Origin of the sequence: Streptomyces sp. NPDC055243, assembly GCF_044544025.1 — a bacterium.
Classification (GTDB): Bacteria; Actinomycetota; Actinomycetes; order Streptomycetales; family Streptomycetaceae; genus Streptomyces.
The window spans coordinates 57,672-112,737 of the sequence record NZ_JBITWR010000009.1 but is presented as its reverse complement, the minus strand read 5'-3'; the positions used below and the strand labels follow the sequence as shown (position 1 = coordinate 112,737).

Here is a 55,066-nt window from a genome sequence, read left to right as displayed (position 1 = left end):
TCCTGATCACCGCCGTCGCGATGCTGGTGACCGGCTTCGTCTCCAGCCGGATCGGCGGCAAGAAGACCCTGCTCCTGGGCCTCGCGCTCGTCGTGGTCTTCGCGGGGCTCGCGGGCACCTCGGGCTCGGTCGGCGAGCTGGTCGGGTTCCGCGCGGGATGGGGGCTCGGCAACGCGCTCTTCGTGTCGACCGCCCTGGCGGTCATCGTCGGCGCGGCGGCCGGCGGCAGCGCCGCCGCGATCCTGCTCTACGAGTCGGCGCTCGGCCTGGGCATGGCGTGCGGGCCGCTGCTCGGCGCGGTGCTCGGCAACGCGAGCTGGCGCTACCCGTTCTTCGGCACCGCGGCCCTCATGGCCGTCGGGTTCCTGTGCATCACGGCGTTCCTGAAGGAGCAGCCGAAGCCCGCGCGGAAGACCTCACTGCTCGCCCCGATCAAGGCGCTCGGCCACGGCGGCCTCGCTTCGGCCGCAGCCTCCGCGTTCTTCTACAACTACACGTTCTTCACGGTCCTGGCCTTCACGCCGTTCGTGCTGAACATGACCCCGTACAAGTCGGGCGCGATCTTCTTCGCCTGGGGCCTGCTGCTCGCGGTCTTCTCGGTGCTCGTGGCGCCGCGGCTGCAGGCGAGGTTCGGCTCGCTGAAGGTGCTCGGCGGTTCGCTGGTGCTGCTCGCGGTGGACGTGCTGGTGCTCGGGTACGGCAACCACACCACCGCCATCGTCTGCACGATCCTGTCCGGCGCCTTCATCGGCGTGAACAACACCGTCTACACCGAGCTCGCGCTCGGCATATCGGACGCGCCGCGCCCGGTGGCCAGCGCGGGCTACAACTTCGTCCGGTGGTTCGCGGCCGCCGCCGCGCCGTTCTTCGCGCCGAAGATCGAGGAGTGGACCGACATCCACGTCCCGTTCGCGGTCGCGGCGATCACGGCGGTGCTCGGCGCGGTCGTGGTCTGGGTCCGCAAGGACTCCCTCACCCACGAGGCGGCGGAGCTCGAACCGAAGCACGCGACGGAGGACGGCGTCACCGTCTTCGCGAACTGACGCACCCGGTACGTCGGTTCAGTCCAGGGACACGGACTTGCGCAGCGGATCGCGCAGGTCCGTTCCGCTGGTCAGCCACCGCTCCTGGAGGGCCTGCGCGCCGTGCACCCGCTTCCACGCGCCCTCGTTCGGCGTCATGGGCAGCAGCGGCAGGAACCGGACGGGCTCCATCGGTTCGTCGAGCTCCAGGCCCTCCACCAGACCGCCCGGCTCCGCGACGAGGACCGACGTGAACTGCGCGCCGGGCCACAGCGGTTCACCCACGTCGAGCGAGGCGCCTGGGGCCACGATCAGCCCCTCGACCTGGGGCGACGCGGCCAGCACGGCGAGGGGGCGCAGCACCTTGTCCGTGTCGGCGACTCCGCCCCGCACCGACAGGATCAGCTCCGCGCGCGGGCCCTTGACCGGGTCGGCCAGCGGGGCGGTGGGGTCGGCCATCGGCTGGGACGACATGCCGAGGGTGGCGTACCTGACCACGTCCCCGTCCGTGAATCGCAGCACTTCGACGCGGTCGGTGCCGAGGAAGGTCACCGCGGCGCGGGCGTCCGGTTCACCGAGGCCAGTACGGAGACGGGCTTCGACCAGAGCAAGAACATCAGCCATGTCGCGAGCATAGAACTCGTCAGTGGCGGGTAAAGGCGGGGCTTGACACTTCAGTCGGCTGATAGTGTTGGCCGCTGGTTCCGGGCAGCACGCAGAGCGCGCTTTCAAGCCCGGGCAGATGACTTCGCGCGCTACGCGCTTGGGACTTCCCCTACGGGGGACCGGCCGGAGGAGGTGGGGCTGCCATGGATCGAAGTCGACCGTGCAGTACCACCCGTTCTTCCGTCTGACACCTCACGCAGCTCTGTAGCTGCCACTGTGCGCCCGCACTCCCCGTGCTCGCGTGCGACGGAAGAGCACTTCGTTTCCACCTGATCTCTCTGAGTTATCTGATCTGAGTCAGTAGCGAAGCTGCCACCGCGATGGTGCGGTGCTCCCCGCTTTGTGGACGTGCCAAACATCCTCAGCAGGACGTCCCCATTCCGGGTAGTTCCACCCGCCGCCGGCGGCCTCCGTCAAAGGAGCCTGCCCATGTCGATGATCCGTGACCTTCGCGCCGCCGTCCGCCCCTCGCTCCGCAAGGACGGCAGCGCCTACAGCTCGTACGACACCACGCGCGACCCCACCGCCGCCTCCGCCGTCGTCGACTGCGCCGTCTACCGCGACGGCCGCCGCGCGGCCTGCGACGACACCCTCACGCCGCACGAGGCGATGCTCCAGGTGCGGCGCGACGGCGGCTTCGCCTGGATCGGTCTGCACGAGCCGACCGAGGCCGAATTCGCCGGTATCGCCGCCGAGTTCGGGCTGCACCCCCTCGCCGTCGAGGACGCGGTCCACGCCCACCAGCGGCCCAAGCTGGAGCGCTACGACGACACGCTCTTCACGGTCTTCAAGACCATCCACTACGTCGAGCACGCCGAACTCACCGCCACCAGCGAGATCGTGGAGACCGGCGAGGTGATGTGCTTCACCGGGCGGGACTTCTTCATCACCGTGCGGCACGGCGGCCACGGCTCGCTGCGCGCCCTGCGGCGCCGGCTCCAGGAGGAGCCCGAGCTGCTCGCCAAAGGCCCCTCCGCGGTCCTGCACACCATCGCCGACCACGTGGTCGACGGCTATCTCGCGGTGGCCGACGCCATGCAGGACGACATCGACGAGGTGGAGACCGAGGTGTTCTCCGCGCCGAGCAAGGGCAAGGGCACCGCGCGCGGTGTCGACGCCGGTCGGATCTATCAGCTCAAGCGTGAGGTCCTGGAGTTCAAGCGGGCCGTCTCGCCGCTGCTCCGGCCCATGCTGCTGCTGAGCGAGCGGCCGATGCGGCTGGTCGACCCGGACATCCAGAAGTACTTCCGTGACGTCGCCGACCACCTGGCCCGTGTCCAGGAGCAGGTCGTCGGCTTCGACGAACTGCTCAACTCGATCCTCCAGGCCAACCTCGCGCAGGCCGCGGTCGCGCAGAACGAGGACATGCGCAAGATCACCTCCTGGGCGGCGATCATCGCCGTGCCGACGGCGGTCTGCGGGGTCTACGGCATGAACTTCGACCACATGCCCGAGCTGCACTGGCGGTTCGGCTACCCGATGGTGCTCGGCCTCATCGGCGGCGTCTGCTACGCCATCCACCGCACCCTCAAGCGCAACGGCTGGCTCTAGCACCCCACTCGGTAGGCTGCGCGCATGACAGAATCGCTGCTCGCCCAGGCCCTCCTGGAAGAGGCCACCAAGAAGTCGGGCCTCATCTGGGTGCGCGGCGAAGAACCGGCCCGCGCCCTGTGGCACGTCTGGCACGAGGGCGCGGCGCACCTCGTCGGCGACGGCCCCGGCGAGCAGCCGCTGCCGGGGCTCGTGGACGGCGGCACCGCCGAAGTGACCGTACGCAGCAAGGACAAGGGCGGCCGGCTCATCGCCTGGACGGCTCTGGTGACCGAGCTCGCGCCACGCTCCGACGCGTGGGAGGCGGCCGTCGCCGAGCTCAAGGGCAAGCGGCTGAACGCGCCCGACGGCGAGCTGATGCCGCAGCGCTGGGCGGATGAGTGCCGGGTCGTCCGGCTCACCCCGCAGGACACGATCACCGACCTGCCCGACGGCTCCCTCGCGGCCCCGCCGCTGCCGACCGGGGCGACCACCCGGCAGCCGGTGCCCGATGCGCTGCCCCGGCTGCTGTTCAAGCGCAAGAAGCGGCGCGCCTAGCGCGTCCGCGCGCCCTCAGGACTGCGGCAGCTGCTCTCCGTAGTCCACCATCTCTTCCTTTTCCGGCTCGCTGAGCGGGAAGTCCCTGCCCCAGTCGCTGAGTCGGAGCGTGCCCGCGTCGCCCGCGCGCTCCAGGCTCAGCGGGTAGGGCTTGCCCTTCAGGGAGACGTCCAGGGTGCCGCCCGCGCCCTTGTCGCCGGTGATCTCGATGCTGGGGTTGCCCGACGTCGTGCCGCGCTCGCCGGTGGCGAGCTTGCCGTGCAGGGTGAGCATGCCCTCCAGGAGGACGTCCTTGTCGGTGAAGCCGCTCAGCTGCTGGTAGGAGGCGTCCTCCTGGGGGACCTTCACGTACTTGCCGTCGAGCTTGGCCGCGGCGCCCTCGTCCGCCTTGCCGGGCTTCTCGCCGCCCTTGGCGTCCTCGTGGGTCCAGAAGGCGGAGTCGGCCTTCAGGAAGAGCTCCTTGCCGACGCGCAGCAGCTGGAACGTCTCGCCCTTGGAGGTCACCGAGCCGATGCCGCCCTCGTCCTTCAGGCGCATGTCGAGCTTGTACGTGTGGCCCTTGCTGACCAGCGTGCCCGAGAGCCGCACCGCGGGCGCGGCGTCGGCCGCCGCGCGTGACTTACTCTGGATCTTGGCGGCGGAGAGTTTCCCGATGCCGTTCGTTCCTGCGTCCGGATCCTCTTCTTCACCGCTGCACCCGGTGAGACCGGCGACCCCCAGGACGAGCCCCGCGCACACCGCGCTCACGAGTGCCGTCCTGCGGGTACGGCGGACCGGGGGAATGAGTGACACAGGGGGCGCTGCCTCTCGTGGGGACGACGGCTACGGCTACGGCAGTACGGCAGCGTACCCGTGCTGACTAGGTGGATCGTCGCCAGTGGGGCCGGACGCTCCGCCGGGGCGTATCCGACCGGGACGGGCTAGCCTGAAGCCCGCATTGCCCGACAGAACGGCACAAAAAACGCTACGAGCACGCTATGAGCAAGGGAGGCACGCGAGATGGCGGCAACCGCCTCCCGGGTCTTCGTCTCGCATCTGGCGGGTACCGCCGTCTTCGACCCGAACGGCGACCAGGTCGGCCGGGTGCGCGACCTGGTGGCGACGCTCCGGGTGCAGCGCAGGCCGCCCCGGCTGCTCGGCCTCGTCGTCGAGCTGTCCACGCGGCGCCGCATCTTCCTGCCCATGACCCGGGTGACCGGCATCGAGACGGGCCAGGTCATCACCACCGGCGTACTGAACGTGCGGCGCTTCGAGCAGCGGCCCACCGAGCGGCTCGTGCTCGGCGAGATGCTCGACCGGCGGGTCAGGCTCGTGGAGTCGGACGAGGAGGTGACGGTCCTCGACGTGTCGGTGCAGCAGCTGCCGGCCCGCCGCGACTGGGAGATCGACCGCATCTTCGTACGCAAGGGGAAGGGCGGCACCTTCCGGCGCAAGGGCGAGACGCTCACCGTCGAGTGGTCGGCCGTCGACGGCTTCTCGCTGGAGGAGCACGGGCAGGGCGCCGAGAGTTTGCTCGCCACCTTCGAGCAGCTGCGCCCCGCCGACCTCGCCAACGTGCTGCACCACCTCTCGCCCAAGCGGCGGGCCGAGGTGGCGGCCGCGCTCGACGACGACCGGCTGGCCGACGTCCTCGAAGAGCTCCCCGAGGACGACCAGATCGAGATCCTCGGCAAGCTCAAGGAGGAGCGCGCGGCCGACGTCCTGGAGGCGATGGACCCGGACGACGCCGCCGACCTGCTCGCCGAGCTGCCCGAGGACGACAAGGAGCGCCTCCTCACCCTGATGCAGCCGGACGACGCCGCCGACGTGCGGCGCCTGATGGCGTACGAGGAGCGCACCGCCGGCGGTCTGATGACGACCGAGCCGATCGTGCTGCGGCCCGACGCGACGGTCGCCGACGCCCTGGCGCGGGTGCGCCAGCAGGACCTCTCCCCCGCGCTCGCCGCGCAGGTCTACGTGTGCCGTCCGCCGGACGAGACGCCGACGGGCAAGTACCTGGGCACCGTGCACTTCCAGCGGCTGCTGCGCGATCCGCCGTTCACGCTGGTCAGCTCGATCCTCGACGACGATCTGCAGACGTTGCTGCCGCAGACCGCGCTGCCTCAGGTCGCCGGGTTCTTCGCCACGTACGACATGGTGGCGGCCCCTGTGGTCGACGAGGGCGGCTCGCTGCTCGGTGCGGTCACCGTCGACGACGTGCTCGACCACATGCTGCCGGACGACTGGCGCGAGACCGAGTTCCACCAGGAGGAGGGAACACCTCATGGCGCCGGCTGACCGGGAGCGGGACAGCCGCGTCGAGCCGCGGACCGCTCCGCGCTTCCGGCTCGACCAGCCGCGGCCGCCGCGCCGCAAGCTGCTTCCGGAGTACGACCCCGAGGCCTTCGGGCGGCTCTCGGAGCGGATCGCGCGGTTCCTGGGCACCGGGCGCTTCATCGTCTGGATGACGATCACCATCATCGTGTGGGTCGCCTGGAACGTCTGGGCGCCGCAGGCGCTGCGCTTCGACCCGTTCCCGTTCCTGTTCCTGACCCTCGCGCTGTCCTTGCAGGCGTCCTACGCGGCTCCCCTGATCCTGCTCGCGCAGAACCGGCAGGACGACCGGGACCGGGTCAATCTCGAACAGGACCGCAAACAGAACGAGCGCTCCATCGCGGACACCGAATATCTCAGCCGTGAGATCGCCTCGCTGCGCATGGGCCTGGGCGAGGTGGCCACCCGCGACTGGATCCGTTCGGAGCTCCAGGACCTGGTCAAGGAGCTGGAGGAGCAGCGGAAGGGGAGCCGCGTGGTATTCCCGTCCGAGGAGAGCGGCGGGCGTGATGTAGGCGACCGTTGACGGCCCTTTCCGGGGCAGGGTTACCGCGCCGTACTATCGGTCGTATGGCTACGGAAGACGCGGTGCGTGAAGCACTGGCGACGGTGAACGACCCCGAGATCCACCGACCGATCACCGAGTTGGGGATGGTCAAATCGGTAGATATCTCCCCTGATGGGGTGGTAGCGGTCACCGTGTACCTCACGGTCTCCGGGTGCCCGATGCGCGAGACCATCACGAAGAACGTGACCGACGCGGTCGCCGCCGTCGAGGGCGTCACGCACGTCGACGTCACCCTCGACGTGATGAGCGACGAGCAGCGCAAGGAGCTGGCGAGCGCACTGCGCGGCGGCACCGCCGAGCGCGAGGTGCCCTTCGCCAAGCCCGGCTCGCTGACCCGTGTCTACGCCGTCGCGTCCGGCAAGGGCGGCGTCGGCAAGTCCTCGGTGACGGTGAACCTCGCGGCCGCGATGGCGGCGGACGGCCTGAAGGTCGGCGTCGTGGACGCGGACATCTACGGCCACTCCGTGCCCCGGATGCTGGGCGCCGACGGCAAGCCCACCCAGGTCGAGGACATGATCATGCCGCCGTCGGCGCACGGCGTGAAGGTCATCTCGATCGGCATGTTCACGCCGGGCAACGCCCCGGTCGTGTGGCGCGGCCCGATGCTCCACCGTGCCCTCCAGCAGTTCCTCGCGGACGTCTTCTGGGGCGACCTGGACGTCCTGCTCCTCGACCTGCCCCCGGGCACCGGCGACATCGCCATCTCCGTGGCCCAGCTGGTCCCGAACGCCGAGATCCTCGTCGTGACGACGCCCCAGCAGGCCGCGGCCGAGGTCGCCGAGCGCGCGGGCTCCATCGCGGTGCAGACTCACCAGAAGATCGTCGGCGTCGTCGAGAACATGGCGGGCCTGCCCTGCCCGCACTGCGGCGAGATGGTCGACGTCTTCGGCACGGGTGGCGGCCAGCGCGTCGCCGAGGGCCTCACGAAGACCACCGGCGCCAATGTCCCGGTCCTCGGCTCCATCCCGATCGACGTCCGCCTGCGCGAGGGCGGCGACGAGGGCAAGCCGGTCGTCCTGACGGACCCGGACTCCCCGGCAGGGTCGGCGCTGCGCACGATCGCGGGCAAGCTGGGCGGCCGCCAGCGCGGCCTCGCGGGCATGACCCTGGGGATCACCCCGCGCAACAAGTTCTGAGCCTTCCCTGCCGTACGCCGATGGGGGCGCCGCTCTTCGTGAGCGGCGCCCCCATCGGCGTACGTGCGTGTGGGAGGCGCTAGGAGGCGTACTCGTGGATGTCCTTGACCCCGGAGAAGCCCAGGCCGTACGCGCTCATGCCGCGCCCGTAGGCGCCCAGGTGGACGCCCTGCTCGGTGGAGCCGGCCAGCACCCAGCCGAACTCGGACTCGCGGTAGTGGAACGAGGTCGGCACCCCGTCCACCGGGAGCGAGAGCGTCGACCAGTCGTCGCCCTGAAGATCGTCCGCGAGGACCCAGGCCGTCTCGGTCTGCTGGTCCAGCCAGTCGTCACGCAGGCTGTGGTCCATCTGGTTGGGCCAGGTGAAGGACAGCAGCCCCACTCCGGCGAGCCAGGCCGCGGACGACACCGAGGTCGCCTCAAGAAGGCCCGTGCCGTCCGGGCTGCGTCGCACCGGGTTGGCCGCGACGGTCACCACGACGGCGAAGCGCTCCTTGTCGCTGTTCCCGAAGGGCCCGTCACTCCGTACCGACGGCTCATCGCCGTGCCCGATGGAGCCGTGCTCCACCGCGCCGTCCGCGGCGGTGCCGACCTGCATCAGCCAGCGCTCACCCGTGAAGGCCTCGTCCAGGCCGTACCAGGGAAAGGGCGCCAGCAGATAGCTGTCGACCGTGCGCCGGGCAGCGGCAGGCATCGCTTCTGCGGTGCCGTCCGCGGCCGGCGCCTGTGCGCCTACGCGACTTGTCGTCTCCATGTACCCGGCCGCCTCCTCGTTCTCATCGGTCCGCAGGGCCCGCCCCCCTCGGGCGTCCTCAGCCGGACAACAAGGCAGGATAGCCACACCCGTTCCGGAAGCTGGGACACCGGTAGGCGGACGGGTGTCTCAAAGGGAGTACCCCGGGACGTGCTCAGGCGCCTGCGGCGGGTGCCTCCGAGGAGGTCAGGTGGCGTCCGCGTCGAACGGCGGGTGGTCGGCGGGCGCGGCCTTCTCGGGGTTCTTCTCCATGTCGATGCGGCCGTCCTTCTTGGCCATGTCGATGCGGCCGCCGGTCGCGCCCGACCCGCTGTCCGAGCCTTCGGCGGATTCACTCTCGCGCCCGTTCACGGCGTCCGTGACCTCGGCCATCTCCTTCTTGAGGTCGAAGCCGTTGCGGATTTCCTTCAGGCCCAGCTCGTCGTTGTCGAGCTGCTTGCGGATGAAGGTCTTCGGATTCAGGTCCTCGAACTCGAAGTCCTTGAATTCCGGGCCGAGTTCACTGCGGATATCCGCCTTGGCGCTGTCCGAGAATTCGCGGATCTTACGGATGGTCCGCGAGGCGTCCTGAATCAGCTTGGGCAGCTTGTCCGGGCCGAAAACGAGCACGGCGAGGATGATCAGCGCCACTACCTCGAGCGGGCCAATGTCTGAGAACACCTTGAGCTCCTTGCCATCCGGACCGGGTCCACGGTACCCGGCGTTCCTGTCCGTCCGGTAGCCGCTGGGCGACAGACGTGGATCAGCTGCCGTCCGACGCTCCGAGCACGAGCGTCACTTTCCGGTCCTTTCCCGCGCGCTGGAGCGTCAATTCGAGGCGGTCCTTCGGGCGGTGGGCGCGGATCTTGACGATGAGCTCGTCCCCGGAGTGGATGCGCCGGCCGTCCACCGCGGTGATGACGTCGCCCGGCTTGATCCCGGCACGGTCGCCGGGGCCGCCCTCGTTCACGGCGGGGCCGCCGTCCTTGCCCTTCTCGCCGACGCGGGCGCCGTCGCCCGTGTACTCCATGTCGAGCGTGACGCCTATCACAGGGTGCGTGGCCTTGCCGGTGTTGATCAGCTCCTCGGCGACGCGCTTGCCCTGGTTGATGGGGATGGCGAAGCCGAGGCCGATGGAACCCGCCTGGCCGCCGCCGGGCGCCGAGCTGTCGTCGGCGGAGCGGATGGCGCTGTTGATGCCGATGACGCGGGCGTCGGAGTCGACCAGCGGGCCGCCGGAGTTGCCCGGGTTGATGGGTGCGTCGGTCTGGAGTGCGTCGACGTAGCCGACGTCGCTGCCGTCGCCCTTCTCGCCGCCCGCGGTGATGGGGCGCTCCTTGGCGCTGATGATGCCGGAGGTGACGGTGTTCTCCAGGTCGAACGGGGCGCCTATGGCCACCACGGGGTCGCCCACCTGGACGTTCTCGGAGTTGCCGAGGGGCAGCGGCTTGAGTCCGCGCACGCCGGAGACCTTGACCACGGCGAGGTCGTACCCGGAGTCGCGTCCGATGACCTCCGCCTTGGCGCTCTCGCCGCCGCTGAAGGTCACCGATATCTCGCCGCCGGTCCCGGCGGGCTCGACCACGTGGTTGTTGGTGAGGATGTGGCCCTTGCCGTCGAGCACGAAGCCGGTGCCGGTGCCCTGTGCGTCGTCGCCGCTGACGTGCAGGGTCACCACGCCGGGCAGCGACCTCGCCGCGATCCCGGCGACGCTGTCCTTGGCGCGGTCCTTGCCCTGCGAGTCCGCCTGCGGCAGCTCGATGTCCGAGACACCGGCGTTCCGCTCCAGGTAGGCGCCGAGGGCTCCGCCGATGCCACCGGCCACGAGGGTGATGACGGTGATCCCGACCAGGATGATCCGCCGCGTCCGCTTCCGCTCCTTCTCCCTGTCGACGGGAACGGCACCGCTCTGCTGGAGGGGGGCGTTCCAGGGGTCGTAGGGCTGACGTGGAGGCCCGGCGGCCTGCTGGTGGGGCTGGACCTGGGGAGAGGGCTGCGGGTGCGCCTGCTGGGGCTGTGGGGCCGGGTGGGACTGAGGCTGGGGTGCGGGCTGCGGGGGCTGGGCCGAGTGGGCCTGCGGGGGCAGAGGGTGCGGGGTGCCGTGGGCCGGAGCCGGGCCGGGGGTGCCGTGGGGCGGGGTTCCGCTGTGGTCCGCGGCCGGGAGCTGCGTGCCGTGCGCCGGGGTGGTCGCCGGGTGCTGCACGGGCGGGGCGGGGGCCCAGGGCCCCGGCTCGCCGTAGGGCGGCGTGCTGTACGGATCGGGGTCGTGCAGCGGGCGGGGGCGGTCGGCGGGGGCCGGATCGACCGGAGCAAGGCTCCCCGGAGCGGGGCCACCTGCGGCAGGGTCACTAGGGGCCGGGCTACCGAGGGCGGCGTCGGACGCGGGTGCGGGTGCGGGTGACGGCACCTCAGCGGAGCTGGGCCCGGCTGCGGGTGACGGCACCTCAGCGGAGCTGGGCCCGGCTGCGGGTGACGGCACCTCAGCGGAGCTGGGCCCGGCTGCGGGCGGAGGCACCTCAGCCGAGCCGGACCCGGCAGCAGGCGACGGCATCTCAGCCGAGCCAGGGACCGCAGCAGGCGGACCCACCTGGGTAGAGCCAGGCACCGCAGCAGACTGACGTACATCGGCGGAGCCGACTGCTGGCGGGCCCATCTCGGCGGAGTCGACTACAGGCGGACGCCCCTCAGCGGAGCCAGCCGCAGCAGGTGACCGCACCTCGGTGGAGCCAGCCGCAGCGGCAGGCGGACGTACCCCGGTAGAGCTGGCAGCAGGCGACGGCCCCTCGGCCGAGCCAGGCACCTCAACAGACGGATACACATCCGCGGAGCCAACAGCAGGCGGGCCCGCCTCGGTGGAGCCGACGGCAGGCCGGCGGGGCTCTGCGGTTGTCTCGGGTGGGGTTGCCGCCGCCAAGGTGAAGTCGCCGGACGCGTCCTCCGCTCCTCCGGTCTCCCCGGTGGTGCCTATCTCCCCGTCGGGGCCGCCCCGCTCCGCCCCAGTTCCGTCAGGCGCGGACGCCGACCTGGGGCGGCTCCACCACTTCGCCTTCGTGGGCTTGCCCTCGTCCATGCTCTCCCCACACCTGGCCTACGGCGGACGCCGATCACGTGCTCAACTCCGCGCCCGCCACAAGCCTCGGGCAGGCACGGCCCACCCAGGATTCAACCAGGTTCCCCCGCCGAAGCGCAGAGCACGTCAGCGGATCCGCGCGGTCCCCTGCAGCGCGCCCTCGACGGGCGAGGACGCCGCGGTGCGCTTCGGGTCCGCCCCGCCGCCCGAAGCCACGCCGCCCGGAGTCGACACGGCGCCGACCGGGGACGTGCCCGCGGGTGTCACGGGAGAGACCGGACGTATCAGAGGAGACATGATCGCCGCGCCGGTCAGCATCGGCGCCGTCACCTCGTGCCGGGCGGACACGGGCTCGGGCTGCTGGATGCGAGGGCCCCGCACGGGCACCCCGGGCAGCAGGGGACCGGTCGCCTGGGTCGGCGCGACCGGCGCCGCGAGGACGCCAGGCCGCTGGCCCTGCACGGTGAGCGGCCCGCCGCCGCGGCGGCGGACGGAGTCGGGAGCCGTGGTGACACCCGAACCCTGCGAACGCATCGGCGACGCGTTGCTGTTGCCGCTGCCCGAGCCGTTGCCACTGCCCGTGCTGTTGCTGCTGCCCGCGCCCGCGCGCGGCTCACCGGGGTCGGCGGGAATGCCCGTCGTGACACCGCCCAGCGCTATCGCGGCCAGCGACACCGCACCGGCGGCGGCGAAGGCGAACCGCCGCCCCAGCCACAGCGAACGCTCGGCCTCGTGACGACCGACGTCGTGCCGGCTCTCGTCATGGATGCGGAAACCGCGCCCCGTGCTCGGCAGCACCGCGGCATGGGTACCCGACGGCGCATAGCCGAAGGTCTCGGGTTTCACGCCGAAGATTCCGGTGGGGGGCAGCCCTGACTCGGTGTCGGCGGTGGCGAAGCCGCCGCTTCCGGGGCGTCCGGGACCGGAGGGGGGCTCGCTTCCGCCGCCGGGAAGGCCTTGAAGGCGCGCCAGGAAACTCTCGGAGGGAGGAGGCGGGGCCACCTCCGCGAAAACACTCTTGAGCCGGCGCTGCGCGTCGGCCTCGGTCTTGCACTTCGGACAGGTCGCGAGATGAGCGAGGACCCGCTCACGCGCGTCATGGCCCAACTCACCGTCCACCAGGGCGGCGAGTCGGTCCCCCAGATGCTGCTCGGCCAGATGCCGCTCGGCAGGATTCGACCGTGATCCACTCACGCGGTCGCGCCCCCTCCTCCCAGCGCCACGGCTCCTGCGAGCGAGCGGCGCTCGGCGCGGGCTTCGGGCGACCGGTGCTGAAGGGCCTTGCGCAACTGCGAGCGGCCACGGTGGATACGGCTGCGGACCGTGCCCAGCTTGACGCCCAGGGTCGCGGCGATCTCCTCGTACGAGAGACCTTCGATGTCGCACAGGACCACCGCGGCACGGAACTCGGGAGCGAGGGTGTCGAGCGCCTGCTGCACGTCCGCGTCGAAGTGCGTGTCGTTGAAGACCTGCTGCGGGGAGGGCTCGCGGCTGGGGAGGCGCTCGGCCGCGTCGTCGCCGAGGGCGTCGAAGCGGATGCGCTGCTTGCGGCGCACCATGTCCAGGAAGAGGTTCGTGGTGATGCGGTGCAGCCAGCCCTCGAAGGTGCCGGGCGTGTACGTCGACAGGGACCGGAAGACACGGACGAAGACCTCTTGCGTGAGGTCCTCGGCGTCGTGCTGATTGCCGGTGAGGCGGTACGCCAGGCGATAGACCCGTCCGCTGTGCGTGCTGACGATCTCCTCCCAAGTGGGCGGAGTCCACGCCTGCGATTCCGCATCAGCGGCAAAGGTCGCGGTCTGAGCGGAGCTGGCGGTGTGGAATCGGTCAGCGGTGTCGGTCACGGATTTCGGCTCACCCGCCAACCCGAGAAAGCGCCTCAGCGCTCCTCCCCGATCCGCGGACGCAGCCGCACCTCCCCTGTCGGCTCTGGTGGTGTCCAGTGGAGCCCCTACCATAACCACCTCGCCCGTTAGCTCCGGATAAGCGTTTTTACTGGAATTTGGTACGGGCTTCCTGCCAGCTGTCCTGCCTGGTCGAAGGGCCCGCAGCCAGTCTTGATCCATTCGTTACCCCCGGCGTCTGCCTACCCCTACTAAACGCCCGGTCCCATCTGCGGGTTCCCACCCCCAACGGATACAGTCACGGCCAGGCATCCACGGGGACAGGAGAGGGCCATTACCGGCAACCGGCAGACGAGCTGGGCGTTCGCCGACGCCTTTGTCGCCGAGGACGAGGCCACACGCTGGGCCCGTGACCGGGCCCTGGACGCGAGCCTGCCCTCGGTGTCTCCCGGTACCGGCGCCGCGCTGCGCATGCTGGCCGCCACGGCGGACGCCAAGGCCGTCGCCGAGATCGGGACGGGCACGGGCGTGTCCGGGCTCCATCTGCTGCACGGGATGCGGCCCGACGGCGTCCTGACCACCGTCGACCCCGAGCCCGACCGCCAGCAGTTCGCGCGCGAGGCCTTCCGCGCCGCCGGGTTCGCCGGCAACCGCGCGCGCTTCATCCCCGGCCGCGCACTCGACGTACTGCCGCGGCTCGCGGACGGCGGCTACGACCTCGTGTTCTGTGACGGCGACCGCACGGAGTACCTGGACTACCTCGCTGAATCGTTGCGCCTGCTGCGCCCCGGCGGGCTCGTCTGCTTCGAGGGCGTCTTCGCCGACGGCCGGACCGTCGACTCCGGTCCGCAGCCCGCCGATGTGCTGCACATTCGTGACCTGCTGCGCACCGTGCGCGAGAGCCAGGACCTGATGCCGTCGTTGCTCCCGGTGGGCGACGGGCTGCTCTGCGCCGTCAAACGCTGACCGCCGCGTGCGCCCCGGCCCCGCGGGCACCCCGGACATAGCACTGCCCCGGCATGTCTTTACGATGCCGGGGCAGTGAAAAAGTGTGGGCGCTTCCGCGTCAGCCGACGACCTTCTTCAGGGCGTCGCCGAGTGCATCGGCCTCGTCCGGAGTCAGTTCGACGACAAGTCGTCCGCCGCCTTCGAGCGGAACGCGCATGACGATGCCCCGCCCCTCCTTGGTCACCTCGAGCGGGCCGTCGCCCGTCCGCGGCTTCATGGCCGCCATGCTCGTTCCCCTTCCTGAAACCAGCTCATCGCAGCCGACAACCCAGGTGTCACCGGCATCGAACACATTGCTTCCAGGCCATTATCCCGCATGGCAGGACCCGATGACCAACATCGGTCTGCATCGCTTGCGCAACGCGCGCCCGCAAAACCACTCAATTCGGCGATGTGGCTGCGATACTGCGCCGCCTCTTACGCCCCCAGGCCCAGGAATTCTTTGACGCAGGTCACATATCTCCCCTCATGTCGGAGCCCGATGATCTCCGTCATGCTGGGCTCGGACAAAGATGACCGGCGCAGGACCACTGGAGGGGATTCACCATGGCCGACACCGTGCTCTACGAGGTGAGCGACGGGCTCGCGACCATCACGCTCAACCGCCCCGAGGCGATGAACGCGATGAACGTCGAGGCCAAGGTCGCTCTGCGGGAGGCGGTGCGGTCGGCCGAGTCGGACCCCGCGGTCCGCGCCGTCCTGCTCACCGCGACCGGGCGCGCCTTCTGTGTGGGACAGGACCTGAAAGAACACGTGGGTTCCCTCATGGCGGACCGCGCGGCGGGCACCGGACAGACGATGAGCACGGTGCGGGAGCACTACAACCCCGTCCTGCGCGCGCTCACCGGAATGGCCAAGCCGGTCGTCGCGGGCGTCAACGGCGTCGCGGCCGGTGCGGGACTCGGCTTCGCGCTCGCCGCCGACTACCGGATCGTCGCGGACACCGCGCGGTTCAACACGTCCTTCGCCGGGGTCGCGCTGACCGCCGACTCGGGCGTCTCCTGGACGCTGCAGCGCGTGATCGGCCCCGGCCGCGCCGCCGACCTGCTGCTGTTCCCGCGCAACATCGGCGCACAGGAGGCGTACGACCTGGGCATCGCCAACAAGGTCGTCCCGGAGGCCGAGTTGGCCGCCGAGGCCCTGAAGGTGGCCCGCACCCTGGCCGAGGGCCCGACGCTCGCCTACGGGGCCCTCAAGGAGTCCCTCGCCTACGCGGCGGGCCACACCCTGGAGGAGGCCCTGGAGAAGGAGGACGAACTCCAGGCGAAGGCGGGCGCGTCCGAGGACCACGCGATCGCCGTCCAGGCGTTCCTGGACAAGGCCAAGCCCAAGTACCTCGGCCGCTAGAGCGGCGCTCCCAGGGCCCCTAGCGGCCCTGGGGGACGCGGATCACGCAGTCCTCCAGGTGGTCGTTCACCAGGCCGCAGGCCTGCATCAGGGCATACGCCGTGGTGGGGCCGACGAATCGGATGCCGCGCTTCTTCAGCTCCTTGGACAGGGCCGTGGACTCGGGCGTGATGGCCGGTACGTCGGCCAGCGCGCCCGGGGCCTTGCGGGAAGCGGGGTCCGGGGCGTGCGACCAGATCAGCTCGTCGAGATCGCCTTCGGCCCAGTCGGCGAGCACGCGCGCGTTGGCGAGGGTCGCGTCGACCTTGGCGCGGTTGCGGATGATGCCGGGGTCGGCGAGCAGCCGCTCCCGGTCGGCGTCCGTGAACCGGGCGACCTCGTCGATCCGGAAGCCGGCGAAGGCGGCGCGGAAGCCCTCGCGGCGGCGCAGGATCGTGATCCAGGAGAGGCCCGACTGGAAGGCCTCCAGGCAGAGCCGTTCGTACAGCGCGTCGTCGCCGTGGACCGGGCGGCCCCACTCCTCGTCGTGGTACGCCACGTAGTCCTCGGTCGAAAGTCCCCAGGGGCAGCGCAGTCTGCCGTCCGGGCCCGCCACCGCGTCGCCGCTCACTGGTCGTTCTCCTCTTCGGCCGCGTCCTTCGGAGTGTCCTGGTCCTGGGTCAACGTCGGCGGGGCGTGCGTCTTGAGGAGGCCGGGGCCGCCGACCGCGGTGGCCTGGGCGCCGGCGAGCGCCGCCTCGAGCTCCGCGATGTGGGCGTCGCGCTCGGCCAGTTCGGCGGCGAGGCGGCCCAGGGCGTCGTCCACGTCCGCCATGCGATAGCCGCGCAGAGTGAGCGGGAAGCGCAGGGCCTCCACGTCCGCGCGGCGCAGGGCGCGGTCGGGGGGCAGCGGGTCGGCGAACCGCTCGGCCGGCACGTCGGGCAGCGCGGCGCGCTCCCCGCCGCCGACCACGGCCAGCGTCACCGCGCCGACCACCACGACGAGGGCGATGACCAGGAACAAGAACAAGACCATCTCTTCAGGCCCCCACGCTCGACTGCCGTGTTCAAACTGTCAGGGTCTGATCGTGCCATGCGGCTGTGACAGTTAAGGTCGCAGGCGGCCGGACCACGGCACCGACGGAGGAGGTTCACAGGGGATGCTCAGGCTTGGCAGGCGTGAATTCGACGCGCACGAGCCGGTGATCATGGCGATCGTGAACCGGACCCCTGACTCCTTCTACGACCAGGGCGCCACGTTCCGCGACGAGCCCGCGCTCGCCCGCGTGGAGCAGGCGGTGGCGGAGGGCGCCGCCATCATCGACATCGGTGGGGTCAAGGCCGGTCCCGGTGAGGAGGTCACGGCGCGGGAGGAGGCCCGGCGGACGGTCGGTTTCGTCGCCGAGGTGCGCAAGCGGTTCCCCGACGTCGTCATCAGCGTCGACACCTGGCGGCACGACGTCGGCGAGGCGGTCTGCGAGGCGGGCGCCGATCTCCTGAACGACGCGTGGGGCGGGGTCGACCCCCGGCTCGCGGAGGTGGCGGCGCGCTACGGCACGGGCCTGGTGTGCACGCACGCCGGTGGCGCCGAGCCGCGGACCCGACCGCATCGGGTGACGTACGAGGACGTCATGGCCGACATCCTCTCGGTCACCCTCGGCCTGGCCAAGCGCGCGGTCGAGCTCGGGGTGCCGCGTGAGTCCGTGATGATCGACCCCGGGCACGACTTCGGGAAGAACACCCGGCATTCGCTGGAGGCGACGCGGCGGCTCGGGGAGATGGTGGAGACCGGGTGGCCCGTCCTGGTGTCGCTGTCCAACAAGGACTTCGTCGGGGAGACGCTCGACAAGCCGGTCAAGGAGCGCGTGGTGGGGACGCTGGCCACCACCGCGGTGTCGGCGTGGCTGGGGGCTCAGGTGTACCGGGTGCACGAGGTCGCCGAGACCCGGCAGATCCTGGACATGGTCGCGACCATCGCCGGGCACCGGGCCCCGGCCGTCGCCCGCCGGGGGCTGGCGTAGGACCCGGCCGGGCGGGCCGAGGAGAGCCCGCCCGGCGAGGCGCGGCGAGCTAGCGCCCGACTTCCTTGGTCACCAGGGTGACCGCCTCGTCCACGTCGTCCGTGATGTGGAAGAGGTGCAGGTCGTGCTCGGACGCCTTGCCGCCCGCGACCACCGTGTCGCGCAGCCAGTCGACGAGCCCGCCCCAGTACGCCGACCCGAAGAGGACGATCGGGAAGCGGGTCACCTTGCGGGTCTGGACGAGGGTGAGGGCCTCGAAGAGCTCGTCCAGGGTGCCGAGGCCGCCGGGCAGGACCACGAAGCCTTGCGCATACTTCACAAACATTGTCTTTCGCACAAAAAAGTAGCGAAAGTTCACGCCGATATCGACGTGTTCGTTGAGGCCCTGCTCGAAGGGCAGCTCGATGCCCAGGCCCACGGAGACGCCCTTGGCCTCGCGCGCTCCCTTGTTGGCCGCCTCCATGGCGCCGGGGCCGCCCCCGGTGATCACGGCGAAGCCCGCGTCGACCAGCGCCTTGCCGATGCGGACGCCCGCTTCGTACTCGGGCGAGCCGACCGGCGTGCGCGCCGAGCCGAAGACGCTGATGGCGCTGGGGAGTTCGGCGAGCGCGCCGAAGCCTTCCACGAACTCGGACTGGATGCGCATGACCCGCCAGGGGTCTGTGTGCACCCACTCCGACTCGCCCTCGGCGTCGGTGTCGAGGAGCCGCTGGTCGGTGGTGCCGGGGGTGATCTGCTCACGCCGCCGCACCACGGGCCCCAAGTGCTGCTCCTCCGGCGGGCCCTGCCCTTCTGGACTACCCATGAACGTCCCCTTCCGCTGACGGTCTTGCTCGACGTGCCGCTTCAGCGTAGGTCTACGGGCGTTACAGGCGTCGCATCCTCAACGGAACTCAGGATGTCAGCCAGGCGCTCAGCCGCTTCTCGGCCTCCGGGATCAGCGAGACCCGCACGCGCTCGTCGATCTTGTGGGCGAGCAGCGGGTCGCCCGGGCTGTAGTTCACCGCGGGCACGCCCAGCGCGCTGAAGCGCGAGACGTCCGTCCAGCCGAACTTGGGCTTCGCCTCGCCGCCGACCGCCGCCATGAAGGCCGCGGCGGCGGGGTGGTCGAGGCCGGGGCGCGCCCCGCCCGTGTGGTCGTCGACGATGAACTCGTCGATCTCGCAGTCGGCGAAGTACTCGCGCACGAAGGCGAGCGCCTCCTCCTCGCTGCGGTCCGGCGCGTAGCGGAAGTTCACGACGACCGTGCACTCGTCCGGGATGACGTTGGTGGCGACGCCGCCCTCGACGCGCACGGCGTTGAGTCCCTCGTGGAACTGGAGGCCGTCGACGACCGGCTTGCGCGGCTCGTACGCGGCGAGCTTCGCCAGGATCGGCGCGGCCTTGTGGATCGCGTTCGAGCCCATCCACGCGCGCGCGGAGTGCGCGCGCGTGCCCTTCGTCTTCAGGAGGACCCGCAGCGTGCCCTGGCAGCCGCCCTCGACCTGGTTGTCCGTGGGCTCCAGGAGGATCGCGAAGTCGCCCGCGAGCCAGTCGGGGTGCGCGTCGGCGACGTGGCCGAGGCCGTTCAGGTGGGCGGCGACCTCTTCGTTGTCGTAGAAGACGAAGGTGAGGTCGCGGTTCGGCTCGGTCACGGTCTGCGCGATGCGCAGCTGGATCGCGACGCCCGACTTCATGTCGCAGGTGCCGCAGCCCCACAGGACGCCGTCCTCGTCCAGGCGGGAGGGCACGTTGTCCGCGATCGGGACCGTGTCGATGTGCCCGGCGAGGATCACGCGCTCGGCCCGGCCCAGGTTCGTGCGCGCCACCACGTTGTTGCCGTGCCGGTCCACCGTGAGGTGCGGCAGGCGGCGCAGGGCCGTCTCGATGGCGTCGGCGAGGGCTTTCTCCTGGCCGCTCGGCGAGGGGAAATCGACCAGCTGGGCGGTGAGCGCGGCGGCGTCGAGCGTGAGGTCGAGCGACGGATCGTGTGAGGTCTGGGCCATGGCTTCGACCCTAACGCCCCTCGGCCCACCGCCCTGTCGGTGACCTCCAGTACCTTGGTCGCGTGCCTGAGCCCCCCACCCTCGTCCGGCGCGGCCGCCTCCTCCGTATCGGGGCCGCCGTCGCGGTCCTCTGCGCGCTCGTGGCCTATGTGGTGGTGCAGTACGTCTTCGGGGGCAAGGCCGCCCCCCGCTGCCAGGTCGTCTCGGGCAACGGGGACGGGGCGTCGTACGAATTCGGCGCCGAGCAGGCCGAGAACGCGGCGACGGTCGCCGCCGTGGGCACCTCCCGCGGCATGCCGGAGCGCGCGGTCACGATCGCCCTGGCGACGGCCCTTCAGGAGTCGGGCCTGCGCAACATCAGCCACGGCGACCGGGACTCGCTCGGCCTCTTCCAGCAGCGGCCCTCGCAGGGCTGGGGCAACGAGAAGCAGATCATGGACCCCGCCTACTCGGCGGCGCGCTTCTACGCCCACCTGAAGGACGTCCCGGGCTATTCACGGCTCCCCCTGACCGTCGCCGCGCAGCGCGTGCAGCGCAGCGGCTACCCCCAGGCGTACGCGAAGCACGAGCCGGACGCGGCGCTGCTCGCCGCCGCGCTGACCGGCCGCGCCCCCGCCACCCTCACCTGCGAGGGCCGCACGGCCGACGAGCCGGGCGATCCGGCGAAGGTGCGGGCCGCCCTGGCCCGGGACTTCGGCCGTGACGTGTCGCCGGAGAGCGGCCGCGGCGGCGCGGTCACCGTGCCGGTGGACGCGCAGGGCGGCGGTGACCAGCGGGGCTGGGAGCTCGCGCACTGGGCGGTGGCCCAGGCGTCCACGCTCGGCATCGAGCGCGTCGCGTACGGCGGCCGGGAGTGGAGCGCCACGGATTCCGGGAAGGAATGGCGCAAGCCGGGCAAGGCGGACAAGGGCAGCCGTCACCCCGACGCCGGAAGCGGCGCGGGCGAGGTCCGAATCGTCCTTGGGCAGCAGTACGGCGGGTCACCCGATCGGGGCACGTCGATCACGCACAGGCAACGTGCCGCCCAGACTTTCGCGCACCACGGCCCGCATACGCCAAACCCCTTGCGAACACAGGGCATTGACGATTCAGCAGGCCCTCAAGAGCTGATCCATTTGCCCGTTTTTATCCACAGCCGATAATGCGATGCATTGCCAACTCTTTACGTTGGCCCACCGCAACCTTCGAGGGCTTCGAGCGGTAGTCACTGCGTCCAAGCGCCGGGCCCCATCCGGCCGGACACACCAACGTTCTCTCCCGTCTGAAGGAGCATCATGTCCCTCCCCCTGACCCGCCGGATCGCCCGCGCCGCGCTGCTCATCGCAGCGGGGGCGGCTCCCGTGGTCGGTGCGGCCGGCTCCGCAAGCGCCGCCGAACTTCCGGCCACCCCCGACCTGGGCGGCGTGACCGCCCTCGACGGTGCCGGTCTGGGCAACACCGTCGACGGCGCGGCTCAGAACACCACCGGTCTCGCGGGTGAGACCGGCAGCAAGGCCGTGAAGAAGGGCGTCCCGACCGCGGGCAAGGTCGTCGGCTCGGGCGCCAGGACCACGACTCCGGTCGCCCAGAAGGCCGCGGGCGACCTCGCGGGCAACGCCGGTGACGTGGTCGGCGAGACCGCGGGCACGGCCACCAAGGGCGGTCTGCCCACCGACGCCGTCGGCGAGGGCCTGCCGACGGACTCCGTCACCAAGGGCGGCCTGCCCACCGACCAGCTGCCGGTCAAGAGCCTGCCGCTCGGCTGACCGCCGCGCACCTGACGAGGAGGGCCCGGAGCCACTGGCTCCGGGCCCTCCTCGCGTACGCCCCCCTCGCGTACGACCCCCTCGGCCTCACCCGTCCCCCTGCGCCTCGACGAGGACCTCCCCCGCCGCCGTACGGAAATACAGCACCGAACGCCCCGTACGCCGCCTGCGCACGAGCCCCGCGTCCAGCAGCACCCGCAGGTGGCGGCCCACCGAGCCCAGCCCCTGTCCCGTCAACGTCACCAGCTGCGAGGTGCTCTTCGGCGCCGCGAGCAGCACGAGGACCGTCGCCCGCCCCGGCCCCAGGAGCCTGCCCAGCGGCTCCGGCACCGCTGCCGCCCGGTCGGCGTCCGCGAGCGCCCCGGAGCACGGGTACACCACCGCGTACCGGTCCGCCGCGTCCCACGACACCCAGCTCTGCCGCGGCGTCACCGGCACGAAGAGCAGGCGCGCCCCGGAGATCTCGCGCGGCGGGTAGTCGTGGGTGTTGACCTGGAGCCTGCTCTCCCCCAGCCAGCGCATCCCCGGCCGCATGCCGTTCAGCGCCTCGGCCCAGCCGCCCTGGCTCAACTGGGCGGTGCGGGCGACGACATCGGCCTCGATGACCGTACGGACGCGGGGCCAGCGCGGCAGCACCGTCCGAGTCCACACCCACTCCAGGAGGTCGGCCAGCCGCTCGGCGAAGCGGCCTGCGCGCAGCAGCTGTGCCGGGAGCGGTCCGCCGAAGGAGACCGCCAGGTGCGCGCGGGCCGTCGCGTCGGGGGTCTCGCGGACCCGCGCCAGCTCATCGGCGAAGTCGGCCGACGACGAGTCGCCCTCGCCCGTGGGCGTCGGCGTGAGGAAGTCAGCGATCCAGCGGGTGCGGTCGCCGCGCGCGGCCCGTACGAGATCCCCGAGGCCGGGCTCCGCGGCCAGGCGCTCGCGGTAGGCGGTCAGATGGGCGTCGAGCCAGGCCCGCTCCCCCGGATGCGTCGCCGAACGCCGCTCCAGCAAGAAGAGGCTCGCGGTGGCCTCGGCCAGCGGCGAGACGACGAAGCGGCTGCCCGCGAGGGTGTCCGCGTTGACCTGCCACCAGCCCATGCCGCCACCCCGCTGCCCGCGCACCTTTCGCCACCGCGCGAAACATTAACGCCTGCGGATGCCGCCCCCGAAGACTCCCGGCATGCGCACCTACCGCGAGCTCTTCCGCACCCCGGAGTTCACGCCCTTCTTCCTGACCGCCTCCTTCCAGGTGGCGGCCCAGACGGTGAGCGGCCTCGCCCTCGGCACGCTGATCTACGACAGGACCGGCTCGCCGCTGCTCTCCGCCCTCGGCATGTTCGGCCCCTCGCTGGCCCAAGTACTGGGCGCCACGGCCCTGCTGTCGGCCGCCGACCGGCTGCCGCCGCGCGCCGCGACGGCGGGCCTCGCGCTGGTCTTCGGCGTGGCCACCGCCGCGCAGGCCCTGCCAGGCCTGCCGCTGTGGGCCGCCTTCGCGCTGCTCCTGGGCCTTGGGACGCTGTCCTCGCTCGGCGGCGGTGTGCGCTACGGGCTGCTGAACGAGATCCTCGCCAGGGAGGGCTTCCTGCTCGGCCGCTCCGTGCTGAACATGTCCGGCGGCACGATGCAGATCTGCGGCTTCGGGCTCGGCGGCGTCCTGGTCGCCACGCTCTCGGCGCGCGGCACGCTGCTCGCGGGCGCCGGTCTCTACCTCGCGGCGGCGGTCGTCGCGCGCTGCGGGCTGCGCCGCAGGGCGCCGCGCGCCACGGGCCGCCCCTCGGTCGCCGAGACCTGGCGCACGAACGCGCTGCTGTGGTCGTGCGGACACCGCCGCACGGTGTACCTCGCGCTCTGGGTGCCCAATGGGCTGATCGTCGGCTGCGAGTCCCTCTTCGTGCCGTACGCGCCCGGTGACGCCGGGCTGCTCTTCGCCTTCGCCGCGTTCGGGATGCTCGTCGGTGACGTGCTCGCCGGACGGCTCCTGTCGCGCCGGTGGCGGGAGCGGCTCGCCGCGCCGCTTCGGCTGCTGCTCGCCGTCCCGTATCTGCTCCTCGCGGTGCGGCCGGGGCTGCCCTTCGCGCTGACGGCGGTCGCGCTCGCCTCGGTCGGGTTCTCGGCGAGCCTGCTGCTCCAGGAGCAGCTGATGGCCCTGACGCCGGACGAGTCGAGCGGGCACGCCCTTGGCCTGCACGCGTCCGGGATGCTCACGATGCAGGGCGTGGGCGCCGCGCTCGCGGGCGCGGTGGCCCAGCTGACGTCGGCGCCGGCCGCCATGGCCGTGCTCGCCATGGCGTCCGTCGCCGTCACGCTCGCCCTCGCGCCGGGCCTGCGGTCAGCGGCTCAGGCGAGCCGCTCGACCGCCGCGGCCACCCGCTCGTCCGTGGCGGTCAGCGCGACACGTACGAAGCGGTCGCCCGCCGGGCCGTAGAAGTCGCCGGGGGCCACGAGGATGCCCAGGCCCGCGAGGTGCCCGACGGTGTCCCAGCAGGACTCGTCGCGGGTCGCCCACAGGTACAGGCTCGCCTCGCTGTGCTCGATGCGGAAGCCGTGCTTCAGGAGGGCCTCGCGCAGGGCGGTGCGCCGGGCCAGGTACCGCTCGCGCTGCTCGCGCACGTGCTGGTCGTCGCCGAGCGCCGCGACGACCGCCGCCTGCGTCGGCGCGGACGTCATCATGCCGCCGTGCTTGCGGATCTGCAGCAGGTCGCCGAGGACGCCCGCGTCACCGGCGACGAACGCGGCTCGGTAGCCCGCGAGGTTCGACCGCTTGGAGAGCGAGTGGACGGCGAGGAGTCCCTCGAACGAACCACCGCACACGTCCGGGTGCAGGACCGAGACGGGCTCCGCGTCCCAGCCCAGCTCCAGGTAGCACTCGTCGCTCACGATGAGCACGCCGTGCTCGCGCGCCCAGGCGACCGTGCGGGTCAGCTCGTCCTTGGACAGGACGCGACCGGTGGGGTTCGAGGGCGAGTTGAGCCAGAGCAGCTTGAGGTTCGTGGGGTCGAGATCGGTGGGGTCGTCGTACGCGACGTACTCCGCGCGGGCCAGACGCGCGCCCACCTCGTACGTCGGGTAGGCGAGGCGCGGGTAGGCGACGACGTCGCCCGGGCCCAGGCCCAGCTGCGTCGGGAGCCAGGCCACCAGCTCCTTGGAGCCGACGATCGGCAGCACGTTCCGGTGCGTCACGTCGCGTGCGCCAAGGCGCCGCTCGCACCAACCGGTGATCGCGTCGCGCAGCTCGGGCGTGCCCCAAACCGTCGGATAGCCCGGCGAGTCCGCCGCCGCGACCAGCGCTTTCTGGATCAGCTCCGGGACCGGGTCGACCGGGGTGCCCACCGACAGGTCGACGATGCCGCCGGGGTGGGCGGCCGCCGTGGCCTTGTAGGGCTCGAGCTTGTCCCAGGGGAAGGTGGGAAGGCGGCCGGTAAGACCGGAGACTACGGACACGTGCTGACTCCCGTGCTGCGTGTATGGACAAATGCCCCGGTCCCGTACAGCGACGAATGCCGTACGGGACCGGGGCGGCGCTTCAAGCTGCCGTTACTGGTTCTGCGGCGGCAATGCGGCGATGAAGGCGTGGTCGCGCTCGATCAGGCCGAGCTTGCTGGCACCACCGGGCGAACCGAGCTCGTCGAAGAACTCGACGTTCGCCTTGTAGTAGTCCTTCCACTCTTCCGGAGTGTCGTCTTCATAGAAGATCGCCTCGACCGGGCAGACCGGTTCACAGGCTCCGCAGTCGACGCATTCGTCCGGGTGGATGTACAAGGACCGGGAGCCCTCGTAAATGCAGTCGACCGGGCACTCCTCGATGCACGCCTTGTCCTTGACGTCGACACAAGGCTGCGCGATGACGTATGTCACGCTGTCGTTCCTCCTCGATACGGGCGTTGGCGGGCCGTCTTCAGGCTCCGCTCGCCTGGCGCGCGGGAGCGCGGCGTCGTCGATGCCCGCCTCTAGTATCTCCGTTCCCGGGCGTGATCCGAACAGGAGGGGCGTACAGAGCTGTGGAATTCACTGCGGGCGGACGGCTTGAGGTCCGTATCACCCCTGCTGACGTGGGCAGACGCGTGTCGGTCCGACGCCTCAACGACAGGTCGAGGACGGCCGGTAAGTTCACTGACACGGTGGGTGTTCTCACATCGTGGGACGATGGTGTGGTACTGATCACACGCCGTGACGGCGAGCGTGTCCGCATCGTGGAGAGCGACCTGGTGGCGGGCAAGGTGGTCCCCGCGGCCCCGGCCCGCAGGCGCGGCCCCGCGGCGACGTACGCGGAGCTGGCCCGGGCGGCCGCGCGGGCCTGGCAGCCCGTGGAGAGCGAGCCGCTCGGCGAGTGGCAGCTGCGGGCGGCGGGCGGCTTCACCCGGCGGGCCAACTCGGTGCTGCCGACGGGCGATCCGGGACGACCTCTTAACGAGGCACTCGCGTACGTACGTCAGTGGTACGAGGAGCGGGAGCTGCCCGCCTACATACAGACCGCGACCGGGGCCGAGGGCACCCAGGAGCTGCTCTGCGCGGAGCTGGAGGAGCGGGGCTGGGAGCGCGAGGTGAGCTCGGAGATCCACGTCGGCGCGCTCGCGCCGCTCGGCGATCCGGACCTGCCCGACACGACCGTGGAAAGGGTGCATCTTTCACGCTCTTTCGACGAGGCATGGCTGCGGCGGTACAAGCGATTCGGGGTCCCGGGACCTCATGTGCTCAAGGTGCTGGCGGGCGGCCCCTCGGTGTGGTTCGCTTCCGTGCCCGGGGCCTCATCCGACGCGGGGCCCGCGGCCATCGGGCGCTGCGTCGTGGACGGGCGCTGGGCGGGATTCATGGCGGTCGAGGTGGATCCGGCGCACCGCAGGCAGGGACTTGCGACCGCGGTGATGGCCGCGCTGTCCCGGCAGGCGCTCGCCGAAGGCGCTTCGGCGGCCTGGCTACAGGTCGAGGACGACAACGAAGGTGCGCGGAAGCTGTACGGCGGGCTTGGCTTCGCCGCTCACCACACGTACCACCACTATCGATACCCGTCGGCCCGGTAGCTCTACCGGGCCGGCTCGGTAAGTAAGGCACGAGGCACGCATGCACGAGGAGTCAAGGACTGCCGCGTCCCGGCGGCGGTTCGCTGAGGAGGCCAGGTCCGAGCGGCCCGACCTGTCCCTGCTGTGCCTCCTGCTGAGCGCGGAGGCGGACCCCGAACTCGGTGACGACGGCATCGACGCGGCACAGATCGAGCTCGACCGGCTCGCCGGGCTGCTGCCCTACCGCCCCGGCGGGGCCCGGGAGTGGGCGGCGGCGCTCGCCGAACTCCTGGGCGCGCGGTGCGGGTTCATGGGGACGCCAACCGACTACCAGCGGCTGGAGTCCTCCCTCCTGCACGAGGTGCTCCAGCGCCGCCGCGGGCTTCCGATCCTGCTCTCGGTGGTGTGGATCGAGGTGGCACGCCGGGCGGGCGCGCCCGTCTACGGCGTCGCGCTGCCCGGTCACTTCGTGGTCGGCTTCGGCGCCCGTGACGAGCAGGTGCTGACCGATCCGTTCGCCGGTGGGCGGCTTTTGACGGGCGAGGACGCGGAGCTGCTGGTGGCCGGTTCCTCGGGCGGCACGGTGTCCTCCTCGATGCTGACGCCCGCCGATCCGCTCAACATCGTGCTGCGCATCCTCAACAACATCCGCGCGTGGGCCGCGGCCCGCCCCGAGCGCTCGGACGTCGCCCTCTGGGCGGTCGAGCTCTCCCTGCTGCTGCCGTCGCATCCGGCGCGACTGCGCTACGAACGGGCCCAACTCCTCGTCCAGCGCGGCGACTTCCTCGCGGGCGCGGCGGAGCTGGAGACCTACGCCGACGTGGTGACGACGGTGGAGCCGACCACGGCGGACCGCGTGCGGGACCAGGCACGGGCCGCGCGGGCCATGCTCAACTGACCGCTCCCGTGCGGGCGTAGCGCCCCGGAGCGATGCCCACCACCCGCTTGAAGTGCCGGGTGAGGTGCGACTGGTCGTAGAAACCGGCGGCGATCGCCACCTCCCCCGGCCGCTGACCGGCCAGCAGGAGACGGCGGGCGCGGTCGACGCGGCGGGACATCAGGTACTGGTGCGGCGCGATGCCGAAGGCCCCGCTGAAGGCGCGCACGAGGTGGCTGGGGTGGGCGTGGACCAGGCGTGCGGCCTCGTCCAGGCTCACGCCGTCGAGCAGCCGCGCGTCGAGGAGGTCGCGGAGGTCGTGGGCGACGCCCCTGCCGGGGGTGTCGGGGATGCCGGTGGTGAGCCTGGGGCGCAGGTGGCCGCGCAGCCGCTCGCTGATCAGCGCAAGGCGGCTCTCGGCCTCCAGCTCGTCGCCCCGGCGCGCGAGGGCCGCGTGCAGCTGGCCCACGCGCTTGCGCAGGACGGGGTCGACCAGGTCGGGGCCGTCCACCGCGGGGCCGATGAAGCCGGCGTCCAGCTGCGTCATGTCCAGGTAGAGCACGCGCTTGCGGAAGCCGTCGGGGGTGGCGGGCGAGCCGTTGTGCGGGACCTGCGGCGGGAGCAGCGAGACGGTGTCGCCCGGGGTGCCGTGCTCGTGGCGGTCCAGGTCGTAGCGGACGGCTCCGTCGTCCACGATCAGCAGCGTCCACGCGTCGTGGACGTGCATCGGATAGGCGTGCTCGGTGAAATGGGCGTGGAAGACCTCCACCACACCCGCGACCGGCGGGCGCCATGCGGATATCTCCTGCCGGGCCACCATGCAAGAAACGTACAAGACGCGGCGTCGGACGGCTCGGCAGTCTTGAGGCATGAGAACCACCGCTGAGACACAGACCGCCGAGACCGCGGGCGCCGGGGCGCAGAGGCAGGGCAGCACGGGTGAGACGCGGACCGCGGGCGTCACGGGCGAGGCGCCCGTCCGCTTCGACACGAAGATCGCCGTCCTGCTCCGTGACGACCTGGAGACCTGGCAGCGCCTCAACGTGACGGCGTTCCTGGTCAGCGGGCTCGGCACGGCGGCGCCCGAGGTGATCGGCGAGCCGTACGAGGACGCCGACGCCACCCCCTACCTGCCGATGTTCCGCCAGCCCGTCCTGGTCTTCGAGGGGTCGAAGGAGACGCTGACCGCCGCGCACGGCCGCGTCCTGTCCCGTTCGCTGCCGAGGGCGGTCTTCACCTCGGACCTGTTCGCCACCGGCAACGACCGGGACAACCGGGCGGCGGTGCGGGCCGTGCCCGGTGATCAGCTCGACCTGGTGGGGATCGCCGTCCACGGTCCGCGCAACGCCGTCGACAAGGTCCTCAAAGGGGCCCGGATGCACCCTTGACCGACGCGGGCGGCACGGCGGGGTGAGATCGGAGCGCTATCGATCGGCCCGGCAGGGCACGAAGCACCTATGCACCCCCAATCCCTGGAGCGGCGACGCCTCTTCGCCGATCAGGCACGGTCGGCGCGGCCCGATCTCGCGCAGCTGTGCCTGCTGATCGGCGCGGAGGCGGACCCGGATCTCGACGAAGCGGGCATGCGTGCGGCGCGGCGCATCCTCGACCGCCTTGCCGACCAGCTGACCGAGCGGCTGCCCGACCAGACCGGCGGCCCCCGGTCCTGGGCGCTCGCGCTGGCCGAACTGCTCGGCACGCGCTACGGGTTCAAGGGCAGGCCCGGCGACTACCAGCACCTCCGGTCCGTGCTCCTGCACGAGGTGCTGCGCAGACGCAGGGGCCTGCCCATCCTGCTGTCGGTGGTGTGGATCGAGGTGGCACGCCGCGCGGGCGTGCCCGTCCACGGGGTGGCCCTGCCCGGTCACTTCGTGGTCGGCTTCGGCACCCGCGACGAGCAGGTGCTCGCCAATCCCTTCGCGGGCGGGCACCTGCTGTCCTACACGGACGCGGAGTTGATGGTGGCGGGCGCCACCGGCGCGCCGCTCGCGCCGTCGATGCTGAGCCCCGCCGGGCCCCTCGACATCGTGCTGCGCGTCCTCAACAACATCCGCGCGTGGGCCGCGGCCCGCCCCGAGCGCTCGGACGTCGCGCTCTGGGCGGTGGAGCTCTCCCTGCTGCTGCCGTCGCACTCCGACCGGCTGCACTACGACCGGGCCCAACTCCTCGTCCAGCGCGGCGACTTCCTCACCGGCGCGCTGGAGATCGAGACGTACGCCGACGCCCTGGCCGCCACCGACGAGGCGACGGCGGTGCGGCTGCGCCAGGAGGCGCACGGGGCGCGGGCGATGCTGAACTGACCCATCAGGACGGGCGGTTCAGAGCCAGCCCTTGTCCCGGGCGACCTTGACCGCCTCGGCGCGGTTGCGCACGGCCAGCTTCTGGATCGCCGTCGAGAGGTAGTTGCGGACCGTGCCCGGGGAGAGGTGCAGGGCCGTGGCGAGTTCGGCGTTGGTGGCGCCGTCGGCCGCCGCGCGCAGGACCTCGCGCTCGCGGTCGGTCAGCGGGTTCGCGCCCCCGGCGAGCGCCGCGGCCGCGAGCGTGGGGTCGATGACCCGCTCCCCCGCGAGGACCTTGCGGACCGCGGCGGCGAGCTGCGCCGCGGGCGCGTCCTTGACGAGGAAGGCGTCGGCGCCCGCCTCCATGGCGCTGCGCAGATAGCCGGGGCGGCCGAAGGTGGTGAGCACCACGATCTTCAGCTCCGGGAGCGCGGCGCTGAGTTCGGCCGCCGCCTCGATGCCCGTGCTGCCGGGCATCTCGATGTCGAGCAGCGCCACGTCCACCGCGTGTTCGCGCGCCGCCGCCAGGACCTCGTCGCCGCGGGCCACCTGGGCGACCACCTCGATGTCCGGCTCCAGGCCGAGCAGCGCCGCGAGCGCCTCGCGGACCATCGACTGGTCCTCGGCGAGGAGCACCCTGACGGCGGGGCCCGCACTGTTCGTCCTCATGCGGAGGATCCTAGAGCCGAAGATCCCGAAGCGGAGCCGCCGCCCTCGTCGGCGCCGCTCTGGCCCGCGCCGTCGCCCTCACCCAGCGGCACCCGGACCGTGAGCCTGAAGCCCTTGCGGTCGCCGGGCCCCACGTCGAGGACGCCGCCCACCGCCTCCACGCGCTCGGTCAGACCCGCCAGGCCGTTGCCCTGGGCCGTGCCGGAGCCGCCCCTGCCGTCGTCCTCCACCGACAGCTCGACCACAGGGCCGTCCAGGGTGTGCCGCGACGTGAACGCCACCGTGCAGCGGCGCGCACCGCTGTGCCGCACGACGTTCGTCACCGCCTCGCGCAGCGCCCAGGCCAGCGCCGTCTCGCCCTGCTCGGCGGGCAGCACGGCGGGCGCCTGAAGCGGTACGTCGGCCTCGACACCGGCGGCGGTCAGCGCCGTGCGGGCGCCCGCGAGCTCGCCGGCCAGGGTGCGCCTGCGGTAGCCGGAGACCGCCTCGCGCACGTCCACCAGGGCCTGGCGGCTGACCTGCTCGATGTCGGCCACCTGCCGCGCGGCCTTGTCGGGGTGGTCCGGGAGCATCCGCCCGGCCAGCTCGCTCTTCAGGGTGATCAGGGAGAGCGAGTGGCCGAGGAGGTCGTGCAGATCGCGGGCGAGCCGCAGCCGCTCCTCGTTGGCGGCCAGTTGGGCGACGGTGGCCCGTGCCTGGCGCAGCTCGATCGTCGTACGGACCAGCTCGCGTACGCCGGTCATCGCGAAGCCGACCAGGAGGGTCAGCACGGCGAGGCTGCCGAGCAGGTCCTTGACGCTGTCGGTGCGCAGGCCGACCGCGATCATCACGCCGGTGACGGCCGGGATGACCCACATCGCGTGCCGCATCGGCAGCACGGCCCCCGCGGACACCGCCACGTACACGAAGAGCCCCAGCCAGGCCGTGCCGAAGGCGAACGACAGGACGACGGCCAGCACGAGCAGCGTGCCGAACGACACGTGCACCGCACGCCAGTCGAACACCTGGGAGGTGTAGCGGAAGACCAGGGCCAGATAGCAGGCCACGAAGGCCGCAAGGCCCAGCCAGCCGAGCACCGTGGCCGCCCCGCCACGGTCCGTCCCCAGCAGGTCCTCCACCGGACTGGCCATGAAGACCAGCCAGATGCCGATCCACAGCGCCTTGGTCAGGAGCTGGCGGCGGTCCGCCACCGGACGGCCGAAGCTGTGCAGGGGGTGGCTCCGCTCGGTGCAACCGTCGGTGTCCTTCACGCCTTCGATGTGTCCTTCCGGTACAGCCATGCCGCGCCGCCCGCGAAGAGGACGAAGTACCCGACGAGGAGCGCGATGTCCTTGGCGTGCGGGGCGTCGCCCAGTTCGATGGCCTGTCCGAGGGCAGCGTACGCATGGGTCGGCAGCCAGGTCGCGATGTCACTCAGCCACTGCGGGAAGGTGGCCGTGGGCATCCACAGGCCGCCGAGCACGGAGAGCCCGAAGTACACGATCATCGTGATGGGGCGGACCGCGTCACCGGTCGCGAGATAGCCGATGGCCACACCGAGCGCGGCGAAGCAGAGGCTGCCCGCCCAGATCGCGCCGGTCAGCGCCAGCCACTGCCAGGCCTCCAGGCGTACGTCCTTGACGGCCGCGGCGACCACGAACACCACGACGATCGACGGCAGGCTGACCACGGCGGCGCTCGCCGTCTTGGCGATCACATAGCCGCGTCCCGGCAGGCTGGTCAGGCGCAGCTGGCGCACCCAGCCGCTCTCGCGCTCCTTGGCGATGCGCTCGCTGTTGCCCATGAGGACGGCGGTGAGGGCGCCGAACGACGCCATCGACACCATGAAGAAGGCGGGGAGCGCGAGTCCGCTGTCGCCGACCATCTCCGTGCCGCTCCGGCCGCCCGCGATGATCAGGAAGAGCATCGAGGGATAGATCACCGAGAAGAACAGGAACTTCTTGTTGCGCAGGGCGCGGACGATCTCCAGCTTGATCAGCATGTCCCGGCCTCCTTCTTGGCCTCCTCGGCCTCGGTGATCGCCACGAAGGCCTGCTCCAGGCCGAGTCCCGCGACTTCGAGGTTGCGGGGGTAAAGGCCGAGCCCGTACAGCGCGTGCACGGTGGCGTCGGCGTCCGTCGACTGGAGCCGTACGGTGTGCCCGGAGACGTCCACGGCGGTGAGGAAGGGCAGGGCGCCGAGCTTCTCCGCGAGCGCGGCGTCCAGCTCCGGCAGGTCGAAGGAGACCTTCCGCGCCCCGGCCTCCGCCTTGATCTCGGCGGCCGTGCCGTCCGCGAGGATTCGGCCGCGGTGCAGGACCAGGACCCGGTCCGCGATCGCGTCGGCCTCTTCCAGGTAGTGCGTGGCGAAGAGGACCGTGCGGCCCTGGTCGGCCTGCTCGCGCATGGTGGCCCAGAAGGCCTGGCGCACGGTGACGTCCATGCCGGTGGTCGGCTCGTCCAGGACGATCAGGTCGTTCGCGCCGGCGGTCGCGAGTGCGAACCGCACGCGCTGCTCCTGACCGCCGGAGAGCTTGTTGACCTTGCGGGCGGCGAGCTGGGTGATGCCCGCGGCGGCCAGTACGTCGTTCACGCGGTACGGCCTGGGGTGCAGATCGCAGGCGAGCCGCACCAGCTCGCGGACGGTGACGTCCTCCATCAGGCCGCCGCTCTGCAGCATCGCGCCGACCCGGCCCGCGGTGATCGCCTCACGCGGACTCGTGCCGAAGACGCGCACGGTCCCGCTGTCCGCGTTCCGCAGGCCGAGCAGGAGGTCGAGCGTGGTGGACTTGCCCGCGCCGTTCGGCCCGAGGAGGGCGACGGTCTCGCCGGGGTGGAGATCGAGCGTGAGGGAGTCCACGGCGCGGACGTCCCGGAAGCTCTTGGTCACCTGGTCGAAGCTCACCGCGGTGACGGGCGGTGCTGCGGTCGTCGTCATGTGATCCATCGTCGCCAGGGGCGGCCGACGGCGGCAGTGTCGTGTGTGCCGGGTCCGGGATGACAGATGTCATGCCGGAGGTCGTGCGGAAGGCCGGACGGTTCACTTCCGTGAGCCGTCCGGCCTCCGAGTGCGTGCGGGAATCAGCTGGCGTTGGTCTCGATGACGCCGATCCGCTCCGCCGGCGTCTTGCCGAGCAGCGCCTTGTTCATGGCCTGGGCCACGTCCGTCGGCTGGACCGGCGTCTTGTCGCCGTTGCCGCGCTGGATCAGGATGCCGTCGAAGACGTTGCCGTACAGCTTCTTGAGCTCCGCGAGGTTGTAGTGCGCCTGCAGCGTGCCGTTGTCGAGGACCTTGGTCTCCAGGATCTTCGGCAGCGACTTCGAGGGGCCGAACGGGATCGAGGCGTTGCCCGCCTTGATCGTGACGTTGGCGGACATGGCGGGCTTCGCGAAGCGCGTCATGAACTTGTCGACCTCGGCGTTCGCGACGGTCGGCTTGCGGGTCGTGACGGGTACGTCGACGGTGCCGGCGCTGCCGGTCTCGACCTGCTTCTTGTAGCCCTCGGAGACGGCGGTCACCGACGCGTCGACGTCGATGCCCTTGCCCTCCTTGCCGTACACGGGGACGGCCTTGCCGGGCACGAACTTGACCGAGCCCTCCTTGGCCGAGCCCGAGCCGCCCGCGGCGCGCTCCAGGGCGGCCGCCAGCTTCTCCTCGTCCACGGGCATGACCGGCTCGGCGACGCGCTCGCCGCCGAAGAGCGATCCGATCACCGACACGGGGTTGTAGTCGCTGCCCGCCGCCTCGCGGACGGTGGCCTGGCTGTCCAGGGTCAGGCCCGCCTGGTCCGGCTTGAGCGTGACCGCTTCGCCGTCGACCGACAGCTTCAGAGGCTTGGCGACGCGCTCGCCGATCGCCCCGTCGAGCTTCTTGACGGCCTCGTCGCGCGTGCCGCCGCCGATGTCGACGCCGAGCACGGTGGTGCCCTTCGGCACGTCCGCGTGGTTCATCAAGAGACCGGCGCCGTAGGCACCGCAGGCCACGACGACGACCAGGACGCCCACGAGAACGAGCTTGTTGCGCCCCTTCTTCTTGGGCGGGGACGCGGCGACGGGCACGTTCGGCTGCACCGGCTCGGGCAGCTTGGGCGGGGTGTGCGGCACGGGTCCGTCGGTGTGCGGGCCCGCGGCGAACGGCGAGTTCTGGGCGGGCGGTACGACGGGGATGCCGCTGGTCAGGGTGTCGCCGGAGACGTTGGTCCCGGGCGAGGGCGCGCTCGGGCCGCCGGGGATGGAACCGGGGCCGCCGTGCACCGGACCGCCGCCCGGGCCCTGGAGGGGGCCCGCCTTCTGCGGCGTGAGGATGGCGGTGTCGTCGCCCATGGCGGGCGCACCGGCGCCCGCGCCCGAACGGGCGGCGGGGTTGGCCGGGTTGGGGCGGCTGCCCGGGTTGGGGCGGTTGCCGGGATTGCCGGGACTGCCCGAGTTCGGCGGTGCCATCGGGTTCGCCCGGCCTGCCGGGTTGGCCTGGTTCGCCGGGTGGGACGGGTCGCCGGAGCCCGGCGACATCGGACCGTCGCCGGTCACCGGGCCGCCGGTCGGGCCCGAGGGGCCGCGGCCGCCGTCACCGGCGCCGCCTCCGGAGAAGTACGGCAGGTCCCCGCGCTGCGGGTCGCCGCCCTGCGGCGCGCCCGTGCCGAGCGGGCCCGATGCCACGGCGCCGGACACGTCGAAGGAGCCCGTACCGGAACCGCCCGCTCCCTGACCGGACGGACCGGACGGACCGGACGGACCAGATGAACCGGATGAACCGTTCGAACCGGACGCGGCCGAACCGGTGGGTCCGGCCGAACCGTTCCCGCTCGGGCCCGCACCGCTCTTGCGCGGCGCGAACCAGTCGCTCGTCTTCTCCTCCGCCGGAGCGGAGGGCGACGAAGGACCGGAAGCGGAAGGTCCGGCAGGCGTGGAGCCCGCGCCGGACATCCCGGCGGAAGCGGGCCCTCCGGCACCGTTCGTGGACCCCGGACGCCCCGCGGTGTCCCCGGCGTCGGCCGCGTCCGCCGCCCGGCCGGGGGCCGCGCCCAGCGGACGCGAGGCACCCGCGTCGCTGTCCGTGACGGGCGTGCGCATGACGACCGGTGGGATGGGCCGCGACCCGGGGATGTTGATCCGGATACGCGTGGTCAGCGTGGTCTCGGTCTTGGGCTCGTCGGGCCGCTCGTCGGCGGCCTGCCGCTGCGCGCCCTCCGCGGCGCCGTCCGAAGCGGCGCCCTGTGCGGGGGAGCCGTACGGCGGCGTCCCCGAGGGGTAAGCGGCTCCACCGCGCCCCTGGGGCCCGGAGGACGAACTGTCAGTTTCACGACTCAAGGCAGGTTCTCCCGGTTGGCTCCGCCGCCCGTCTCGACCTCACTCGGGCGGCTCGGCGGCGCGCACCACCATACTGGCCGCCGTCGGCACTCATCCTGTGACCGCCGTCAAACCCGTGCGGTGCACGGGCTGAAGTGGTACGTCACTTGCCAAGTCGGGCGGCGGGCCCGCCTGGTTGCGGCCGCTGACCGAGGGTGGCACACATCACAGCGACCGCCATTCCGCCCAGCAGGAAGGCGTACGACCCGAGTCCCGCGCCGAAGAGGAAGTCTCCCTCGGGCCGGCTGGCCGTGAGCAGCATGACGGCGACGAGCCAGCCCGCCGCCGGCGCCACCGCCCCCGCTCTGGTGCCGATCGCCCGCGCCCCTCCGTAGAAGAGCCCGGCGGCCCCGAGGAGCGCGAGCAGCAACCCGCCCGGGAACCAGCCCCCTTGGACGAGCGCACCGGCCGTCCCGACGACGGCGCCCAGCACGAAGAGACCGGCGTAGGAACCGATGCGGCCGGGATTCAGCGGCTGGGCGAGTGCGCTGCCGCCCGGCGGTGCGGCGGCAGAACCGGAGGCGGAACCACGCGGTCCGGAAGGCGACGCCGAGGTCGCACGCGAACGAGTGCTCACAGCTTCGTCACCCCTTCGAGGTCCGCGTCTTCGAGCCCCGCGAACAGATCCGTCTCTCGCCCGCCGTCCACCGCACCGGCCTCTCCTCGCACCAACTCGTAGTACTCCACATCAAAGATCGGCTGCGCGAGCCCGTTCGACAGGACGAAGAGCGGACCCTGTACCTCGATCTGCGTGGCGTGCGCGCGCATCGCCGCCGCCTTCGCCCGCGCGAAGGCGGTCCCGTCGATCTCCGCCGTGATCCGTTCGTCCTCGGTCACACCGGGCACGTCCGCGACCACGCCGGGGGTCGTGAACGGCGAGTGCCGCAAGGCACCCTCCATCCACCGGAACCGCTCTTCGACGACGGAGCGCGGCGCGCGGTTCCAGTAGATCTTGGCAATGGTGTGCGGTTCACCAAGATCCGCCCGGAAGGCGCCCTCGGCCGCGAGGTCCGCGGCACGCATCGCGACCCGGTGGGCCTGGATGTGATCGGGGTGGCCGTATCCGCCGTTCGGGTCGTACGTCACGAGCACCTGGGGCCGCACCTCGCGGATCACCTCGACGAGGTGCGCGGCGGCGGCGTCGAGATCGGCGGACCAGAACGCGCCCGGCCGGTCGTTCTGCTCGATGCCCATCATCCCGGAGTCGCGGTAGCGGCCGGTGCCGCCGAGGAACCGATGGTCGGTGACCCCCAGCTCCTTCATGGCGGCGGCCAGCTCGCCGATCCGCTGCGGCCCGAGCGCGTCCTCGCGGTCGGGCGCGAGGTGGGCGAGCTCGGGCGGGATGACCTCGCCCTCCTCGCCCAGCGTGCAGGTCACCAACGTGACATGGGCGCCGTCGGCCACGTACTTGGCCATCGTCGCGCCATTGTTGATCGACTCGTCGTCGGGGTGCGCGTGCACGAGCAGCAGACGCCGGGCGGGCAGTTCCGTCATGGGACCACCCTACGAGCACCCCGCACAGTGATCAGAACGTGATGTGCCCGGCTCGAAAATGGATCAGAAATGGATCAGAACTTGATGTCGCCGATCATCCCCGCCACGTTCGTCGTCAGCTCGTTGATCGTCGGGGCGATGGAGGAGCTCGCCAGATAGAAGCCGAGCAACACACAGACGATCATGTGGCCCGTCTTCAATCCTGACTTCTTGACCAGCAAGAAGACAATGATCGCCAGCAGCACCACCGCCGAAATCGAGAGTGCCACGGCGGCTCACCTCCAAGTCCCAGACCCTGCACCAGTGCGGACGCCAGCAGGTACATACCCACTAAGCGCTACGGATCATAACTATCCGTGGGTCCGCATGACTCGGAGCATCGCAGCACAAGGGGGCGCATGCCCCCTAGGCTCAGGGAATGACCATCGAGTTGCCCGCGACCGCGGGGCCCGCCGAGAGCCAGGCGCAGCGGCTCTCCTTCCCTCGACTGCACGCCCGCACGCAGCGGTTCACCCTCGGTGCGCCCCGCGCGTTCACGGTGGCGCCGGACGGGTCCCGCGTCGCCTTCCTGCGCTCGTCGTCCGGCACCGACCGGGCGAACCAACTCTGGGTCCTGGACCTGGAGGACGGCGCGGTCGAGCGCGTCGCGGCCGATCCTCAGGCCCTGTTGAAGGGCGCGGTCGAGCGGCTCTCGGCCGAGGAGCGTGCCCGCCGCGAGCGCAGCCGCGAGGGCGGCGCGGGCATCGTGGGCTACGCGACGGACGCGGCGGTGGAACTCGCCGCCTTCGCCCTCTCCGGCCGGCTCTTCGCGGCCGAGCTGCGCGTGGGCACGGCCCGCGAACTGCCCGCCCCCGCCCCGGTGATCGACCCGCGCCCCTCGCCCGACGGCCGCCACATCGCGTACGTCGCCGGGGGCGCCCTGCGGGTCACGGGCGCCGACGGTGCGGGTGACCGGGCGCTGGTGGCGCCGGAGCCCGACTCCGCCGAGAAGGCGACCGTGACGTACGGCCTCGCGGAGTTCATCGCGGCCGAGGAGATGGGGCGTTCGAGGGGCTTTTGGTGGTCGCCCGATTCGGACCGCCTCCTGGTCGCACGCGCCGACGACGCCCCCGTGCGGCGCTGGTGGATCGCCGATCCCGCGCACCCGGAGACCGAGCCCACGCGGGTCGCCTACCCGGCGGCGGGCACGGCCAACGCGGACGTACGCCTCTTCGTCGTGACCCTGGACGGCGCGCGCACCGAGGTGATGTGGGACCGCGCCCGCTACCCGTACCTGGCCCGTGTGCACTGGTCGTCGGCCGGGGCGCCGCTGCTCCTCGTCCAGTCCCGGGACCAGCTCAGCCAGCTCTACCTGGCGGTGGACCCGGACGACGGCTCGACCCGCATGGTGCACGCGGAGGAGGACCCGCAGTGGCTCGAACTCTTCCCCGGCGCCCCCTCCTGGTCGCCCAGCGGCCGCCTCGTGCGGATCGTGGACGAGGGCGGCGCGCGCGTCCTGGCGGTGGGTGAACGCCCCCTGACGGGACCGCAGTTGCACGTCCGCGCGGTGCTCGACGTGGCCGACGACGACGTGCTGATCTCGGCATCGGCGGGCGAGGCCGCGGCCGTCCCGGAGACCGGCGAGGTGCACGTCTACCGGGTCAACGAACTGGGCGTGGAGCGTGTCTCGCTGGAGCCCGGGGTGCACTCGGCGGTCCGCGCGGGCGGCCTCACGGTCCTCGTGTCGGCCACCCTCGACCAGCCGGGCTCCCGCGTCCAGGTACTGCGTGACGGCAAGCAGGTGGCGACCGTCGCCTCGTACGCGCAGCATCCGGGGCTCACGCCGCGCGTGACTCTCACCGAGGGGGGCGCACGCAAGATCCCGTGCGCCGTCCTGCTCCCCACGGATTACCAGGAGGGCTCCGGCCCCCTGCCGGTGCTCCTCGATCCGTACGGCGGCCCGCACGGCCAGCGGGTCCTCGCGGCCCACAATCCCTACCTCACCTCCCAGTGGTTCGCCGATCAGGGCTTCGCGGTGATCGTCGCGGACGGCCGGGGCACTCCGGGCCGCTCCCCCGCCTGGGAGAAGGAGATCCGGCGCGACTTCACCCTGACCCTGGACGACCAGGTGGACGCGTTGCGGGGACTGGCCGCCTCGCACCCCCTGGACCTGGACCGGGTCGCCATCCGGGGCTGGTCCTACGGCGGTTACCTCGCGGGGCTCGCGGTCCTGCGCCGCCCCGACGTGTTCCACGCGGGGGTGGCGGGGGCGCCGGTGACGGACTGGCAGCTGTACGACACGCACTACACGGAGCGGTACCTGGGCAACCCCGCAAAGGACCCCGCGCCGTACGCCCTGAGCTCCCTCGTCACCGAGGAGGGGCTGGTGACGCCGGAGGAGCCGCACCGGCCGCTGATGATCGTGCACGGTCTCGCGGACGACAACGTGGTGGTGGCGCACGCGTTGCGCCTCTCGTCGGCGCTGCTGGCCGCGGGGCGGCCGCACGAGGTGCTTCCGCTGTCCGGGGTGACGCACATGACCCCGCAGGAGCAGGTGGCGGAGAACCTCCTGCTGCTCCAGGTCGACTTCCTGAAGCGCTCGCTGGGCCTCTCCCGGCCCTAGGGGGGCACGGCGATCGGCCGGGGCGACATGGCATGCCCCGGCCGATCTACGGCACCCGCACGGCCGTACGCGGCTCAGCCTGCCGGGTGCGTATATCGCTGACGCGACGCTGCGATTGCCCACGTGTTAAGGCCCGAACGGGGTCGTTCCCCAGCCCCGCCCCTACGGGACCACCTGCTTCTCCTCCGCGAAGTGGCAGGCCGAGTCGTGGGCCGCGGGCCCCTCGGCGTGGCGGAACTCCGCCGGAACGGCCAGCGCCGGGACCTCCAGAGCGCACCGCTCCTGCGCCTTCCAGCACCGCGTGCGGAAGCGGCAGCCCGACGGCGGGTTCGCCGGGGACGGCACGTCTCCGCTCAGGATGATCCGCTCCCGGTGCTCGCGCGCCTCGGGATCGGGCACCGGCACGGCCGACAGCAGCGCCTGCGTGTACGGATGCGTCGGGTGCTCGTAGATCTCCTCGTCCGAGCCGATCTCCACGATCCGACCCAGGTACATCACGCCCACCCGGTCGGAGATGTGCCGCACGATCGACAGGTCGTGCGCGATGAACACGTACGACAGGTCGAAGTCGTTCTGGAGCTGGTCCAGGAGGTTCACCACCTGCGCCTGGACCGAGACGTCGAGCGCCGAGACCGGCTCGTCCGCCACGATGATCTCGGGGCGCAGCGCCAACCCCCGCGCGATCCCGATCCGCTGGCGCTGGCCGCCGGAGAACTGGTGCGGATAGCGGTGGATGTACTCGGGGTTCAGGCCGACCACGTCGAGCAGTTCCTGCACCTTCCGCCGCCGCGAGCCCTTGGGCGCGACCTCCGGATGGATCTCGTACGGCTCCCCGATGATGTCGCCGACCGTCATGCGCGGATTCAGCGACGTGTACGGGTCCTGGAAGACCATCTGGATGTTGCGGCGCACCGCCTTCAGGGCGCGCCCCGACAGCTTGGTGATGTCCTCGCCCTTGTAGCGGATCTCGCCCGCCGTCGGCCGCTCCAGGTTCACCAGCATCTTCGCGACCGTCGACTTGCCGCAGCCGGACTCCCCCACGATGCCGAGCGTCTCGCCCCGGCCGAGGTCGAAGTCGACGCCGTCGACGGCCTTGACCGCGCCGATCTGCTTGCGGATGACGATGCCCTGGGTGAGCGGGTAGTGCTTGACCAGACCCCGCACCTGGAGGATCGGCTCACGGCCCGACGCCGAGCCGTGCGCGGCGAACTCGCTCTCGGCCCGCGCCTTGTGCATCAGCTGCCGCGCGGTCTCGCCCTCCTCCTCCAGCTGCTTCTTGCTGACGTGCTCACCGTGCGGCATCGAGCGTCTCCTTCCAGAAGTGGCAGGCGCTCCGGCGGTCGGCGGCCAGACCCTCGTACGCCACCTCGTAGAGCGGCGGCACGTCGGTCCTGCAGACGTCCTGGGCCATGGGGCAACGGGGGTTGAAGGCGCAGCCCGGCGGGATGTGCATGAGGTTCGGCGGCAGGCCCTTGATCGCGTAGAGCTCCTGGCCCTTCTGGTCGAGCCGGGGAATCGACTCCAGGAGGCCGCGCGTGTACGGGTGCGCGGGGGCCTTGTAGATCTCGTGGACGGGAGCCTTCTCGACGATGCGGCCCGCGTACATGACGGCGATGTTGTCGGCGACGTCCGCCACCACACCCAGGTCGTGGGTGATGAGGATCAGGCCCATGTTCAGCTCGCGCTGGAGCTCGGCGAGGAGCTCCATCACCTGGGCCTGGACGGTCACGTCCAGGGCCGTGGTCGGTTCGTCGGCGATGATCAGCGAGGGTTCGAGCGCCATCGCCATGGCGATCATGATGCGCTGGCGCATGCCGCCGCTGAACTGGTGCGGATACTGCCCGACCCGTTCCTTCGCGGCCGGGATGCGCACCCGGTCCATCAGCTCGATCGCCTTGACCCTGGCGTCCTTGCGGGACATCCCCCGGTGGACGACGTACATCTCGCCGAGCTGCTGGCCGACGCTGACCACCGGGTTCAGCGACGACAGGGCGTCCTGGAAGATCATCGCCATGCCGGCGCCGCGCGTCTTGCGCCGCTCCTCCGCCTTGAGCTTCAGGAGGTCCTGGCCCTGGAAGAGGATCTCGCCGCCGGTGATCTTGCCGGGCGGCATGTCGAGGATGCCCATGATGGCCTGCGCGGTCACGGACTTGCCGGACCCGGACTCGCCGAGCACGGCGAGCGTCTCGCCTTCGTCGACGGTGTAGTTGACGCCGTTGACGGCCTTGGCGACGCCGTCCCTGGTCCTGAACTCCACGTGCAGGTCGCGCACTTCGAGCAACATGGGCGGCTACCTCAGCTTGGGGTCGAGGGCGTCGCGCACCGCGTCGCCGAGCATGATGAACGCGAGCACGGTGATCGCAAGCGCTCCGGCGGGCCAGAGCAGCATGTGCGGGGCGTTGCGGATGTACTGGGAGGCGGCCGAGATGTCGATGCCCCAGCTCACGGTCGGCGGCTTCAGGCCCACGCCGAGGTACGAGAGGGTCGCCTCCAGGGCGATGTACGTGCCCAGCGCGATGGTGGCGACCACGATCACCGGGGCGACCGCGTTCGGCGCGATGTGCCGCAGCAGCATCCGCGAGTTGGACGCTCCCAGGGCCCGCGCCGCCTGGACGTAGTCGTTCTGCTTGGCAGTGATGACGGAGCCGCGGGCGATGCGGGAGAGCTGCGGCCAGCCGAGCAGGACCATGAAGCCGATCACCGGCCAGACGGTGTTGCTGGTGACGACCGACAGGAGCACCAGGCCGCCGAGCACGACGGGGATGGCGAAGAAGACGTCGGTGATCCGGGAGAGGATCGCGTCCCAGAACCCGCCGAAGAACCCCGCGAGCCCGCCGAGCACGCTGCCCAGGATCGCGACACCGAGCGTGGCGCAGACGCCGACGGTGACCGAGGCGCGGGCCCCGTACACGGTCCGCGTGTAGACGTCGCAGCCCTGTCCGTCGAAGCCGAAGGGGTGGCCGGCGGTGGAGCTCTTCTGGGCGTTGGCGAGGTCGCAGTCGAGCGGGTTGCCGGAGGCGATCGCGGACGGCCAGAGCGAGATGAAGACGAGGAAGACGATGATGAGGCCCGAGATGATGAAGATCGGGTTGCGGCGCAGCTCGCGCCAGGCGTCGGACCACAGGCTGCGGGCGGGCCCCGTGCCGGCGGGACCGCCCGGCGTCTTCTCCAGCGTCGCCCCTTCGGTCGCCGCGAGGTCCATCGCGCCGCCCGCACCGGTCGGGGCGATGGCTCCGTCTGGCTCTCGGGGTTCAGGCATAGCGGATCCTCGGGTCGAGTACGGCGTACAGAAGGTCGACGATCAGGTTGGCCACCAGGAAGACCAGGACGAGGACGGTCACGAAGCCGACGACGGTCTGGGTGCTCTGGCGGAGGATTCCCTGATAGAGCTGGAAGCCGACGCCGTGGATGTTGAAGATCCGTTCGGTGACGATGGCGCCGCCCATCAGGGCGCCGATGTCCGTGCCGATGAAGGTGACCACCGGGATGAGTGAGTTGCGCAGCAGGTGCCGGGTGATGACGCGGCGCCTGGGCAGCCCCTTCGCGATGGCCGTGCGGACGTAGTCGGCGCGGCGGTTCTCGGCGATGGAGGTCCGGGTGAGCCGGGTGACGTACGCCAGGGAGACCGAGGCGAGCACGAGCCCGGGCACGATGAGTTCGTTGAGGGGCGCCTCCGAGGACACGGAGGGTTTCATCACGCCCCATTCGACGCCGAGCAGCAGCTGGAGCAGCAGGCCGGTGACGAAGGTGGGGATCGCGATGACGACCAGCGTCAGGAGCAGGACGACGGTGTCGATGGGACGCCCGCGTCGCAGTCCGGTCACCACACCCAGCGAGATGCCGATGACGATCTCGAAGACGATCGCGACGAGCGTCAGGCGGATCGTGAGCGGGAAGGCGGTCGACATCAGCTCGGTGACCTTCTGCCCGTTGAAGGCGGTACCGAAGTCACCGGTGAAGACATTGCCCATGTAGGTCGCGTACTGCTGCCACACGGGCTTATCGAGGCCGAACTCCTTCTTCAGCTGTTCGGCCGTCGCGGGGTCGCACTTTCGGTCCCCGCACAGGCCCGCGATGGGATCGCCCATCACGTTCACCATCAGGAAGATCAGCAGTGTGGCGCCGAAGAAGACCGGGATCATCTGCAGCAGACGCCGGATCACATAACGTCCCATGAAGGGCTCCGGAAGTAATGGGAGCGGTCGTCCGGCACGTTTCGCCGGACGACCGCTCCCTGGGCCTCAGCTGACCTTGATCTCGTTGTAGACGGGCACGCTGAACTGGTTCAGCGCCACGTCGGAGACCTTGTCCGAGTAGCCGGCGCTGCCGTTCTGGTACCAGAGCGGAATGACCGCCATCTGCTCGGCGAGCACCTTCTCGGCGTCCTGGAAGGTGGAGACGGCCTTCCCGGTGTCGGTCTCGGCGTTGGCCTTGTCGACGAGCTTGTCGAATTCCTCGTTCGACCATTTGCCGTCGTTGGACGGGGCGTCCGTGTAGTACAGCGGCTGGAGGAAGTTCTGGATCAGCGGGTAGTCCATCTGCCAGCCCGCGCGCCAGGCGCCGTCCAGCTTCTGCTGGGAGGCCTTGCTGCGGAAGTCGGCGAACGTGCCGACCGGACTTCCGACGCAGGACTTGTCGTTCCCGAGGGCCTTGTTGATGGAGTTGCAGACGGCGTCGACCCATTCCTTGTGCGAGCCGGTGTCCGCGTTGTACGTGATCTTCAGCGTGCCGCCGGGGATGCCGCCGCCGTCCGCGATCAGCTTCTTCGCCTTGGCCGCGTCGTACGTGCAGGGGTCGCCGCAGAGCCCGGACTTGTAGCCGCCGGCCTCGCCGAGCACCGGCGATGTCCAGTCGGTGGCCGGGGTGCGGGTCTTCTGGAAGATGGTCTCGGTGATCTGCTCACGGTTGATCGCCATCGAGAGCCCCTGGCGGACCTTCTCCATTCCGTCCTTCGACCACTTGCTGTCGTAGAAGGGGAAAGCGAGGGTCTGGATGATGCCCGCCGGGGTGTTGATGTAGCGGTCACCCAGGTCGTTCTTGGCGTTCTTGAGCTGCGAGGCGGGAACGTCGTCGACGAGGTCGAGGTTGCCCGCCATCAGGTCCGTGTAGGCGGTGTTGTTGTCGGTGTAGACCTTGAGGTCCACACCGCCGTTCTTCGCCTTGTCGTCCCCGCTGTAGCCGTCCCATTTCCGCAGGGACATCTTGGATCCCTTGGCGTACGAGTCCACGGTGTACGGACCGTTTCCGACGGGCTTGGCGAGCCATGCGTCGTGGTCGTCGTAGAACGCCTTGGGCAGCGGCGCGAAGGCCGGGTAGCCGAGGGTCTTGGGCCAGGTGGAGAACTTCTGCGTGAGCTTCACGGTGAAGCTGGTGTCGTCGACGACCTTCAGCCCGGAGAGCGTCTCGGCACTGGCGTCGCCCTTCTCCGGGTGGACCTTGTCGTAGCCCTCGATATAGCCGAAGAAGTAGGCGTTCTTCTGGTTGTTCTTCAGGTGGGCGCCGTAATTCCAGGCGTCGACGAAGGACTTCGCGGTGACCTTCTCGCCGTTGCTGAACTTCCAGCCGTCCTTGATCTTCACGGTGAAGTTCTGCGAGTCCTTGGTGTCGATCTTTTCGGCGACCATGTTCTTGGCCTCGCCGGTCTTCGGGTCGTAGCGCATGAGACCCCGGAAGAGCATGTCGAGCACCTTGCCGCCCTGCACCTCATTGGTGTTGGCGGGCTCCAGCGGGTTCTGCGGATCCCCCCAGGAGGAACCCACGATCCCGGAGCCGTCGCCGCCACCGCCGCTGTCCCCGCCTCCACCGCAGGCGGTCGCCGCGAGGGCGACGGTCACCGCACATGCGGCCCACTTGGCGTGCGTGGCTCCACGCATGGAGAGCCTCCCTTTCAGGCCTGAGTCAGACTTAGGCCCAAATACACCCCAATGCAGGGTGCTGCGCATCTTTATGGGGGCTTTCCGAGGCTAGTAGGCCTGGGGAAACCCCCGGATGCCCCATGGGGATGACCAACAAGCGGCGAGCGACGGGGAGCCCCCTCGCTACGCTCGAACCATGGAGTACGCGAAGATGCGCGCGATCGCCGAGGAGCTCGGAGCCTATGCCGAGAACCTTGAGGGCACCTGGCATGTAGAGATCGGGCCTTCGGGCCCGATACTGGCCATGATGTGCCCCTCGAAGCGCCACGAGGGCACGGTTCGCCGCATCTGCAAGCAGCTGGACAGACAGCTCCTCGTCACCCACCCCGGCTACATCTGTGCCAACGGCCCCGAGATCGAGCACCCCTCCATCGGCCGCATGCGCCGCCCCGACGCCCTCGTGATCCCCGAGACCGTGCTCGACGAGGAGGGCATCGCGGTGGATGCCACTCAGGTACTTGCCGTCATCGAGATCGTCTCCCCGCCCAACCCGAACAACGACTACGGCGAGAAGCTGACCGAGTACCCCGCCATGGGCATCGACCACTACATGATCGTCGACCCACGGACCGGCACGATCGAAGTCCACTCGGAGCCGTGTGCCGGCCGCTACCGGAACAAGGAGCCGTACATCTTCGGCGACGAGGTGCCGTTCGGCCCCTGGACGGTGGAGACCGCCGCGTTCCGGCGCTACGAAAAGCCAGGGAACGTCGAGAGCTGAGAGCCCCGCTGGTCCGAGGCGAGCCGCGCGTGCAGCTCGACGTCGTAGCGGACTCCCTCGTACGCGAGCTTCTGCCGCTGCAGGCCCTCCGCCGTGAAGCCGGCGGCCCTGGCCACCCGGCAGGACGCCGGGGTTGTTGACCCGGTGGCCCAGCTCGAGCCGGAAGAGCCCCAGCTCGCCGAAGGCCCACCGCGCCAGCGCATCGCACCCGTACGTCGCCACGCCGCGCCGCCGCGCCGAAGGCACCGTCCAGTACGACACCCAGCCCGTCGCGTGGACGTGGTTCACGGCGCCCACGGCGACATTGCCCAGCGGAGTGCCTTCCCCGTCGACCACCGCGAAGGCGTACGCGATCCCGGCGCGCTCCTCTTGCTCACGCCGCGCGATCCAACGGGACGCGCTCTCACGGGAGTCGACCGGCTCGTCGGACTGCCGGGACATCCCCGGGGCGGCCAGGGCGGCGAGCACGGCGCCGGCGTCCCGCTCCGTCCAGGGCCGAAGGCTAAGCACGACGCCCCGCCCCACTCCCCCGGACGCGGCCCGCGTCACCCACGCCCATCCGACTCCGCCTCCACCTCCACCACGGACACCCGGCCACGCCACCGCTCGCGTTGCCGGGCGGTGGCGGTCTTTTCACTGTAGTACTCCGTCCCGAACTGGACGGGGGCGCCCGGAACCGAGTGGTTCCGGGCGCCCCCGTCGTGTCCGGCCAGAGGCCGAGGGTGAGGTTACGCCGCGTGCACGACGTCCTTCTCCTCCGCGAAGTGGCACGCCGACTCGTGGGCCGCCGGGGTGTCCTGGCCCGCGAACCGCTGCGGGATCGCGAGCAGCGGGGTCTCCTCCGCGCACTTCGCCTCCGCCTTCCAGCAGCGGGTGCGGAAGCGGCAGCCCGAGGGCGGGTTCGCGGGGGACGGCACGTCACCGGTGAGGATGATGCGCTCGCGGCCCTCGCGGGCCTCCGGGTCCGGCACCGGGACAGCCGACAGGAGCGCCTGCGTGTACGGGTGCGTCGGGTGCTCGTAGATCTGCTCGTCCGAGCCGATCTCCGCCATCTTGCCGAGGTACATCACGCCCACGCGGTCCGAGATGTGCCGGACGATCGACAGGTCGTGCGCGATGAAGAGGTAGGAGAGGTTGAACTCGTCCTGCAGCTTCTCCATCAGGTTGATGACCTGGGCCTGGACGGAGACGTCCAGGGCCGAGACCGGCTCGTCGCAGATGATGATCTCGGGGTTGAGGGCCAGACCGCGCGCGATGCCGATGCGCTGGCGCTGGCCGCCCGAGAACTGGTGCGGGTAGCGGTTGATGTACTCCGGGTTCAGGCCCACCACGTCCAGGAGGTCCTGGACCTTCCGGCGGCGCGAGCCCTTGGGAGCCACCTCGGGGTGGATCTCGAAGGGCTCCCCGATGATGTCGCCCACCGTCATACGCGGGTTGAGCGAGGTGTACGGGTCCTGGAACACCATCTGGATGTTGCGGCGCACCGCCTTCAGGGCGCGCCCCGACAGCTTGGTGATGTCCTGGCCCTTGTAGAAGACCTCGCCGGCCGTGGCGCGCTCCAGGGTCATCAGGAGCTTGGCGACCGTGGACTTGCCACAGCCGGACTCGCCCACGATGCCCAGGGTCTCGCCCTGGTAGAGGTCGAACGAGATGCCGTCGACCGCCTTGACCGCGCCGACCTGCTTCTTGATCAGGACACCTTGGGTCAGCGGGAAGTGCTTCACCAAGTTGCGGACCTGGAGGATGGGCTCGCCGCGCTCGACCGGTGCCTCGATGGCCGCGACGGCCTCCTCGGCGGTGGCGGCGTCGACCGTTTCCACCTCGGAGACGTTCGGGGTGGCGTCGGCGGGCTCGTCCGTCTTCTTGAGCGGCTCAGCCATGGATCGTCTCCTTCCAGAAGTGGCACGCGCTGCCGCGGCCCGGCAGCTCCGTGCCGTCCTGCTCGCTCACCGGCACCAGGGCCGGGACGTCCGTACGGCAGATGTCCTGCGCCTTGGGGCAGCGCGGGTTGAAGGCACAACCGGACGGAATGTGGAGCAGGTTGGGCGGCAGGCCCTTGATCGCGTAGAGCTCCTGGCCCTTCTGGTCGAGCCGGGGAATCGACTCGAGCAGACCGCGCGTGTACGGGTGCGCGGGGCGCTTGTAGAGCTCGTGGACCGGGGCCGTCTCGACGATCCGGCCCGCGTACATCACCGCGATCTTGTCGGCGACGTCCGCGACCACACCCAGGTCGTGGGTGATGAGGATCAGGCCCATGTTGTACTCGCGCTGAAGATCCGCGAGCAGGTCCATGACCTGGGCCTGGACCGTCACGTCGAGCGCCGTGGTGGGCTCGTCCGCGATGATCAGGTCCGGCTCCAGGGCGAGCGCCATCGCGATCATGATGCGCTGGCGCATACCGCCGGAGAACTGGTGCGGGTAGTCGTTCACCCGCTCCTTGGCCGCCGGGATCTTGACCTTGTCCATCAGCTCGATGGCCTTGGCCTTGGCCTGCTTGCGCGACATTCCCTCGTGCACCCGGAACATCTCGCCGAGCTGGTAGCCCACCGAGAGAACGGGGTTGAGGGAGGACAGCGCGTCCTGGAAGATCATGGCGATCTTGCGACCGCGGATCTTCCTGCGCTCCTCGTTGGACATCTTCAGCATGTCCTGGCCGCGGAAGACGATCTCGCCCTGCGGGATCTTGCCGGGCGGCATGTCGAGGATGCCCATGATGGCCTGGGCCGTCACGGACTTGCCGGAGCCGGACTCACCGAGGACCGCGAGCGTCTCGCCCGCGTCCACGCTGTAGTTGACTCCGTTGACCGCCTTGACCACACCATCACGGGTGTGGAACTCGACGTGCAGGTCCTTGACGTCCAGCAGCCTGCCGCTCTTTTCCTCACCCGAGCGGGGGGCGGGAACCGAGTTTTCCTTGATGTCGATGCTGGTCATTTACGCCTCCCTCAGCGCAGCTTCGGGTCGAGGGCTTCGCGTACGGCGTCACCCATCATGATGAACGCCAGCACCGTGATACTCAGCATTCCCGCCGGGAAGATCAGCGTGTGCGGGTTGTTGCGGATGTCGTCCAGCGAGTCGGAGATGTCACTGCCCCAGGAGAACTCGTCGCCGCCGAAGCCGAGACCGAGGAAGGACAGCGTCGACTCCGCGACGATGTACGTACCGAGGGCGATGGTCGCGATGACGATCACCGGAGCCAGCGCGTTCGGCAGGATGTGCCGGAACAGGATCCGCTTGGTGTCCGCGCCGAGCGCCCGCGCCGCCACCACGTAGTCCGCGTGCTTGGTCGTGATGACCGCGCCGCGCATCACGCGGGCGATCTGCGTCCAGCCGAGGAAGGCGAGCGCGCCGGTGATCACCCAGACGTTCGGGTTGGAGAACGCGTTCAGGATGACCATCGCGCCGAGCAGGAACGGGATACCGAAGAAGATGTCCACGATCCGCGAGAGCAGGCTGTCCCAGAAGCCGCCGAAGTAGCCGGCGAGCATGCCGACCAGGCCACCGAAGAGGGTGATCAGGATCGTCACCCCCATGCCGACCATGATCGAGTTCCGCGTTCCGTAGACCACCCGGGCGTAGATGCTGCGCCCCTGGCGGTCGTAGCCGAACCAGTCGGCCTGGAAGAAGTGGGTGAGGTTCGGCTTCTCGAGGAAGTGCTTGGTCAGATCGCCGTACCGGGGGTCGGCGCTGGTGAACAGGCTCGGGAAGGCCGCCAGCAGGATCACCAGGATGATCAGGGCCGTGGCCGCCAGGAACATGGGCCGGCGGCGCAGGTCGCGCCAGGCGTCTCCCCACAGGCTGCGCGGCTTGCTGGCCGTGCTCGCGGAGTCGTCCGCCTTGGCGTCGGCTTCGACGATGGCCACGGCCTGCGCCTCGTCCGTGGCCGGGGTCTTGGTGAGGTCAGGCATAACGGATCCTCGGGTCCAGGACCGCGTAAAGCAGGTCGACGAGCAGGCTGGCGAGGAGGTACACGAGCACCAGGACGGTCACGATGCCGACGATGACGGCGCCCTCTCGCTGGCTCAGCGCCTTGAAGAGAAGGTTGCCGACGCCGGTCACGTTGAAGATGCCCTCGGTGATCACCGCACCACCCATGAGGGTGCCGATGTCCGTGCCCAGGTAAGTGACCACGGGTATGAGGGAGTTGCGCAGCAGGTGCCGGGAGATGATGCGCTGCCTCGGCAGTCCCTTGGCGACCGCCGTGCGGATGTAGTCCGCCTGCCGGTTCTCCGCGATGGACGTACGGGTCAGGCGCGCCACGTAGGCGAGACCGACCAGGCCGAGCACGAGCGCGGGCAGCAGAAGTTGGGTGAACTCCTCGGAGTCCTGGACCGTGGGCGTCACCCAGCCGAGTTCGTTGCCGAAGATCAGCTGGAGGAACAGTCCGAACACGAAGATCGGGACGGAGATCACCAGCAGGGTGAACAGCGTCACCGTGTTGTCGATGAACCGGCCGCGCTTCACACCTGCCAGGACGCCGAGGCCGATACCGACGATCAGCTCGAAGGTCCACGCCATGGCGGCGAGACGCATCGAGACCGGGAAAGCCTGCGTGATCTCGTCAAGAATGGGTCTGTTTCCAGCGATGGTGTTGCCGAAGTCTCCCTGCAGCAATCCCCACATGTAGTGCAGATACTGCTGCCACAGCGGCAGATCAAGTCCGCGGTCGTGCTTGATCTGTGCGACCTGTGCCGGGTCCGGCGGCTTGTCGCCCCACAGCGCCGCGACCGGGTCGCCGGGGAGCACATTGACCATCAGGAAGATCAGCAGGGTTGTCCCGATGAAGACCGGGATCATCTGGAGCAGTCGCCTCGCGACGTAGCGCCCCATGGTGGTGCCTCCGTCCATTGCGGAGCCCCCCGTCAGCGACGCCCGGGATCGCCGGGCGTCGCTGACGGGAACGGACTCCGACGACTACTACTTCTTCTCGAAGACCTGGACCTGCGTGAGGATCGGGTCGCCTGCCTGGTCGAACTCCATGCCCTTCACGTTGTTCGAGTACGCGGAGAGCGTCTTGTTGTACCAGAGCGGGATGCCCGGGAAGCTGTTCTGCAGAGACTTCTCAGCCTCGCCGTACAGCTTGGCGGACTCGTCGATGGTCTTCGCCGCGTCGGCCTTCTTGGTCAGCGCGTCGAACTTCTTGTCCGAGAAGCCGCCCTTGTTGCCGTCGACGCCGGTGCCGTAGAGGTCGGCGAGGAAGTTGCCGTTGAACGGGTAGTCGAGCACCCATCCGGAGCGGTAGATCGACTTGACCTTCTTCTGGTCACGGATCTCCGTGTCGGCCGCGAAGTCGGTCACCGCGTCGCCGACGCACTTGACGCCGGTCGAGTTGGTGATGCTGTTGCAGACCGCGACGACCCAGTCCTTGTGCGGCTGGTCGGCGTTGTACTGGATGGAGATCTTGTTGCCCGGGACGCCGCCGCCTTCCTTGATGAGGGCCTTGGCCTTCTTGGCGTCGAACTTGCAGTACTCGCCGCAGGCGTCCTTCTGGTAGCCCTTGACGCCCTTGGCGACCCAGCCGGTGGCCGACTCACGCGTGCCGTGGAACACGGTCTTGGCGATGGTGTCGCGGTCGATCGCCATCGACAGGCCCTGCAGGACCTTGACGTCGATGTCCTTCCACTGCTTGGTGTAGAAGGCCGGGTTGATCGTGTTGATCGCCGAGAAGTCCTGCTCGATCGCGCGGTCGCCGAAGTCCTGCTTGAAGTTGGCGTTCTCGCTGTTCGGCACGATCGGCATCGAGTCGACGTTGTCCGACTTCAGGTCGGCGTAGGCCGCCGTGTCCTTGGTGTAGGCCTTGAAGTCGATGCCGCCGTTCTTCGGCTTCTCGCCCTTGTACCCACCCCACGTGCGGACCTGGATGAGCTTCTTGTGGTCCCACTTCGCGAACTTGTACGGGCCGTTGCCGACCGGCGCCTCGCCGTACTTCTTCGGGTCCTTCAGCGCGGCCGAGGGCAGCGGGTAGAAGGGCGCGTAGACGAGCTTGTACGCGTAGTACGGGATGCCGTTGTTCAGCGTGATGGTGAAGGTGTTGTCGTCGACGACCTTCAGACCCTCCATCGCCTTCGCCTTGGCCTTCCCCTTCTCGGGGTGGACCTTGTCGTAGCCGACGATGTCGCGGTACCAGGAACTGTTCTGCTGACCGTTGGCCGGGTTGGCGGCCCAGTTCCAGGCGTCCACGTACGACTTCGCGGTGACGGCCTCACCGTTGTGGAACTTCCAGCCCGACTTCAGCTTGACGGTCCACACCTTCGAGTCCTTGTCGGGGGTGACCGACTCGGCGTTCTCGTAGGTGATGTTGCCCTGCTTGTCGTAGTGGACCAGGCCCGTGAAGAGCGAGTCGATGACGACGCTTCCGTACGCCTCCATGGTGTTGGAAGGCTGCAGGGCGTTCTGCGGCTCGCCGTTCGCGTAGCTGACGATCCCCTTGGGGTCGACCTTGCCACTGTTGCCGCCGCTGTCGCTGTCGCCGCCGCAGGCCGTTGCCGTCAGCGCCACGACACCCGCTATCGCGACCCACTTGGCGCTCTTGGCACCACGCATGGGGTTCCTCCTCATGAGTCCACTTGTTCACTACAAGAGGGGGTACAAGAAACCGCGCCGACACCCCTGACGGCGCGTAGATCGAAGTACCCCAGAGTGCTCGTGAGTCGGCGCTCCCCACAGCGCGTGACCCATTGACCCGAGCTATACGCGGTCAACTATTAGCCATGAGGTACCGCCCGACCACACTCTTTTGGTCTCGGTTCAATCACACCTGGTGCGTACAACTTCCAAAATCCGGACAAACCGATCCGAGATAGATGGTTGCGAAACGGACGTGTTACACATCTAACGGTCAACGGTGTCCGTATTCCGGACAGATGGCCCAGGAAAACCTGTTGCGGCGGACCGCCGCGGAGCCGACTCGCGGCATCTTCGGGGGCGGCTCTGTGGACGCGCGTAGATGCGCGGAGCGTCGCCGACGGGGCCCGACCCCTGCCCCCGAGGTCTGGGCCAGCGTAGTGCCGCTGAGGGCCCCGCAAGGGGGTAACCCCCGCAGACGCACGAGAGGCCGGTCCCCGCCGCTCCCGGAGGGAGGGACGGAAACCGGCCTCTGATGCCGAATTCGCCGAGCGTCAGCGGCAGTTGTGCCGGGCCCGGACCAAGCGCGAAGCTTTAGCCGCGCTTTGCTCCGGCCTTAGCCGTGCTTGGCGCGCGAGGCGGTGCGGCCGCGCTGCTTGGCGTCCAGGACGACCTTGCGGATACGCACGGTCTCCGGGGTCACCTCGATGCACTCGTCGTCGCGGCAGAACTCCAGGGACTGCTCGAGCGACAGCTTGCGAGCGGGCACGACGTTCTCGGTCGTGTCCGCGGAAGCCGCACGCATGTTGGTGAGCTTCTTCTCCTTGGTGATGTTCACGTCCATGTCGTCGGCGCGCGAGTTCTCGCCGACGATCATGCCCTCGTACACCTCGGTGCCGGCCTCGGTGAAGATGACACCGCGCTCCTGGAGGTTGACCATGGCGAACGGCGTGACCGAGCCCGAGCGGTCCGCGACGAGCGAGCCGTTGTGACGGGTGCGCAGGTCGCCGAACCACGGCTCGTGACCCTCGAAGATCGAGTGCGCGATGCCGGTGCCGCGGGTCTGGGTCAGGAACTCCGTACGGAAGCCGATGAGGCCACGCGACGGAACGATCCACTCCATGCGGATCCAGCCGGAGCCGTGGTTGGTCATCGTCTCCATGCGGCCCTTACGGGTCGCCATCAGCTGCGTGATGGCGCCGAGGTGCTCCTCGGGCGAGTCGATCGTCATGCGCTCGATCGGCTCGTACGTCTTGCCGTCGATCTGCTTGGTGACGACCTCGGGCTTGCCGACGGTCAGCTCGAAGCCCTCGCGGCGCATCTGCTCGACCAGGATGGCGAGCGCGAGCTCACCACGGCCCTGGACCTCCCAGGCGTCGGGACGCTCGGTGTCCAGGACACGGAGCGAGACGTTACCGATGAGCTCCTTGTCCAGACGGTCCTTCACCTGGCGGGCGGTGACCTTGTGGCCCTTGCCGCCCTTGCCGACGAGCGGCGAGGTGTTGGTGCCGATGGTCATGGAGATCGCGGGCTCGTCGACCGTGATCAGCGGGAGCGCGATCGGGTTCTCGGGGTCGGCGAGGGTCTCACCGATCATGATCTCCGGGATACCGGCGATGGCGCAGATGTCACCGGGGCCCGCCTTCTCGGCGGGCTTGCGGGTGAGCGCCTCGGTCATCATCAGCTCGGTGATGCGGACGTTGGACTGCGACCCGTCGCGCTTGATCCACGTGACGGTCTGGCCCTTGCGCAGCTCGCCCTGCTCGACACGGCAGAGGGCGATACGGCCGAGGAAGTTGTCGGCGTCCAGGTTCGTGACGTGAGCCTGGAGCGGGGCCTCCTCGTCGTACTCCGGAGCCGGGACGGTCTCCAGGATGGTGGAGAAGAACGGCTCCAGGTTCTCGCTGTCGGCCGGGACGGTGCCGTCCTCCGGCTTGGTCAGCGAGGCGACGCCGTCACGGGCGCAGGCGTAGACGATCGGGAACTCGATCTGGTCCTCGTCAGCGTCGAGGTCCAGGAAGAGGTCGTACGTCTCGTCGACGACCTCGGCGATGCGCGAGTCCGGTCGGTCCGTCTTGTTGATGCACAGGATGACCGGCATCTTGGCCGCGAGGGCCT

Annotated in this window: 52 protein-coding genes and 2 pseudogenes (2 of these 54 only partly in view); 18 read left to right on the top strand and 36 right to left on the bottom strand. The window is 70.4% G+C overall.

Annotated features, from left to right (window positions below; translation table 11 throughout):
• Positions 1-1,043, top strand: the 3' portion of a protein-coding gene (locus tag ACIGXX_RS25745) for an MFS transporter (RefSeq protein WP_399979142.1). 211 nt of this gene lie to the left of the window's left edge; 1,043 of the gene's 1,254 nt are visible here — the last part of the coding sequence; the start codon falls outside the window, past its left edge; it ends in the stop codon at positions 1,041-1,043.
• Between the two features lie 18 nt (positions 1,044-1,061).
• Here the strand turns inward: ACIGXX_RS25745 and ACIGXX_RS25740 are convergent, their stop codons facing one another.
• On the bottom strand, positions 1,062-1,646 hold the full coding sequence (locus tag ACIGXX_RS25740; RefSeq protein WP_399979139.1) for a suppressor of fused domain protein: 585 nt from the start codon (positions 1,644-1,646) through the stop codon (positions 1,062-1,064).
• A gap of 471 nt (positions 1,647-2,117) precedes the next feature.
• On the opposite strand from ACIGXX_RS25740, the gene ACIGXX_RS25735 reads away from it, so the two are divergent.
• Both ACIGXX_RS25735 and ACIGXX_RS25730 read left to right on the top strand, forming a co-directional pair.
• Positions 2,118-3,239, top strand: a complete 1,122-nt coding sequence (locus tag ACIGXX_RS25735) for a magnesium and cobalt transport protein CorA (protein WP_351163509.1) — start codon at positions 2,118-2,120, stop codon at positions 3,237-3,239.
• Between the two features lie 24 nt (positions 3,240-3,263).
• Positions 3,264-3,776, top strand: a complete 513-nt coding sequence (locus tag ACIGXX_RS25730) for a hypothetical protein (protein ID WP_351163506.1) — start codon at positions 3,264-3,266, stop codon at positions 3,774-3,776.
• Positions 3,777-3,791: 15 nt separating this feature from the next.
• On the opposite strand, the gene ACIGXX_RS25725 is transcribed toward ACIGXX_RS25730, so the two are convergent.
• On the bottom strand, positions 3,792-4,523 hold the full coding sequence (locus ACIGXX_RS25725) for a hypothetical protein (protein WP_383820702.1): 732 nt from the start codon (positions 4,521-4,523) through the stop codon (positions 3,792-3,794).
• Between the two features lie 252 nt (positions 4,524-4,775).
• On the opposite strand from ACIGXX_RS25725, the gene ACIGXX_RS25720 reads away from it, so the two are divergent.
• Genes ACIGXX_RS25720 through ACIGXX_RS25710 form a run of 3 tightly spaced genes read left to right on the top strand, consistent with a single transcriptional unit; the run spans position 4,776 to position 7,793 of the window.
• A complete protein-coding gene (locus ACIGXX_RS25720) occupies positions 4,776-6,053 on the top strand; it encodes a magnesium transporter MgtE N-terminal domain-containing protein (protein WP_351163503.1) in 1,278 nt (425 codons plus the stop codon).
• On the top strand, positions 6,040-6,615 hold the full coding sequence (locus ACIGXX_RS25715; RefSeq protein WP_351163500.1) for a DUF1003 domain-containing protein: 576 nt from the start codon (positions 6,040-6,042) through the stop codon (positions 6,613-6,615). The genes ACIGXX_RS25720 and ACIGXX_RS25715 overlap by 14 nt, the downstream gene beginning before the upstream one ends.
• Before the next feature lie 44 nt (positions 6,616-6,659).
• Positions 6,660-7,793 (top strand): Mrp/NBP35 family ATP-binding protein, encoded by a 1,134-nt coding sequence (locus ACIGXX_RS25710; RefSeq protein WP_351163497.1) that lies wholly within the window; start codon positions 6,660-6,662, stop codon positions 7,791-7,793.
• 79 nt (positions 7,794-7,872) lie between these two features.
• Here ACIGXX_RS25710 and ACIGXX_RS25705 read toward each other — a convergent pair whose 3' ends face one another.
• The 5 genes from ACIGXX_RS25705 to sigE form a co-directional block, all read right to left on the bottom strand.
• The gene (locus tag ACIGXX_RS25705) at positions 7,873-8,547 is read right to left on the bottom strand and encodes a hypothetical protein (protein WP_351163494.1); all 675 of its coding nucleotides are present in this window, start codon (positions 8,545-8,547) and stop codon (positions 7,873-7,875) included.
• A gap of 186 nt (positions 8,548-8,733) precedes the next feature.
• Complete coding sequence (locus ACIGXX_RS25700) at positions 8,734-9,207, bottom strand: sec-independent translocase (protein ID WP_351163491.1); 474 nt, start codon at positions 9,205-9,207, stop codon at positions 8,734-8,736.
• 82 nt (positions 9,208-9,289) lie between these two features.
• Complete coding sequence (locus tag ACIGXX_RS25695; RefSeq protein WP_399979130.1) at positions 9,290-11,077, bottom strand: trypsin-like peptidase domain-containing protein; 1,788 nt, start codon at positions 11,075-11,077, stop codon at positions 9,290-9,292.
• A gap of 645 nt (positions 11,078-11,722) precedes the next feature.
• Entirely contained in the window at positions 11,723-12,790 is a 1,068-nt protein-coding gene (locus ACIGXX_RS25690) for a zf-HC2 domain-containing protein (protein WP_351163485.1), read from the bottom strand.
• A complete protein-coding gene (sigE, locus tag ACIGXX_RS25685) occupies positions 12,787-13,554 on the bottom strand; it encodes an RNA polymerase sigma factor SigE (RefSeq protein WP_249587925.1) in 768 nt (255 codons plus the stop codon). The genes ACIGXX_RS25690 and sigE overlap by 4 nt, the downstream gene beginning before the upstream one ends.
• A 153-nt stretch (positions 13,555-13,707) precedes the next feature.
• Between sigE and ACIGXX_RS25680 the strand changes: the two genes are divergently transcribed.
• Positions 13,708-14,406, top strand: a complete 699-nt coding sequence (locus tag ACIGXX_RS25680; RefSeq protein ID WP_351164015.1) for an O-methyltransferase — start codon at positions 13,708-13,710, stop codon at positions 14,404-14,406.
• A gap of 100 nt (positions 14,407-14,506) precedes the next feature.
• On the opposite strand, the gene ACIGXX_RS25675 is transcribed toward ACIGXX_RS25680, so the two are convergent.
• Positions 14,507-14,674 (bottom strand): DUF3117 domain-containing protein, encoded by a 168-nt coding sequence (locus ACIGXX_RS25675; protein WP_003966491.1) that lies wholly within the window; start codon positions 14,672-14,674, stop codon positions 14,507-14,509.
• Positions 14,675-14,994: 320 nt separating this feature from the next.
• Here ACIGXX_RS25675 and ACIGXX_RS25670 point away from each other — a divergent pair, with 320 nt between their 5' ends.
• On the top strand, positions 14,995-15,795 hold the full coding sequence (locus tag ACIGXX_RS25670) for an enoyl-CoA hydratase-related protein (protein ID WP_351163481.1): 801 nt from the start codon (positions 14,995-14,997) through the stop codon (positions 15,793-15,795).
• 19 nt (positions 15,796-15,814) lie between these two features.
• On the opposite strand, the gene ACIGXX_RS25665 is transcribed toward ACIGXX_RS25670, so the two are convergent.
• Complete coding sequence (locus tag ACIGXX_RS25665) at positions 15,815-16,405, bottom strand: DNA-3-methyladenine glycosylase I (RefSeq protein ID WP_351163479.1); 591 nt, start codon at positions 16,403-16,405, stop codon at positions 15,815-15,817.
• Positions 16,402-16,809 carry a DivIVA domain-containing protein gene (locus tag ACIGXX_RS25660; RefSeq protein WP_399979124.1) on the bottom strand — a complete coding sequence of 136 codons (408 nt, stop codon included), beginning with the start codon at positions 16,807-16,809 and terminating at the stop codon, positions 16,402-16,404. Before ACIGXX_RS25660 ends, ACIGXX_RS25665 begins: the two co-directional genes overlap by 4 nt.
• 124 nt (positions 16,810-16,933) lie before the next feature.
• Here ACIGXX_RS25660 and folP point away from each other — a divergent pair, with 124 nt between their 5' ends.
• Positions 16,934-17,794, top strand: a complete 861-nt coding sequence (gene folP / locus ACIGXX_RS25655) for a dihydropteroate synthase (RefSeq protein WP_399979121.1) — start codon at positions 16,934-16,936, stop codon at positions 17,792-17,794.
• A gap of 49 nt (positions 17,795-17,843) precedes the next feature.
• Here folP and ACIGXX_RS25650 read toward each other — a convergent pair whose 3' ends face one another.
• The gene (locus ACIGXX_RS25650; protein WP_351163470.1) at positions 17,844-18,599 is read right to left on the bottom strand and encodes a TIGR00730 family Rossman fold protein; all 756 of its coding nucleotides are present in this window, start codon (positions 18,597-18,599) and stop codon (positions 17,844-17,846) included.
• Between the two features lie 88 nt (positions 18,600-18,687).
• Complete coding sequence (dapE, locus tag ACIGXX_RS25645) at positions 18,688-19,779, bottom strand: succinyl-diaminopimelate desuccinylase (RefSeq protein ID WP_351163467.1); 1,092 nt, start codon at positions 19,777-19,779, stop codon at positions 18,688-18,690.
• A gap of 62 nt (positions 19,780-19,841) precedes the next feature.
• Between dapE and ACIGXX_RS25640 the strand changes: the two are divergent.
• Positions 19,842-20,747, top strand: a pseudogene (locus tag ACIGXX_RS25640) (heavy metal transporter); the annotation flags it as partial.
• 306 nt (positions 20,748-21,053) lie between these two features.
• Positions 21,054-21,524 carry an ATP-binding protein gene (locus tag ACIGXX_RS25635; RefSeq protein WP_351163461.1) on the top strand — a complete coding sequence of 157 codons (471 nt, stop codon included), beginning with the start codon at positions 21,054-21,056 and terminating at the stop codon, positions 21,522-21,524.
• An 87-nt stretch (positions 21,525-21,611) separates the two neighbouring features.
• Here the strand turns inward: ACIGXX_RS25635 and ACIGXX_RS25630 are convergent, their stop codons facing one another.
• The gene (locus ACIGXX_RS25630) at positions 21,612-22,604 is read right to left on the bottom strand and encodes an ArsR family transcriptional regulator (RefSeq protein ID WP_399979482.1); all 993 of its coding nucleotides are present in this window, start codon (positions 22,602-22,604) and stop codon (positions 21,612-21,614) included.
• A gap of 82 nt (positions 22,605-22,686) precedes the next feature.
• Between ACIGXX_RS25630 and ACIGXX_RS25625 the strand changes: the two genes are divergently transcribed.
• Positions 22,687-23,931, top strand: a complete 1,245-nt coding sequence (locus tag ACIGXX_RS25625) for an MFS transporter (protein ID WP_351163455.1) — start codon at positions 22,687-22,689, stop codon at positions 23,929-23,931.
• Here the strand turns inward: ACIGXX_RS25625 and ACIGXX_RS25620 are convergent.
• Together ACIGXX_RS25620 and fdxA are read right to left on the bottom strand one after the other, a co-directional pair.
• The gene (locus ACIGXX_RS25620) at positions 23,844-24,947 is read right to left on the bottom strand and encodes a bifunctional succinyldiaminopimelate transaminase/glutamate-prephenate aminotransferase (RefSeq protein ID WP_399979116.1); all 1,104 of its coding nucleotides are present in this window, start codon (positions 24,945-24,947) and stop codon (positions 23,844-23,846) included. The genes ACIGXX_RS25625 and ACIGXX_RS25620 overlap by 88 nt on opposite strands.
• A 93-nt stretch (positions 24,948-25,040) precedes the next feature.
• The gene (fdxA, locus tag ACIGXX_RS25615) at positions 25,041-25,361 is read right to left on the bottom strand and encodes a ferredoxin (RefSeq protein ID WP_030573070.1); all 321 of its coding nucleotides are present in this window, start codon (positions 25,359-25,361) and stop codon (positions 25,041-25,043) included.
• Between the two features lie 143 nt (positions 25,362-25,504).
• On the opposite strand from fdxA, the gene ACIGXX_RS25610 reads away from it, so the two are divergent.
• Positions 25,505-26,524: a GNAT family N-acetyltransferase gene (locus ACIGXX_RS25610; RefSeq protein ID WP_399979113.1), complete on the top strand. Its 1,020-nt coding sequence runs from the start codon at positions 25,505-25,507 to the stop codon at positions 26,522-26,524.
• Between the two features lie 40 nt (positions 26,525-26,564).
• Positions 26,565-27,401, top strand: coding sequence for a transglutaminase-like domain-containing protein (locus ACIGXX_RS25605; protein WP_361464428.1), 837 nt, complete (start codon positions 26,565-26,567; stop codon positions 27,399-27,401).
• On the opposite strand, the gene ACIGXX_RS25600 is transcribed toward ACIGXX_RS25605, so the two are convergent.
• A complete protein-coding gene (locus ACIGXX_RS25600) occupies positions 27,394-28,200 on the bottom strand; it encodes an AraC family transcriptional regulator (protein WP_351163442.1) in 807 nt (268 codons plus the stop codon). The two genes, ACIGXX_RS25605 and ACIGXX_RS25600, sit on opposite strands and share 8 nt — an antisense overlap.
• A 49-nt stretch (positions 28,201-28,249) precedes the next feature.
• On the opposite strand from ACIGXX_RS25600, the gene ACIGXX_RS25595 reads away from it, so the two are divergent.
• Together ACIGXX_RS25595 and ACIGXX_RS25590 are read left to right on the top strand one after the other, a co-directional pair.
• Positions 28,250-28,768: a DUF2000 domain-containing protein gene (locus ACIGXX_RS25595; RefSeq protein WP_361464430.1), complete on the top strand. Its 519-nt coding sequence runs from the start codon at positions 28,250-28,252 to the stop codon at positions 28,766-28,768.
• A gap of 69 nt (positions 28,769-28,837) precedes the next feature.
• Positions 28,838-29,680, top strand: a complete 843-nt coding sequence (locus ACIGXX_RS25590) for a transglutaminase-like domain-containing protein (protein ID WP_351163437.1) — start codon at positions 28,838-28,840, stop codon at positions 29,678-29,680.
• 18 nt (positions 29,681-29,698) lie between these two features.
• On the opposite strand, the gene ACIGXX_RS25585 is transcribed toward ACIGXX_RS25590, so the two are convergent.
• The 8 genes from ACIGXX_RS25585 to ACIGXX_RS25550 all read right to left on the bottom strand — a co-directional run bounded on the left by ACIGXX_RS25585 (position 29,699) and on the right by ACIGXX_RS25550 (position 37,415).
• Positions 29,699-30,328, bottom strand: coding sequence for a response regulator transcription factor (locus tag ACIGXX_RS25585; protein WP_351163434.1), 630 nt, complete (start codon positions 30,326-30,328; stop codon positions 29,699-29,701).
• The gene (locus tag ACIGXX_RS25580; protein ID WP_399979108.1) at positions 30,325-31,608 is read right to left on the bottom strand and encodes a histidine kinase; all 1,284 of its coding nucleotides are present in this window, start codon (positions 31,606-31,608) and stop codon (positions 30,325-30,327) included. Before ACIGXX_RS25580 ends, ACIGXX_RS25585 begins: the two co-directional genes overlap by 4 nt.
• Positions 31,575-32,309 (bottom strand): ABC transporter permease, encoded by a 735-nt coding sequence (locus ACIGXX_RS25575; protein ID WP_399979105.1) that lies wholly within the window; start codon positions 32,307-32,309, stop codon positions 31,575-31,577. The genes ACIGXX_RS25580 and ACIGXX_RS25575 overlap by 34 nt, the downstream gene beginning before the upstream one ends.
• Positions 32,303-33,244 (bottom strand): ABC transporter ATP-binding protein, encoded by a 942-nt coding sequence (locus tag ACIGXX_RS25570; protein WP_399979102.1) that lies wholly within the window; start codon positions 33,242-33,244, stop codon positions 32,303-32,305. The genes ACIGXX_RS25575 and ACIGXX_RS25570 overlap by 7 nt, the downstream gene beginning before the upstream one ends.
• Before the next feature lie 143 nt (positions 33,245-33,387).
• Complete coding sequence (locus tag ACIGXX_RS25565; protein WP_399979099.1) at positions 33,388-35,613, bottom strand: hypothetical protein; 2,226 nt, start codon at positions 35,611-35,613, stop codon at positions 33,388-33,390.
• A 142-nt stretch (positions 35,614-35,755) separates the two neighbouring features.
• Positions 35,756-36,124 carry a DUF6113 family protein gene (locus ACIGXX_RS25560; protein ID WP_351164013.1) on the bottom strand — a complete coding sequence of 123 codons (369 nt, stop codon included), beginning with the start codon at positions 36,122-36,124 and terminating at the stop codon, positions 35,756-35,758.
• A gap of 101 nt (positions 36,125-36,225) precedes the next feature.
• Entirely contained in the window at positions 36,226-37,146 is a 921-nt protein-coding gene (mshB, locus tag ACIGXX_RS25555) for an N-acetyl-1-D-myo-inositol-2-amino-2-deoxy-alpha-D-glucopyranoside deacetylase (protein WP_366461425.1), read from the bottom strand.
• A 74-nt stretch (positions 37,147-37,220) separates the two neighbouring features.
• Positions 37,221-37,415, bottom strand: a complete 195-nt coding sequence (locus tag ACIGXX_RS25550) for a hypothetical protein (protein ID WP_160507048.1) — start codon at positions 37,413-37,415, stop codon at positions 37,221-37,223.
• A gap of 149 nt (positions 37,416-37,564) precedes the next feature.
• Between ACIGXX_RS25550 and ACIGXX_RS25545 the strand changes: the two genes are divergently transcribed.
• Positions 37,565-39,748: a prolyl oligopeptidase family serine peptidase gene (locus ACIGXX_RS25545; protein WP_399979095.1), complete on the top strand. Its 2,184-nt coding sequence runs from the start codon at positions 37,565-37,567 to the stop codon at positions 39,746-39,748.
• Between the two features lie 162 nt (positions 39,749-39,910).
• On the opposite strand, the gene ACIGXX_RS25540 is transcribed toward ACIGXX_RS25545, so the two are convergent.
• The 5 genes from ACIGXX_RS25540 to ACIGXX_RS25520 form a co-directional block, all read right to left on the bottom strand.
• Positions 39,911-40,984, bottom strand: a complete 1,074-nt coding sequence (locus ACIGXX_RS25540) for a dipeptide ABC transporter ATP-binding protein (protein ID WP_351164012.1) — start codon at positions 40,982-40,984, stop codon at positions 39,911-39,913.
• Between the two features lie 52 nt (positions 40,985-41,036).
• The gene (locus ACIGXX_RS25535; RefSeq protein WP_351163413.1) at positions 41,037-42,032 is read right to left on the bottom strand and encodes an ABC transporter ATP-binding protein; all 996 of its coding nucleotides are present in this window, start codon (positions 42,030-42,032) and stop codon (positions 41,037-41,039) included.
• A gap of 6 nt (positions 42,033-42,038) precedes the next feature.
• Positions 42,039-43,007, bottom strand: a complete 969-nt coding sequence (locus ACIGXX_RS25530; protein WP_351163410.1) for an ABC transporter permease — start codon at positions 43,005-43,007, stop codon at positions 42,039-42,041.
• A complete protein-coding gene (locus ACIGXX_RS25525; RefSeq protein WP_249587949.1) occupies positions 43,000-43,923 on the bottom strand; it encodes an ABC transporter permease in 924 nt (307 codons plus the stop codon). Before ACIGXX_RS25525 ends, ACIGXX_RS25530 begins: the two co-directional genes overlap by 8 nt.
• A gap of 66 nt (positions 43,924-43,989) precedes the next feature.
• Positions 43,990-45,621 (bottom strand): ABC transporter substrate-binding protein, encoded by a 1,632-nt coding sequence (locus ACIGXX_RS25520; protein ID WP_351163406.1) that lies wholly within the window; start codon positions 45,619-45,621, stop codon positions 43,990-43,992.
• 178 nt (positions 45,622-45,799) lie between these two features.
• Here ACIGXX_RS25520 and ACIGXX_RS25515 point away from each other — a divergent pair, with 178 nt between their 5' ends.
• Positions 45,800-46,384, top strand: coding sequence for a Uma2 family endonuclease (locus ACIGXX_RS25515; RefSeq protein WP_399979089.1), 585 nt, complete (start codon positions 45,800-45,802; stop codon positions 46,382-46,384).
• On the opposite strand, the pseudogene ACIGXX_RS25510 reads toward ACIGXX_RS25515, so the two are convergent.
• From ACIGXX_RS25510 to typA, 7 genes and pseudogenes are all read right to left on the bottom strand, one after another.
• Positions 46,354-46,909, bottom strand: a pseudogene (locus ACIGXX_RS25510) (GNAT family N-acetyltransferase). The gene ACIGXX_RS25515 and the pseudogene ACIGXX_RS25510 overlap by 31 nt on opposite strands.
• Before the next feature lie 203 nt (positions 46,910-47,112).
• Entirely contained in the window at positions 47,113-48,264 is a 1,152-nt protein-coding gene (locus tag ACIGXX_RS25505) for a dipeptide ABC transporter ATP-binding protein (protein WP_351163399.1), read from the bottom strand.
• Positions 48,257-49,318, bottom strand: coding sequence for an ABC transporter ATP-binding protein (locus tag ACIGXX_RS25500; protein WP_351163397.1), 1,062 nt, complete (start codon positions 49,316-49,318; stop codon positions 48,257-48,259). Before ACIGXX_RS25500 ends, ACIGXX_RS25505 begins: the two co-directional genes overlap by 8 nt.
• A gap of 11 nt (positions 49,319-49,329) precedes the next feature.
• The gene (locus ACIGXX_RS25495; protein WP_351163394.1) at positions 49,330-50,292 is read right to left on the bottom strand and encodes an ABC transporter permease; all 963 of its coding nucleotides are present in this window, start codon (positions 50,290-50,292) and stop codon (positions 49,330-49,332) included.
• On the bottom strand, positions 50,285-51,214 hold the full coding sequence (locus ACIGXX_RS25490) for an ABC transporter permease (RefSeq protein WP_351164011.1): 930 nt from the start codon (positions 51,212-51,214) through the stop codon (positions 50,285-50,287). Before ACIGXX_RS25490 ends, ACIGXX_RS25495 begins: the two co-directional genes overlap by 8 nt.
• 87 nt (positions 51,215-51,301) lie before the next feature.
• A complete protein-coding gene (locus tag ACIGXX_RS25485) occupies positions 51,302-52,927 on the bottom strand; it encodes an ABC transporter substrate-binding protein (protein WP_351163392.1) in 1,626 nt (541 codons plus the stop codon).
• Positions 52,928-53,564: 637 nt separating this feature from the next.
• On the bottom strand, positions 53,565-55,066 hold the 3' portion of the coding sequence (typA, locus tag ACIGXX_RS25480) for a translational GTPase TypA (protein ID WP_351163390.1). The gene runs 373 nt beyond the window's last position; only the last 1,502 of its 1,875 coding nucleotides appear in the window; the start codon falls outside the window, past its right edge; it ends in the stop codon at positions 53,565-53,567.

What these genes read in the sequence shown, in the direction of transcription:
- ACIGXX_RS25740 (WP_399979139.1), bottom strand. Translation starts at nt 1,646, where the DNA reads ATGGCTGATGTTCTTGCTCTGGTCGAAGCCCGTCTCCGTACTGGCCTC.
- ACIGXX_RS25735 (WP_351163509.1), top strand. Translation starts at nt 2,118, where the DNA reads ATGTCGATGATCCGTGACCTTCGCGCCGCCGTCCGCCCCTCGCTCCGC.
- ACIGXX_RS25730 (WP_351163506.1), top strand. Translation starts at nt 3,264, where the DNA reads ATGACAGAATCGCTGCTCGCCCAGGCCCTCCTGGAAGAGGCCACCAAG.
- ACIGXX_RS25720 (WP_351163503.1), top strand. Translation starts at nt 4,776, where the DNA reads ATGGCGGCAACCGCCTCCCGGGTCTTCGTCTCGCATCTGGCGGGTACC.
- ACIGXX_RS25715 (WP_351163500.1), top strand. Translation starts at nt 6,040, where the DNA reads ATGGCGCCGGCTGACCGGGAGCGGGACAGCCGCGTCGAGCCGCGGACC.
- ACIGXX_RS25710 (WP_351163497.1), top strand. Translation starts at nt 6,660, where the DNA reads ATGGCTACGGAAGACGCGGTGCGTGAAGCACTGGCGACGGTGAACGAC.
- ACIGXX_RS25705 (WP_351163494.1), bottom strand. Translation starts at nt 8,547, where the DNA reads ATGGAGACGACAAGTCGCGTAGGCGCACAGGCGCCGGCCGCGGACGGC.
- ACIGXX_RS25695 (WP_399979130.1), bottom strand. Translation starts at nt 11,077, where the DNA reads ATGCCGTCGCCTGCTGCCGGGTCCGGCTCGGCTGAGGTGCCTCCGCCC.
- sigE (WP_249587925.1), bottom strand. Translation starts at nt 13,554, where the DNA reads ATGGTAGGGGCTCCACTGGACACCACCAGAGCCGACAGGGGAGGTGCG.
- ACIGXX_RS25675 (WP_003966491.1), bottom strand. Translation starts at nt 14,674, where the DNA reads ATGGCGGCCATGAAGCCGCGGACGGGCGACGGCCCGCTCGAGGTGACC.
- ACIGXX_RS25670 (WP_351163481.1), top strand. Translation starts at nt 14,995, where the DNA reads ATGGCCGACACCGTGCTCTACGAGGTGAGCGACGGGCTCGCGACCATC.
- ACIGXX_RS25660 (WP_399979124.1), bottom strand. Translation starts at nt 16,809, where the DNA reads ATGGTCTTGTTCTTGTTCCTGGTCATCGCCCTCGTCGTGGTGGTCGGC.
- folP (WP_399979121.1), top strand. Translation starts at nt 16,934, where the DNA reads ATGCTCAGGCTTGGCAGGCGTGAATTCGACGCGCACGAGCCGGTGATC.
- ACIGXX_RS25650 (WP_351163470.1), bottom strand. Translation starts at nt 18,599, where the DNA reads ATGGGTAGTCCAGAAGGGCAGGGCCCGCCGGAGGAGCAGCACTTGGGG.
- dapE (WP_351163467.1), bottom strand. Translation starts at nt 19,779, where the DNA reads ATGGCCCAGACCTCACACGATCCGTCGCTCGACCTCACGCTCGACGCC.
- ACIGXX_RS25635 (WP_351163461.1), top strand. Translation starts at nt 21,054, where the DNA reads ATGTCCCTCCCCCTGACCCGCCGGATCGCCCGCGCCGCGCTGCTCATC.
- ACIGXX_RS25630 (WP_399979482.1), bottom strand. Translation starts at nt 22,604, where the DNA reads ATGGGCTGGTGGCAGGTCAACGCGGACACCCTCGCGGGCAGCCGCTTC.
- ACIGXX_RS25625 (WP_351163455.1), top strand. Translation starts at nt 22,687, where the DNA reads ATGCGCACCTACCGCGAGCTCTTCCGCACCCCGGAGTTCACGCCCTTC.
- ACIGXX_RS25605 (WP_361464428.1), top strand. Translation starts at nt 26,565, where the DNA reads ATGCACGAGGAGTCAAGGACTGCCGCGTCCCGGCGGCGGTTCGCTGAG.
- ACIGXX_RS25600 (WP_351163442.1), bottom strand. Translation starts at nt 28,200, where the DNA reads ATGGTGGCCCGGCAGGAGATATCCGCATGGCGCCCGCCGGTCGCGGGT.
- ACIGXX_RS25595 (WP_361464430.1), top strand. Translation starts at nt 28,250, where the DNA reads ATGAGAACCACCGCTGAGACACAGACCGCCGAGACCGCGGGCGCCGGG.
- ACIGXX_RS25590 (WP_351163437.1), top strand. Translation starts at nt 28,838, where the DNA reads ATGCACCCCCAATCCCTGGAGCGGCGACGCCTCTTCGCCGATCAGGCA.
- ACIGXX_RS25585 (WP_351163434.1), bottom strand. Translation starts at nt 30,328, where the DNA reads ATGAGGACGAACAGTGCGGGCCCCGCCGTCAGGGTGCTCCTCGCCGAG.
- ACIGXX_RS25580 (WP_399979108.1), bottom strand. Translation starts at nt 31,608, where the DNA reads ATGGCTGTACCGGAAGGACACATCGAAGGCGTGAAGGACACCGACGGT.
- ACIGXX_RS25575 (WP_399979105.1), bottom strand. Translation starts at nt 32,309, where the DNA reads ATGCTGATCAAGCTGGAGATCGTCCGCGCCCTGCGCAACAAGAAGTTC.
- ACIGXX_RS25570 (WP_399979102.1), bottom strand. Translation starts at nt 33,244, where the DNA reads ATGACGACGACCGCAGCACCGCCCGTCACCGCGGTGAGCTTCGACCAG.
- mshB (WP_366461425.1), bottom strand. Translation starts at nt 37,146, where the DNA reads ATGACGGAACTGCCCGCCCGGCGTCTGCTGCTCGTGCACGCGCACCCC.
- ACIGXX_RS25545 (WP_399979095.1), top strand. Translation starts at nt 37,565, where the DNA reads ATGACCATCGAGTTGCCCGCGACCGCGGGGCCCGCCGAGAGCCAGGCG.
- ACIGXX_RS25540 (WP_351164012.1), bottom strand. Translation starts at nt 40,984, where the DNA reads ATGCACAAGGCGCGGGCCGAGAGCGAGTTCGCCGCGCACGGCTCGGCG.
- ACIGXX_RS25535 (WP_351163413.1), bottom strand. Translation starts at nt 42,032, where the DNA reads ATGTTGCTCGAAGTGCGCGACCTGCACGTGGAGTTCAGGACCAGGGAC.
- ACIGXX_RS25530 (WP_351163410.1), bottom strand. Translation starts at nt 43,007, where the DNA reads ATGCCTGAACCCCGAGAGCCAGACGGAGCCATCGCCCCGACCGGTGCG.
- ACIGXX_RS25525 (WP_249587949.1), bottom strand. Translation starts at nt 43,923, where the DNA reads ATGGGACGTTATGTGATCCGGCGTCTGCTGCAGATGATCCCGGTCTTC.
- ACIGXX_RS25520 (WP_351163406.1), bottom strand. Translation starts at nt 45,621, where the DNA reads ATGCGTGGAGCCACGCACGCCAAGTGGGCCGCATGTGCGGTGACCGTC.
- ACIGXX_RS25515 (WP_399979089.1), top strand. Translation starts at nt 45,800, where the DNA reads ATGGAGTACGCGAAGATGCGCGCGATCGCCGAGGAGCTCGGAGCCTAT.
- ACIGXX_RS25505 (WP_351163399.1), bottom strand. Translation starts at nt 48,264, where the DNA reads ATGGCTGAGCCGCTCAAGAAGACGGACGAGCCCGCCGACGCCACCCCG.
- ACIGXX_RS25500 (WP_351163397.1), bottom strand. Translation starts at nt 49,318, where the DNA reads ATGACCAGCATCGACATCAAGGAAAACTCGGTTCCCGCCCCCCGCTCG.
- ACIGXX_RS25495 (WP_351163394.1), bottom strand. Translation starts at nt 50,292, where the DNA reads ATGCCTGACCTCACCAAGACCCCGGCCACGGACGAGGCGCAGGCCGTG.
- ACIGXX_RS25490 (WP_351164011.1), bottom strand. Translation starts at nt 51,214, where the DNA reads ATGGGGCGCTACGTCGCGAGGCGACTGCTCCAGATGATCCCGGTCTTC.
- ACIGXX_RS25485 (WP_351163392.1), bottom strand. Translation starts at nt 52,927, where the DNA reads ATGCGTGGTGCCAAGAGCGCCAAGTGGGTCGCGATAGCGGGTGTCGTG.